At 41.0% G+C, this 57,671-nt stretch carries 40 protein-coding genes and 2 pseudogenes (2 of these 42 cut by a window edge); 11 read left to right on the forward strand and 31 right to left on the reverse strand.

The genetic code is table 11. The features are described 5' to 3' along the window. The 4 genes from TR08_RS17250 to TR08_RS17265 all read right to left on the reverse strand — a co-directional run. Nucleotides 1–1,969 carry the 5' portion of a hypothetical protein gene (locus tag TR08_RS17250; RefSeq protein WP_045520211.1) on the reverse strand. The gene continues 254 nt to the left of window position 1, outside the view, so 1,969 of the gene's 2,223 nt are visible here — the first part of the coding sequence; it begins with the start codon at nt 1,967–1,969; the stop codon falls past the left edge of the window. 90 nt (nt 1,970–2,059) lie between these two features. Then, entirely contained in the window at nt 2,060–3,628 is a 1,569-nt protein-coding gene (locus TR08_RS17255; protein WP_045520212.1) for an ABC transporter substrate-binding protein, read from the reverse strand. Between the two features lie 266 nt (nt 3,629–3,894). Beyond that, complete coding sequence (locus tag TR08_RS17260; RefSeq protein ID WP_052427498.1) at nt 3,895–4,782, reverse strand: carbohydrate ABC transporter permease; 888 nt, start codon at nt 4,780–4,782, stop codon at nt 3,895–3,897. Nucleotides 4,783–4,850: 68 nt separating this feature from the next. Next, on the reverse strand, nt 4,851–5,822 hold the full coding sequence (locus TR08_RS17265) for an ABC transporter permease (protein ID WP_045520213.1): 972 nt from the start codon (nt 5,820–5,822) through the stop codon (nt 4,851–4,853). A gap of 299 nt (nt 5,823–6,121) precedes the next feature. Here TR08_RS17265 and TR08_RS17270 point away from each other — a divergent pair, with 299 nt between their 5' ends. Beyond that, nucleotides 6,122–8,506: an AraC family transcriptional regulator gene (locus tag TR08_RS17270; protein WP_045520214.1), complete on the forward strand. Its 2,385-nt coding sequence runs from the start codon at nt 6,122–6,124 to the stop codon at nt 8,504–8,506. A 166-nt stretch (nt 8,507–8,672) separates the two neighbouring features. Here TR08_RS17270 and TR08_RS17275 read toward each other — a convergent pair whose 3' ends face one another. Then, the gene (locus TR08_RS17275) at nt 8,673–12,773 is read right to left on the reverse strand and encodes an Ig-like domain-containing protein (protein ID WP_193747768.1); all 4,101 of its coding nucleotides are present in this window, start codon (nt 12,771–12,773) and stop codon (nt 8,673–8,675) included. A 618-nt stretch (nt 12,774–13,391) separates the two neighbouring features. Here TR08_RS17275 and TR08_RS17280 point away from each other — a divergent pair. Beyond that, complete coding sequence (locus tag TR08_RS17280) at nt 13,392–13,634, forward strand: hypothetical protein (RefSeq protein ID WP_045520218.1); 243 nt, start codon at nt 13,392–13,394, stop codon at nt 13,632–13,634. Nucleotides 13,635–13,716: 82 nt separating this feature from the next. On the opposite strand, the gene TR08_RS17285 is transcribed toward TR08_RS17280, so the two are convergent. The 11 genes and pseudogenes from TR08_RS17285 to TR08_RS32625 all read right to left on the reverse strand — a co-directional run bounded on the left by TR08_RS17285 (nt 13,717) and on the right by TR08_RS32625 (nt 25,899). After that, nucleotides 13,717–13,929, reverse strand: coding sequence for a hypothetical protein (locus tag TR08_RS17285; protein ID WP_193747769.1), 213 nt, complete (start codon nt 13,927–13,929; stop codon nt 13,717–13,719). Nucleotides 13,930–13,941: 12 nt separating this feature from the next. Next, on the reverse strand, nt 13,942–14,265 hold the full coding sequence (locus TR08_RS17290; protein ID WP_045520221.1) for an L-rhamnose mutarotase: 324 nt from the start codon (nt 14,263–14,265) through the stop codon (nt 13,942–13,944). 11 nt (nt 14,266–14,276) lie between these two features. Then, nucleotides 14,277–15,194: a fumarylacetoacetate hydrolase family protein gene (locus tag TR08_RS17295; protein WP_045520222.1), complete on the reverse strand. Its 918-nt coding sequence runs from the start codon at nt 15,192–15,194 to the stop codon at nt 14,277–14,279. Between the two features lie 27 nt (nt 15,195–15,221). After that, nucleotides 15,222–15,995 carry an SDR family NAD(P)-dependent oxidoreductase gene (locus TR08_RS17300; RefSeq protein ID WP_045520226.1) on the reverse strand — a complete coding sequence of 258 codons (774 nt, stop codon included), beginning with the start codon at nt 15,993–15,995 and terminating at the stop codon, nt 15,222–15,224. Between the two features lie 10 nt (nt 15,996–16,005). Then, nucleotides 16,006–16,854 (reverse strand): amidohydrolase family protein, encoded by an 849-nt coding sequence (locus TR08_RS17305; RefSeq protein ID WP_045520228.1) that lies wholly within the window; start codon nt 16,852–16,854, stop codon nt 16,006–16,008. Then, nucleotides 16,851–18,785: a hypothetical protein gene (locus TR08_RS17310; RefSeq protein ID WP_045520229.1), complete on the reverse strand. Its 1,935-nt coding sequence runs from the start codon at nt 18,783–18,785 to the stop codon at nt 16,851–16,853. The genes TR08_RS17305 and TR08_RS17310 overlap by 4 nt, the downstream gene beginning before the upstream one ends. Nucleotides 18,786–19,114: 329 nt before the next feature. Next, complete coding sequence (locus tag TR08_RS17315) at nt 19,115–19,879, reverse strand: SDR family NAD(P)-dependent oxidoreductase (RefSeq protein WP_052427499.1); 765 nt, start codon at nt 19,877–19,879, stop codon at nt 19,115–19,117. A 1,030-nt stretch (nt 19,880–20,909) separates the two neighbouring features. Then, nucleotides 20,910–21,197, reverse strand: coding sequence for a hypothetical protein (locus tag TR08_RS32620; RefSeq protein WP_274521022.1), 288 nt, complete (start codon nt 21,195–21,197; stop codon nt 20,910–20,912). A gap of 78 nt (nt 21,198–21,275) precedes the next feature. Next, nucleotides 21,276–21,413: pseudogene (locus TR08_RS34185) on the reverse strand (OmpL47-type beta-barrel domain-containing protein); the annotation flags it as partial. Nucleotides 21,414–21,526: 113 nt separating this feature from the next. Continuing rightward, entirely contained in the window at nt 21,527–25,591 is a 4,065-nt protein-coding gene (locus TR08_RS17325) for a discoidin domain-containing protein (protein ID WP_193747771.1), read from the reverse strand. 158 nt (nt 25,592–25,749) lie between these two features. Further along, the gene (locus TR08_RS32625; RefSeq protein ID WP_193747772.1) at nt 25,750–25,899 is read right to left on the reverse strand and encodes a hypothetical protein; all 150 of its coding nucleotides are present in this window, start codon (nt 25,897–25,899) and stop codon (nt 25,750–25,752) included. Nucleotides 25,900–26,441: 542 nt separating this feature from the next. On the opposite strand from TR08_RS32625, the gene TR08_RS32630 reads away from it, so the two are divergent. After that, complete coding sequence (locus TR08_RS32630; RefSeq protein ID WP_193747773.1) at nt 26,442–26,849, forward strand: hypothetical protein; 408 nt, start codon at nt 26,442–26,444, stop codon at nt 26,847–26,849. Between the two features lie 280 nt (nt 26,850–27,129). On the opposite strand, the gene TR08_RS17330 is transcribed toward TR08_RS32630, so the two are convergent. The 3 genes from TR08_RS17330 to TR08_RS32635 form a co-directional block, all read right to left on the reverse strand. After that, nucleotides 27,130–31,683, reverse strand: a complete 4,554-nt coding sequence (locus TR08_RS17330; protein WP_193747774.1) for a carbohydrate-binding protein — start codon at nt 31,681–31,683, stop codon at nt 27,130–27,132. Nucleotides 31,684–32,104: 421 nt separating this feature from the next. Further along, nucleotides 32,105–32,359, reverse strand: a complete 255-nt coding sequence (locus tag TR08_RS31150) for a helix-turn-helix domain-containing protein (RefSeq protein WP_193747775.1) — start codon at nt 32,357–32,359, stop codon at nt 32,105–32,107. Nucleotides 32,360–32,466: 107 nt separating this feature from the next. Continuing rightward, nucleotides 32,467–32,619, reverse strand: coding sequence for a hypothetical protein (locus tag TR08_RS32635; protein WP_193747776.1), 153 nt, complete (start codon nt 32,617–32,619; stop codon nt 32,467–32,469). 247 nt (nt 32,620–32,866) lie between these two features. On the opposite strand from TR08_RS32635, the gene TR08_RS17335 reads away from it, so the two are divergent. Continuing rightward, nucleotides 32,867–35,842: a glycoside hydrolase family 2 TIM barrel-domain containing protein gene (locus TR08_RS17335; RefSeq protein WP_052427500.1), complete on the forward strand. Its 2,976-nt coding sequence runs from the start codon at nt 32,867–32,869 to the stop codon at nt 35,840–35,842. Between the two features lie 632 nt (nt 35,843–36,474). On the opposite strand, the gene xylB is transcribed toward TR08_RS17335, so the two are convergent. Together xylB and xylA are read right to left on the reverse strand one after the other, a co-directional pair. Next, nucleotides 36,475–37,974: a xylulokinase gene (gene xylB, locus TR08_RS17340; protein ID WP_045520240.1), complete on the reverse strand. Its 1,500-nt coding sequence runs from the start codon at nt 37,972–37,974 to the stop codon at nt 36,475–36,477. 81 nt (nt 37,975–38,055) lie between these two features. Continuing rightward, nucleotides 38,056–39,387 carry a xylose isomerase gene (gene xylA / locus TR08_RS17345; RefSeq protein WP_045520241.1) on the reverse strand — a complete coding sequence of 444 codons (1,332 nt, stop codon included), beginning with the start codon at nt 39,385–39,387 and terminating at the stop codon, nt 38,056–38,058. Nucleotides 39,388–39,755: 368 nt separating this feature from the next. Between xylA and TR08_RS17350 the strand changes: the two genes are divergently transcribed. Continuing rightward, nucleotides 39,756–40,901 carry an ROK family protein gene (locus TR08_RS17350; protein ID WP_045520465.1) on the forward strand — a complete coding sequence of 382 codons (1,146 nt, stop codon included), beginning with the start codon at nt 39,756–39,758 and terminating at the stop codon, nt 40,899–40,901. Between the two features lie 232 nt (nt 40,902–41,133). Here the strand turns inward: TR08_RS17350 and TR08_RS31155 are convergent. From TR08_RS31155 to TR08_RS17380, 6 genes and pseudogenes are all read right to left on the reverse strand, one after another. Next, nucleotides 41,134–41,385, reverse strand: a pseudogene (locus TR08_RS31155) (MFS transporter); the annotation flags it as partial. Nucleotides 41,386–41,424: 39 nt separating this feature from the next. Continuing rightward, nucleotides 41,425–42,255: an energy-coupling factor transporter transmembrane component T family protein gene (locus tag TR08_RS17360; RefSeq protein ID WP_045520243.1), complete on the reverse strand. Its 831-nt coding sequence runs from the start codon at nt 42,253–42,255 to the stop codon at nt 41,425–41,427. After that, on the reverse strand, nt 42,252–43,958 hold the full coding sequence (locus tag TR08_RS17365) for an ABC transporter ATP-binding protein (RefSeq protein WP_045520244.1): 1,707 nt from the start codon (nt 43,956–43,958) through the stop codon (nt 42,252–42,254). Before TR08_RS17365 ends, TR08_RS17360 begins: the two co-directional genes overlap by 4 nt. Before the next feature lie 69 nt (nt 43,959–44,027). Continuing rightward, complete coding sequence (locus TR08_RS17370; protein ID WP_045520245.1) at nt 44,028–44,585, reverse strand: ECF-type riboflavin transporter substrate-binding protein; 558 nt, start codon at nt 44,583–44,585, stop codon at nt 44,028–44,030. 165 nt (nt 44,586–44,750) lie between these two features. After that, nucleotides 44,751–45,215, reverse strand: coding sequence for a CBO0543 family protein (locus tag TR08_RS17375; protein ID WP_045520247.1), 465 nt, complete (start codon nt 45,213–45,215; stop codon nt 44,751–44,753). 393 nt (nt 45,216–45,608) lie between these two features. Further along, the gene (locus TR08_RS17380; RefSeq protein ID WP_045520249.1) at nt 45,609–46,478 is read right to left on the reverse strand and encodes a DUF1002 domain-containing protein; all 870 of its coding nucleotides are present in this window, start codon (nt 46,476–46,478) and stop codon (nt 45,609–45,611) included. Nucleotides 46,479–46,829: 351 nt separating this feature from the next. On the opposite strand from TR08_RS17380, the gene TR08_RS17385 reads away from it, so the two are divergent. The 3 genes from TR08_RS17385 to TR08_RS17395 all read left to right on the forward strand — a co-directional run bounded on the left by TR08_RS17385 (nt 46,830) and on the right by TR08_RS17395 (nt 50,234). Beyond that, nucleotides 46,830–47,783 carry a S8 family peptidase gene (locus TR08_RS17385; protein ID WP_045520251.1) on the forward strand — a complete coding sequence of 318 codons (954 nt, stop codon included), beginning with the start codon at nt 46,830–46,832 and terminating at the stop codon, nt 47,781–47,783. 179 nt (nt 47,784–47,962) lie between these two features. Continuing rightward, complete coding sequence (locus TR08_RS17390; RefSeq protein ID WP_045520253.1) at nt 47,963–50,038, forward strand: carbon starvation CstA family protein; 2,076 nt, start codon at nt 47,963–47,965, stop codon at nt 50,036–50,038. Continuing rightward, on the forward strand, nt 50,031–50,234 hold the full coding sequence (locus TR08_RS17395; RefSeq protein ID WP_045520255.1) for a YbdD/YjiX family protein: 204 nt from the start codon (nt 50,031–50,033) through the stop codon (nt 50,232–50,234). Before TR08_RS17390 ends, TR08_RS17395 begins: the two co-directional genes overlap by 8 nt. 66 nt (nt 50,235–50,300) lie before the next feature. Here TR08_RS17395 and metK read toward each other — a convergent pair whose 3' ends face one another. Further along, on the reverse strand, nt 50,301–51,518 hold the full coding sequence (metK, locus tag TR08_RS17400; RefSeq protein WP_045520257.1) for a methionine adenosyltransferase: 1,218 nt from the start codon (nt 51,516–51,518) through the stop codon (nt 50,301–50,303). A 45-nt stretch (nt 51,519–51,563) separates the two neighbouring features. Beyond that, nucleotides 51,564–52,787 (reverse strand): S-methyl-5-thioribose kinase, encoded by a 1,224-nt coding sequence (gene mtnK / locus TR08_RS17405; RefSeq protein WP_045520259.1) that lies wholly within the window; start codon nt 52,785–52,787, stop codon nt 51,564–51,566. A 158-nt stretch (nt 52,788–52,945) separates the two neighbouring features. On the opposite strand from mtnK, the gene TR08_RS17410 reads away from it, so the two are divergent. The 3 genes from TR08_RS17410 (at nt 52,946) to TR08_RS17420 (ending at nt 55,438) form a co-directional block, all read left to right on the forward strand. Next, complete coding sequence (locus TR08_RS17410) at nt 52,946–54,130, forward strand: pyridoxal phosphate-dependent aminotransferase (RefSeq protein ID WP_274521020.1); 1,185 nt, start codon at nt 52,946–52,948, stop codon at nt 54,128–54,130. Nucleotides 54,131–54,226: 96 nt separating this feature from the next. Further along, nucleotides 54,227–54,880 (forward strand): methylthioribulose 1-phosphate dehydratase, encoded by a 654-nt coding sequence (locus tag TR08_RS17415; protein WP_045520261.1) that lies wholly within the window; start codon nt 54,227–54,229, stop codon nt 54,878–54,880. A gap of 24 nt (nt 54,881–54,904) precedes the next feature. Then, nucleotides 54,905–55,438: a cupin domain-containing protein gene (locus tag TR08_RS17420; RefSeq protein ID WP_045520263.1), complete on the forward strand. Its 534-nt coding sequence runs from the start codon at nt 54,905–54,907 to the stop codon at nt 55,436–55,438. 77 nt (nt 55,439–55,515) lie between these two features. Here the strand turns inward: TR08_RS17420 and TR08_RS17425 are convergent, their stop codons facing one another. Both TR08_RS17425 and TR08_RS17430 read right to left on the reverse strand, forming a co-directional pair. Next, the gene (locus tag TR08_RS17425) at nt 55,516–56,307 is read right to left on the reverse strand and encodes a hypothetical protein (RefSeq protein ID WP_045520265.1); all 792 of its coding nucleotides are present in this window, start codon (nt 56,305–56,307) and stop codon (nt 55,516–55,518) included. Nucleotides 56,308–56,586: 279 nt separating this feature from the next. After that, nucleotides 56,587–57,671, reverse strand: partial view of a carbon starvation CstA family protein gene (locus TR08_RS17430; RefSeq protein ID WP_045520267.1) — the 3' portion only. It continues 721 nt past the right edge of the window; the window shows 1,085 of its 1,806 coding nt (coding positions 722–1,806); the start codon falls outside the window, past its right edge; its stop codon occupies nt 56,587–56,589.

Below are 57,671 nucleotides of genomic sequence, written 5' to 3' on the forward strand. Positions count from 1 at the left end.
CCACGAAGGTAAGCAACATGGAAACTTCAGGCCAATTGGAGCCATAGAGAAATTCTCCGACGGTTTCTTTACCCTCCCAGTCGCTTGTTTGTACACGCTCATTCATGTAACCCGCAGGTAAATATTTCCCTTCGAGCGTATATTCCGGATTTTCAGCCAGAGATACAAACTGCGGCAAACTGTGTGAAATAGCATGAAGGTAATGCAGATATTCTACTTTACCCGTAAAGCGATATAGTTTGAGCAGACTGTTGCCTGAAAGCGTGCAGATACCCGGTGCAGAGTGCTTATTCTGTGCATTTGCGAATACTGTGCCGGCGCTATGAACACCACGTGTAGCTGCGGTACTAGCCTCAGGGAAATGAAAGTCATAGCTCATCACCCATGTCATGGCAATTTCACAGGTTTCTTCTGCGTAAGTCAGCCAAATGCTATCCTTAGTCGTTTCAAATAGCTGCACATAGCTCTCCAGCATGGCGAAAGCCGCCTCGCTATCCGGTGCTTGGCAAATTTCACCAGGGCAGCCGTTCAGCATACCTTTTTTGACATAATGGTTGTAATAATACTCACCAAGCCGCTCGGCAGTAGTGCGGTATTCCTCACACTGAAAATAGTCGCTTGCCAGTGACAGTGCGCCCACAGCCATACAGGCTCCAGCTGAGTTGCCTACAACGATTTCTTCTGTATCAATATCAATAAACTGTCCGATCTGTCCGTATGTTTGGAACAGCCGTACAAATGCATCACAAAGGGCCTTTGTGGGCTGATCAAACTCTATTGTGGAATGGTGGTTGTCCGAAAGCCAGTATAGTTGTTTGAGCACGAAATAAAGCAAATCGGCATTTTTTCGAACCAACAAAATCGTGTCAGGGTTACTTTCGCCACCATCGCCATAGTATCTTCCGTTTCCATACATGCCGAACACCCATCCGTTTGGATGCTGCAACTGCGAAAAAATAAAGCGGAGCGTTGACAGGGAACGTTGCTGTGGTTCGGATGAATCTTCCATCAAAAACGGATAGCTATTGATTCCTCCTCCAATCCACCCTGCTTGCCAACACTGTTGGGGTTTGCTCCAATCAGTTCCCACAGAGTAATATCCTTCCTCTGTAAAGTTTTCCTTTTGGTATTTCTCTTTGATACTGATATACCCTTTATAGAACGGCACATTATAAAAGACGTTTGGGTTTTCCAAAGTAGTTTTTGCTCTATTTACCAGCTTGAAAAAGTCTTGCAGAGATATTTGCTGCCAATGAAAGACACAAACAGTTAGCGTGAGTGATTCACCTTGTTTGAACATGGCGCCAGTATCATGCGAATGTGCGGAAGCATCAGGGCGAAAGCCGTGCCCATCGTTTTGATCTCCAAAAAAGTATTGTGTATTTTCTCGTACGCCCGGGACAGAAATCTCAAAAGAAGCGTGCCCCTCCGTTTGATTTTCGTTAACGGTAAACCCTGTATAATAACTCCCGGATTGGTGCTCACCCAATAGAATAGAACCGGATTGGCTGTTAAAATCATAAAATCCGCATAAAGGCGATGTCATATCCCCAGAAAGTAAAGAGATGCTTGATTGCCTCTTCTCCACATCTAGATGTGGAATACTTGTAATGACTTCGGTATCTGTAAATCGGCTGTTCCGGGAAGGTTCATAATATGGCGGGTATGGAAGAGGTACACTTTTAAAGCGATTGCCATTATAAACCGCTCCGGGCATCAATACATAGTTGTCTTTTAGCCAATGCTCCGCTTCCATAGCAAATGTAAAATTCATTGGATAGCTTGTATCTTCCTGAAAAGACAAGGTAATAGACAATCGTTGTCCATGTGGAAGTGGTTGCGTTTCTACTAATGCATGGTAAGGATAGTTTGAAAAATTAACTTGATTGTTTTCCAGATTCATATTGATTTTTTCATAGTTTAATACTTCACTATCTGTAAATGATTTACACATAAGAGAATAGCGCATGACGGATTCCTTTCTATAGTAGGCTTGTTTAAACAGAAACCCGGTGTACGATAAACGATCATACACCGGATTTCACAGAGAGATGTGAGATTATTTTTTTGCTTTTTTCCAAGCGTCGTATTGGGCTTGTTTTTCTTTAATAATGTCGTCCACGCCTGCAGTTTTCAAGCGTTTGAGGAAATCTGGTAATACTTTATCAGGATCTACCGAACCGGCGCTTAGTGCCGGAATCATCTCGGCGGCAACCGCAGAGCAGTTTGCGACTTGTGTCTTCACCGGAGACGGATCAAATACGAAGCCTGTCACTGGTGAAGTTTCTGCTGTTTTGTCTGTTTCATAAATGAACTTTTGGGTTTCCTTTGCCGTTTCCCCACCTTCGTTCTTGTCATATGGTGCACGGTTAAATGTAGGGCTGTAAGATTGGCCAATCTGCCATTCGTTAAAGTTGAAATTATATTTTCCTTCAATAGGAGTATAGACACCATCTTCATTGTATTTGTAATCAATACCCTCTTCACCGAGTGTAATCAACTTATACAGGTCATCATTCGTGTTAAGCAGTTCGATTAATTGTACAGCTTTTTCAATGTTTTTAGATTCTGAATTAACGGCAATAGCTGCCGTAGATCCAGCACCTGCAGGAATCATCGTGCGCGTATTTGATACAGTTAAAGCAGTTGCTTTCCCATCCCTGTCATTCATAGACATAGCGAGATTTTGGCTAGGATAGTCGATGTGGTCAGGCCAGCTATAGACTTTCTCAGCGACAAATTTACCTGCTTTACGGTCAGGAGAAGTGTCTTTTACTGTTGCGCCATCTTTACGCACATAGCCTTTGTTATACCAGTCGCGCATAATTTTAGTGAACTTTGCGAAATCTTCTGTCTCATACTGGTTGATAACTTTGTCTGGATTATCAAGGTTAATCCAGCCAGGGATACTCATATCGCCAACCGCTTCCATATTCCAGTAGAGCGGGTCATTTGCAAACAAGCTGTAATTGGAGCTAGTTTCAAATCCAATCATTTCAGGATGCTTCTTAAGGGCATCGCCGAGGAAAGGACCAATCATTTCAAGTGCCTCAATGGTAGGCTTGTCTTTTACAGCTTGCCAGTCAAAGCCTGTTTCTTCCACAAGGTCTTTGCGGAATCCAAAGCCGTTGCGCTTGGCAGAGCCCCATTGCTGATAATTGACCATTGCATAGATTTTGTTGTCAACTTTCACGCCATCCCATAGGCCTTCAGGGATACGAGAGTATGTTTCAGGTGCATATTTAGGAAGGAGATCCGTCAGGTCAGCATAAGCGCCTTTGGCAGCGTTCTCAAAGAAGTTAATACCTCCCCAGCTTGCAGTGAAAGCGAGATCCCAGTCGTCACCGGAATTGATCATCAGATTCATTTTGTCAGCGTAAGTACTGCTGTCAACCATGATTAGATTCAATTTTGCTCCAATTTCTTTAGAAATGATATCGTTAGCTTTCTTCATGATTCGATCAAAATCATTGACCGGACTGTTCATCATATAGAAGGTAAGCTCAGGTAGCTTATCATCACCTGATGCAGATCCGCCGGTGGAGCTTTTGTCTTTTGGTGTACAGCCGGCTAGAAAAATCGATAGTAGCAGTGTTACAGACAACAGAAGTGAAGCAAATTTCTTCATTGTGGTTCCCCCTTACAAATATTTGTATTGTCAAAACATCTATAGTAAAAAGTTAATGAATCCTTGATTTTAGAAGGTTTATAGACAAATTACGTGTTACCCCCTAAAATCTAAGGTTTATTAAGGTTACAAGACTACCCACATCCTAGAAATAAGAAGCGATAAGTTGTTCCCTTAAACATTAACGTATTACTCGAATTGATTAAGTGCCAAAATCCAATAATTCAAACTTTACAAACGCTTCGTGGTGTATTCCCTAAGAACAATTACTCTTTTACAGCACCTATTGTCAACCCTTTTTCAAAATACTTCTGCAATAGAGGATACAGCAATATAATCGGACCGATGGCGAGGACGCAAGTTGCCATACGCGCACCTTCACTCGGCAGCATACCAATAGCTGCTTCCATCGACTGTGAAGCCTGTGCGTTCGATTGCAAATAGCCAATATTGTTCATTAAAGATTGAAGCAGATATTGCAAAGGACGCAGATTTGGTGATTCGATGTACAATGAGGCTGTCATCCAGTCATTCCAGTATGCAATAGTTACAAACAATCCTATGGTCGCTAACGCCGGTTTGGAAAGTGGTAGGACAATCTGGAAAAAGGTCCGAATTTCACCCGATCCATCCATACGTGCGGACTCTATTAATGAATCCGGTATCGTGCGGAAGAAGTTTTTCATAATTAGCACGTTAACCGTCGATACCAGGTAGACAATAATCAGTACCCAGATGGTATCTTTTAGATGCAGAACTTGTGTTAGTAAAATATACTGTGGTACAAGACCGCCGTTAAATAAAACGGGAAGATACACAAAGAAAGTGAGTGCTCTTCGATGTTTTACTTCGGGTCGTGTCAGCGAATAGGACAGCATGGCAGTAATCAACAGATGTAAAAGGGTACCAACAACAGTCACAAAGATTGTAACTCCATAGGCATTTAGGATGGAGCCCGCTCCGCTGAATACATACTGATATGCTGCCGTACTGAACTCTTTGGGCCAAAAGCGGTATCCGTCAAGCATCAACCATTTCTCATTCGTAAACGATATGGATACAACCAATATCAACGGAAGGATAAAGGCTAGACTCATGGTAATGAACATAAGATGTAGCGTGATTTTTGAAAGATTCAGTTTCCTCAGAATCATGTAATTCCCCCCCAATAGAAACAGGTCTAAGTCTTCTTACAAAGATAGCATCTGTTTCCGCAGATCAATTAAAATAGTGCGTTATCAGGATCTTTCTTTTTGATGATATAGTTAGAGATTAACACAAGGAAGAGACCAACTACCGCTTGGTATAAACCAATTGCCGATGCCATGCCGTAATCATTGATCTTTTTCAGCGAGCGAAATACAAGTGTGTCAATCACGTCTGTTGTTTGATAAAGTGCACCTGCATCATTAGGAAGCGTGTAGAATCCGTTCCAGTCGCCCAAGCCACCATTGAATAGTTTTCCTACCCATAGTAGTGATAAGACAATGATGGTTGGTTTCAAAAGAGGCAGTGTAATATGTCTAATTTTTTGCCACTTTGAAGCACCGTCCAGTTCCGCAGCTTCATAGTAATCGGGGTTAATCCCGGCAATCGCCGCCACGTATAGAACTGAAAAGTAACCAACATTTTTCCATAGATAAGCAATGGGCAGGATGATGCGCCAGTAAGACGGTTCGCTGTACCAGTTAATAGCTTCTCCACCGTTTCCTGTAATCGCACTGTTGACAATCCCACGGTCAACACTCAACAAACTGAATAGAATGTACTGGATGACAATCCACGAGAGAAAGGTTGGCAGCAAAATGGACCCCTTATAGGTAGCAGATAAAAATTTGTTTTTTACTTCATTTAATAGAATAGCGATTGTCAATGCGCAGATCGTAACGGCAACTGCTTCTAGTAGATTGTAGAAAAGCGTATTGAATGTAACCGTTCTCGCTACGTCTGATTTAAAGAAAAACTCGAAGTTTTTGAATAAAGGATCCATCCATGGACTTCCGAAAATACCATCGCGTGCATTATAATCTTTGAAGGCAATGAGAACGCCGCCCATTGGGATATAAAATAAGATGGTGATAAAAATTAATCCAGGTGCCATCATCAAATAGAAAGGCAACTGCCGTCGCATACTGCGTATGGTTCTATTGGATTTATTCGGAAGAGATGGCTTTGTATTTGTAATCACTTTCATTTATTTGACTCCTTTCTGTGTGAATTTTTTATATCTGAACTCATTCTACGAATCGAGTGATGATACCTCAACGATAAAAAATATTATTATCCAAGTTTTTAAACAAAAGGAATCTCTAAAAACTAACGATTTCTACAAAGTGTTGGAAATCGTTGCGACAAAGATTGCTAAAGATTATAATAAAAAATAATATTCTGACTCTCATTCCTTTACGGGGATAAGGAAGGTTCCCCTTTCTCCTCCATTTATTCACAGTTCGAAATGGAGGATCATACAAATCGAACGGTTAGGAGATCGCTATGAAACTCTCAATAAAAACAAAAAAATATAGAACGAGTTTTTTACGTAAAGCCTTTTTTTCCTTTTTAATTATGATGATCATCATTACCGTTTTACTTACTGCCTTTTTAACGCTTACCTATTTGCGTACGGCGAATACATTGATCAGCCACTATAACGAGAAATTGATTGCCCAGTCGAATTATAGCATTACCTATCTTGATGAGACCGCAAAAAAATTAGGAAATGCTTTGTACAGCGACAAAGATATTATCAATTTTTTAAATATGAAGGAAAGCGATGAGCGCATAGAGCTTTCAGCAAGTAAGGTCATTGACAAGCACTTTTTGACACTTAAAGATATCGACAGTGTATATCTTTACAATGCGGGATTGGACTTGTTTTACTCCTCACGGAGCGGTGAACGTCGATCAACATCCACATTTTCAGATCAGGCGATTGCCAAGCTGTTAACCGACAAAGATTTTGTAGCTGAGTATCGTGGTCGTCCCATTGTGGCATCGGTAGATGAAGCAACACAATCGGCAAAAGTTTGCTCATATATATTATTTGAACCTGGCGCCACTGCAGCTGGTCTGAAAAATGCTATTGTTGTCAACATTCGAACGAAAGCGCTTACGGATTCCATTCAAGCAATCAATGGTAATGATCCTATACAGGAAACGTCTTTTTTTGTGGTTAACACGAACGGTTCTATATTAAGTATGGCACTCTCACCGAAGTTTGTTCATAACATGAGTGAAGTGCGCTCATTAGCCCAGAAAGCACAGGAACTGGATGGCAGTAACAATCGGGTGCAAAAAATTGACGGGACCCGTTACCTTGTTTCGAGCAGCAAAAGTAATGCAAACAACTGGTACATCATTGGCGTTACACCCTTTAATAAAATTTTCAAAGATGTAATTACGGCATCGATCGTTGCTACAGGTATAGTAGTAGCCGTATTCATTCTAAGTGCGGGAATTTGTCTGTATTTGGCACGCAGGCTGAACAGTCCTATTCAAGCAATGACGAAAATTATAAACGGGGAAGCTCCTGAGAGAAGCGATGCATTTGTATCTGAAACGGAAGAATTCCAAGTTATTCTGTCTGTATTTGAATCCATGAAGGAGCAAAATGCACAGCTCGATAAAATCATGAAAGAAACAGGCTATGCTGCCAAACAAGAATTTCTAAATGCTCTTTTAAGCGAAAGTACAACTTATTCAATACAAACTGTACGTGGAAAATTGCATGATTTGCATTTGGATTATCTCGCTACAAATCAGCTGTGTATGTGCCTGTTTAAAATTGACAATTACAATCAGTTTATAACTGAAAATAGCCAGAAGGAGCGTTGGGCCTTGCGCTATGCGATAGTCAATATCGCGGGAGAAATTGCTGATCATTACGGTAAATGTGAAGTGTTTAGCTGTGACTCTGATAAATTTGTGATGCTGATAGATTGTGACACAGTATCGCAATATAAGGTATTACAAGATAACGTAGAAAGTGTGTTAGGTGACATACAAAGGAATACAGAAAAGAATATGCATATTTCCCTGTCTATGGCGTACAGCACGTTGTTTCAGGGTCTGGAACATTTACCAACCATGTATAACAGTATGAAGGATTCGATTCTTTTAAAAATGCGCTATGGACATGGTTGTATCATCAGTCCCTACATGCTAGATGAAATCAATGCTGATGAATTTCACGTTTCAGTAAAAAAAGAGGACCAGCTGATCGAAAAAGTACTGGAGGGTAATGATGAAGAAGCCAGTGCGATCTATCAGTCTATCAGTAAACTACTTTATCAATATACGTACGATGAGATTTTGTTCTGCGTAGTCCATTTAATTTACAGAATCTATTTTGGTGTATTAAGTAAAGTACCCGCAATAAAGAACAATCAAGAATTCACTTTGCAGGTTTTTTTGCAAGATATACAACATGCAGAAGTGAGCGCAGATATTGATAGTTTGATGAATGAATTTTTACAAAAGATTAGCAAAAAGGTAACAGAAATAAAAAACACATCCAATAGCAACGACCTTTTGGTGCAGCGTATTATCGAAATCGTGGAAATGGAATATTCCAACACGGATCTATGTCTCAGCTCCATTGCTGACAAAATTAGATTATCTCCGAACTATGTCGGTCAGTTGTTCAAAATGTCACACGGTCAGTCAATTGCACAATACATATTTGACTTCCGTATTCAAAAACTGGATCAATACATGCGCAATACCAAATTGCCTTTGTCGACCATTCTTGAAAAGGTTGGTCTTGAAAAAAACAATTACTTTTACACACGATTTAAAAAACATTTTGGTATGTCACTCAGTGAGTACAAGTTGCAACTTGGAAAAGAAAAAGATGCCGATCTAGTGACAAAGGAATAGATGTATGAAACGGAATGGGAAGGCAGGGGAGTTGCTCGAAGATTTTGTGGGAATACATGGAAAGAAAACGGATTGCTGCTTAAACCGCATAAACATATCTAGTGAAAGAAGTGAAATCTATACAAGATCGTATAGATTTCACTTTTTATTTTCCCGTGAAAGGGTGTTAGTATCCTTTTTTAGCCTTTACCTTTATGATCTGCAAGATATCACCTTCATATCCTTCGGCAGACCCAACACCTATGATGGTACCTTTTTGTGCATATAAGGAAGGATCCAATTCTGCAAAAGTCAATGGCAACTCTCTCGTATCGTTTAGATAGTGTGCTCGAATGGTTTTCGCTAATTCTGGCTTCACGCCGGATAAAGTAGTAACACTGTCAAGCTTATCTATTGATTGGATGCCATCAACGGTTACATTGACACTAAATGTGCTTAAGGCTCCTTTGAGATCTGCAAGTTGTCCTTTTACCGTAAATGTACCAGGCTTTTTATACAATGATGGATCTACTGTGCTCCAGTTTACTTTAGCAGATTGTGAACGACCATCCTTAAAGGTTACGGTCACTTCTTTTGGTAGATTTGGTGCATGATCAAGGGTAGTTGATAGAGTATCTTCTATTCCATGGATGGAACGAATCTCATACGCCTTATCAATAAAGATGGTGTAGTCTTTACTTCCTGCTGTTGTGATCTCGGAAAGGATTATCGTATTCTTTCCATTAATCAATTGATCTGGCGAAATCGATGCATTCTCACCATCAAATGGAATGGTTTCACCATTAACCTGTAGTTTCATTTCTACTCCATCAAGGACGACCGTCGGTTTCTTGATCGTAATTGGCTTACTCGTATCGGTAATCACACCATAATAGGTATAATAATTAGGATTGAAATTACCGTTTAATACAACATTATCAAATCCAAGGTCACTTTCGTAATCTACGTATTTTGGATTCGAAATGATCTCGATATCATCCAAGTAGACATTGGCGTTAATCCCACCGAAGCCAACCCCACCTGATTTATATTGACCATCAGTTACAGATAATAATTTTTGTCCATCTAAAACAAATCCTACTTTACCATCAAACGTTTGAATCTGTAAATTATGCCATTCATTTGGATTAAATCCAGCCGGTACACCTGCTTTACCAAGTGATGTATCTGAAGTGGCACTATGTTTTACTATTTCGAAATATGGAGTGTTGGCAGGAAAACCAGTCGTCCCATTTTTATTTCTTCGATAAACGATTTGATAGGATAATGGTGCTTTTCCTGGAGCCAGCCCCACATTCGATGTCATGACATAAATCGTAAAGTTATCGTATGCTCCACCAAGAACATTTGTATTACCCCATCCATCAAATTTCCATTTCATGTTGACTAGGTAATTATCCCAAGGAGCATTCAGCTCATAGAAGTCATTGCCATCTCTAATTTCATCCTTTAGCACTTGATTTCCGCCATCTGAGACAACACTTGTGATTGATGGCATTCCGCCGATTTTTTCGAAATTAGGGACTTTTCCATCTTCGAAATCAAGTTTAAGCTGTTGCTTATTATCCCCTGATGCATCATAGGCAGGAGGTACAGGCATAGTTGTTGGAGGGATTGGCTTTGTTGCTGGATTCCCGCCATAAACATAAAGCTCATCATAAAAGGCTTGCCCTCTGCCTAGGTCAGAACCAAGTGAGATATAATCAAATCCGGAAGAAGGTAACGTTTTAACCAATTGATTATCAATATAGAGTTTAACCTCTGTACCTGATGTATAATCAAACTTTAGTTCATGCCACCCAAAAGTCCGTTCGATATCTGTAACTTCCGTTTGGTCACCAACTTGGACGACATACTTACCAGCTGTATTATAATCCAAGCCCATGCCGATGATGTTTTTACCATCATCTGCTCGTGCAATAGAGGTAACTCTAGCCGAATTCTGACGCCCTGAATCGTATGAAGCGAGATTATGATTTTGGCGGTCAAACATCTTGACTGTAACGACCTTGTTCAGGGTTTCAGGGAAATTCTTGAATATGCGCGTTTTATCAAGCAGTTCCAAACTAAGTTTTCCGTTTAATGGACCCTCAGACATAAATTCTGTTGAGATTTTCGCTTGATTGTTTTGAGTTGTCCAAACAGCATCATCCAGTCCATTTTCAAAGTTTTCTTTGAAATAGATATCTTCAGGTTCTGAAGGGAGTTCTCGATCTGGCAGGTATTCCTTAGGATAATCGGATGTTACGCCAATTTTGTCATACTCCATCTTGGAGTCGTCAAAGTCCTTAATGTGATTGGTGTGTGTTCCATAATTTACATTGGTATTATCAAACTTAATTACATCCCCATATTGGGTAATGGTATTCACTTCGATGTTAAAGTTCATTGGATTAGTGGATTTAACATTGCTTAACTCCATGCCAGAGGCACCCATATCTAAGTTCATATTGTTAGGGCCAAAATCGACCATGGAAGGATTTGGACCTGTGCTGTCAAGAACCATTTGGTTTAAATAATTCGGTTTATAATTCTTACCCTTATATAGATAACATGCAAAGAATGCTCCGTCGTCTCCGCCATCTTGTTGGGCATCATGCAAATATACATACTCAAACTTATTATGGTGCGTGTACATATCTGTCATAATATTGAAATCTTTATCGCCATTCGGGAAAGCTACATTCGGATTACGACTATGTCCGGCAGTTAGGAAAATTCCTCTTCTTGGTGAATTATAGACTTCTACATGTGATACCTTGTTATAGCTTGATTGTTGAATGGTGATACCTGAGGCCTGGCCGATGAGCTCGCCAATATCATGAACAATCGTGTTCGTGATCGTATTGTCTCTACTATAGCCATCACCGTTTTTATCTCCAGCCACACCAGGGTAGCCGCCCTCGATGTTTATTCCACCATGACCGGTGTATTCTATAAGGTTATCCTTGAGCACAGCATTTTGATTAGCCAAATAAAGATTGATTCCGAACATACCTGAATTTTTGATATGGGATTTGGAAATCGTGATGTTCTTCGTGTTTGTAAGCGTAATCACGCCGTATTGGAACTCAATTCTTTCCGTTTGCTCGGCATAGGATGGTTGTGTACTATTTTTAGCTTCTGGAGGATAGAATCCTAAACCAGCTCCCGCATCTCCCCAGTTCCAACCATATGCGTACCAATCCGTTGTATTGGTGTCCTTGAATTGCAGACCGCTAAATTCAATATTCGAAACCATGTTTGTGCGATCGGATCCTTCTACACGGATCACTTCTTTGACAGTAGGAATAATAAATTCATGATCTTTTATTTTTCCTTCAGGGTAATAATACAGATCGCCTGTTGTTTTATTAAAATAGTATTCACCAGGAACGTCCAAAAAGCCTAAATTTCCTTGAACGAAATACCTTGCATTCGTACCTGTATTATATTTAGGTCTGTACATCTCTGGTTTGCCTGGAACGGTCTTGTAGACAAGCTTACTTGTTGCAGTATCAATCGCAGATATCGGAATCGTATCCGTCATCCAATCCCAGTATCCACCATCCCACATATATACGGAAGCATCCAGGTCTCCGCGTTGTTGAGCGTTTACCATACCGTTTATTGACTCTTGATCAAGATCACCATCTCTATAAATCAAGTCACCAATACCGCCTGCTTTACTTTTCATGTATGGAGTTAAAGCCGATTGAAAATTTTTATATTTATTTAAGTTCTGAGTTCGTGCTAATGTTGCCCGTCGATCGTTTACATAAAGAGTATCAAAAATCACATCTGTACCCACATGAGTTTTGTATACTTTTCCTTCTGCTGCAGCAGGCAAGTCAGCGTCAGCACCTGTTCTTTCCACTAATTTCCATGATGAATCAACAACCTTACCACCGATTATCTCGGCACTTGCTAATTCATCTAAATTTCGATAGATGATATTATAGCCATTTGTACCTGAGTCTCTTTCGTCAAATGTAATCGTTTCATCAAGATAATATTTACCTTCTGAAATAAATACGTAAATATCACCTGTCATATTCTTATTGATCTTTCGAACCGCATCTCTGGCAGCTTGTAGAGTGGCAAATGGCTTTTTATAGGAGCCATCATTTTTATCCTTTCCATCTGGTGAAACAAAGAATTGGGCTTGGATTTTATTTTGAGAACTACCTTCCCCTTGTGCTGCTTGAGCAGTCTGTATAGAACCAAACAGTGGGGCCCAAACGATACATAACGCAATCATGATAGTAAAGAATTTCTTTTTATTCATCATTATACCTTTCCTTTCTATTAACTTTTAAAGTTTTCATTTGTTTTTCGGTATTTATTTATGTATACCCCTGATGAATCTCCTACCGATAATAAAGCGTTTTCATTTCCGAGACTAAATGTTTTAAATTCTATAGTGACATGTCGACTTTTCTTCTTATCCATTTATCACCCCTATCTATGACCGCACTCTATTGATTATTTATTAAAAGAGGCAGTAAAGTTACTTGCATTATAGCTGAGCGGCTACAGACCAACAATCTCAAAAACTATTGAATTTGATGATTTCCTACAATTGAAATTCACACGGCAACTCATATTTTTAATACATTCACTAGTTTCCATCTATTCAGAATATTTAATGAGTCTCATGATACATCCGAAATGTATGTTTCGTGGTAATTGGAAGATTTAAGCAAGGTAGTTTCAAATTTTCTTGTTTTATGATTATGAATCCAAACACTACACCTTTCTTTAACCTCCGGATCACTCTCAGCATAATAACATGTGCACTCCCCTAAATTCGTGGTATTATTTACCAAATTCCCACAGATTAAATACTATACTTTCCTGGATCAATATGCTGAATTTTCTGCATATTAAATAGGGGAGTTTTTTTTTGGTTATTTCTCATGATTTTGGAATTGATTTGAAGGAATATGCGGTAAGAGGGAAAGAAAATGATTTTCCTATTTTAGATACATGTCCTAACTGTAAGTGTGTTGCTTATGGGAATATTCATCTGAATGGATACTATTGGAGATATGGAGTGACGGACGAAGAAACAGTAAAAATCATGCCAAGCGCACCACAAGAAGAGATGGCACGAATGCCATCCCTCTCTGGATTGAGGACCGATTAAACTCCTAGATCCGCTAACAAAGTTTTCGGCGCGAATGTACGCGGGGCTTAACCAAGATTTAAAAGCGGCTTATGAATACCTGCTACTCATCCTCTGCTACATATTCAAAATATCCGAAGTCCGCATACGCATTTCTATATAGCATATCACTGCAACACATTCCCACCATTGCGCCTGTATAATCGCCTTCTTTGCAGTGATCATCTGAAAGTTTGGACGCATCGACCTTATGTCCGATCTTATTCCAATCAACTGCATCAAAGGAATAACTAAACACTCCTACATCCTTCTTCACAGTCAATTTCGCTCATGCCTTCGAATCTTCCCTATGCAACTTATAAATCTCACTAGCATCCCACCAAATGCTCGTAAAGCACTCGCCTGTCAGCCGATGCCACTCTTCTTCCAGCTCGTGATCGATGACTCGATCTGGAAGCGCCAATGATGGATCAGACTCGACAACCATAAACAGCGTCAGTCCCTCGCGAAAAATCCGCAAAGATATAATGCCTGCTTCCCGCATGTGCTGTTCATTCCCGGCAGGAATATCGCGGTGAAGCTGTTCATACCGCTCGACTTGATCTGGATGAAGATGAGCCACTTTGATTTCTGTTACCCTGTTTGCTGCCATATTCCACTCCTCTACAATCGTTCTCTCACCATGTGATTTGTCAGAGCACCCAGCTTTTCGATCTCGATCGTTACGACATCTCCCGGCTTCAAATACACCTGCTTCTCCTTCGGATAACCAAATACGACACCGGCCGGCGTTCCGGTTAGGATAATATCGCCTGGCAGCAGCGTCATATGTTGTGAAATATAACTGACGATTTCATCGCAATGGAATATCATATCCGACGTATTGGAATGCTGCCGAACTTCGCCGTTCACGATGCAGCGGATGTCCAGATTGTTCGGATCGCCGACTTCGTCCGCCGTAACCAGATACGGTCCTAAAGGACTAAAGCCGTCGCAGGATTTGCCGAGCAGCCATTGATGGGTTCGCATTTGCAAATCGCGCGCGGACAGATCATTCACGTTGCAATAGCCGAACACGTGATCAAGTGCATGTTCCTTGTCTACGTATTTGGCTTTTTTGCCGATGACAATCACAAGCTCAGCTTCATAGTCGACCTGCGACGATACCTTCTCCGGCAGCGGAACTTCGCATCCATGTCCTGTTAGCGTATTGGCAAATTTGTTGAACAGGATTGGGTATTCCGGGATCGGCGCGTTTGTCTCTTCCGCATGCTTGCGGTAATTGAGTCCTACGCAAATGATTTTACTCGGATGCGTCACGCAGGGCGCGTATTGGATCGTCGATTCATCGAGCAAATAAGCTTTGCCCTCCGCACCGCCAGCTAACACTTGGTCTGCCAAGCGCTGCAGTGCAGCAACAGCGTCCCTTCCCCCTTCGATGACTTCATGAATGGTCACCGGCAGTGTTCCTTCTGACATGGAAGCCATGCTTTTCAGCGCTGCTGCGACATCCAGAATGCCTTGCTCCGTTTTTATCGCTAGTTTTAATTGCCCGTTATCTTCATAAGTCAACAGTTTCATTTGTTCCTGCACTCCATTCTATTATTGTTAGGCGTTCTTGCCGAATACAACGCCGCCGTCGATGTACAGCGGTGAACCCATCATGAACTTGGATTCATCCGAAGCGAGGAAAAGGGCCGCGTTAGCGACATCCTCCGGCTTGCCAAGCTCTCCACTGAGCTGGCGCTGTTTCAATGATTCAATCGCAGCTGTCGGATCATCATACGACGTTTTCAAATAGTTCTCCATGAACGGTGTATAAATTGTCCCCGGAAGCAGTGCATTCACCCGGATGTTATAGGCTGCATAATCGACCTGCATCGATTTAGTCAAGGCGAGCACCGCGCCTTTCGTTGCACCATAAGAAGCTCTGCGCGCGAGGCCCATTTCAGCAACACACGATGACATATTGATAATCGAGCCCGTTCTGCGCTCCATCATATAGGGAAGCACATATTTCGAAGGCAGGAATACACCTTTGACATTAATGCTCATAATCCGATCCCACGTCTCCGGTTCGATTTCGTGCAGTGCGCCAACTCCGCTGATGCCCGCATTGTTGAACAACACGTCGATGCGGCCGAATTCAGCAATCGCTGTATCTACCATCGTTTTGACCGCTTCTGGCTGGGTCACATCGGCCTTAATGAAGAGTGCCTCACCGCCTTTTTCTATAATTTCGCGTACCGTTTCAAGGCCATTGACCTCGTCCACGTCATTAACAATGACGGATGCTCCTTCTCGAGCGAACAGCAATGCCGTGCTCCTTCCGATGCCTGAGCCAGCACCTGTGATCAGTGTTACTTTATCTTGTAAACGCATATCCTCACTCCTATACCTCTTTCACTTTCAACCGATACGTCCGAACTGCATTCCCGCCAAAAATAGCCTTGATTTGAGCCTCAGTCAATCCAGTCGGTAAAGTTGCGCCAACCATCTCGAGCATGTCCGTAAAGCTTCCTGCCTGTAAGCAGACCGGCCAATCGCTTCCGAACATCAGGCGCTCCGTTCCGAATGCATCGATCGCATGCTTGACGTATGGGGCAACTTCGGATGCCGTCCAGCCTTTTCCACCAGATCCCGTTGCTAATCCTGATAACTTGCAGGTGACATAATCAAACCTTGCCATCGCTTCCAATCCATTTGCCCAAAGTTCCGTTCTATTACTCCCGATATCCGGAACCGCCAAATGATTAATGATGGCCTTAAGCTTCGGCACACCTTCCAATAGTTTCACCATCGCAGGAAGATCGGCCTGTCGAATGAGCAGATCGACCGGAAAGCCGTCTTCAACGAGCAGCGCAAGATTGCGGAGCAATTGCGGATAACGGCTCCAATCCCCATCAGGTACCGCAGGGAAGGTCGGGCGAATCCCGACAAAACGCGGATTGGTACGAAAGCGTAAGTAATGTTGTTCAAAATCCGCACCGGTCACATCGAGCCATCCGACAACCCCAAGCAATGTCTCTTCTTGTTCACATAAATCGAGCAAAAAATCCGTCTCTTCCATCGTCGGCGCCGCTTGCACGACAATCGTTCCTGATACGTCGCATCGCTGCAGCACCGATTTTAACTGTTTCGGCATATAATCTTGATACAATACCGGTCCTTCGTCCGGCGTCAGCCAGCCGTAATCGCCGCGCTGAAGTTGCCAATAATGTTGGTGGGCATCAATCCTCATTGTTCGGTCCTCCCATGAATCATGTTCTGCTTATCTACACTAGGCCATGGCATATCATAAGATGGCGAATGGACAAACCGCTCCATGGACAGTCTCAAAGTGATGCCTGTTCCCGCAGGCATCGATACGTTCAGCCATTTCCCTTGAGCCGCAATCGTGCCAGTCACATCGTCCGAAGAATTGATGATTTCTCCATTTGAGAATCGATGTTCGCCAAATACGCCAGCTTGAATGATAACCTCTCGATCATCGAACAGGCTCGTGTTCACCAAATGAACCGTTACGGAATCCGGTGTCAGCTTCTCAACTAGAGCAGAAACGCCCGGCGGCAGTCCCGGCCGTTTCGCCGCTGCGTCAAAATAGCGTACGCGCCCATGCTGCAGACCCCCATGCGAAATGTGCATCGGTCCGCCCAGCGTCAGCTGCACAAGGCCTTCGAAATATAGCGGGCACATTTCCTGCCAAATGTGAATGGCCGAATAAATCCCTTCACTGTAATGCTCGGTCCATTGATACGGATCGCCTTCCGGAGAGCGCATCTTCGCGAGCTGGTTGCCAATCATTTCGTAATTGGCGCTTAGAATCTTCTGCGGATAATCGGGGTTGAGCCCGCGAATATATTGATACCAAGGCTGCGTATTACCGATATAATGCTTTGTCTCCCGTCCGGTTTCCGGATCCCTGCCAGAGAACCTCGGCACTATGACAGCATTCCAGTCATGGTCTTTCGGGATGCGCTCTATGCGTTCCACATCCTCATCCGCCATCGACATCGACCAAAGATAGATCGGATACTTTGGCAGCGCCTCCCTATAATCGGTCCAGCCGCTGTCGAAATGCTTGAATGGCACCAGCCATTTGCCATCCTTCTCTTGACGCAGCTCCCAGTTGCGATCCAACTGCTCCCTTGCCAGCTGCAGTCCATTCATATCGCCAGTAAGCAATACCTTATTCATGCAGGCATTCGTAAGCGGCTCAATAATCGTCATGAAACCGTGAGGCCATCGCCAGCCATAGTAGCCGCCCCACCATTTGCCGTCGTTGTACTCCCCGATTTGACCTGTAAGTCCAATATTGTCAGGGATAATGCCGCCGTTTGATCGGGTCCGCTTCTGCCAGGCATTTACGTATTCAACTACCCAGCTCCGCAGCTTCTCATCTCCACTATGAAGAAACGCATGCGTGATTAATCCCGTTGCATTCAAATTCAGCGGCACATCGCCGCGATTCATCCGCTGATTCATCATCGCTAGAAGCTGCTTATAGACCTCATCGTTCGACCATGGGCACTTGCCGCTTGCAAAATCGACGCCCGGAATATCTTCGTAAGGCGCTAAGTAATCGTCCAGAATGCCGCGATGCGTGCTCCAATCCTCTTCGTTTACTTCAAAGCGAGGACCGCGGCTGCCTGTCAGTGGCGATCGGATAAGCTTCCGCTCCTTATCGTAGTTCAGCGCTTCCGGGTCGTCGCCCGTATACATCGCTGCAAATTTGCTGGCGCGCTGCCGATCCTTAAGCGTCGAAGGTCCCGCCAGACCAAGAAAATATAAATACAAATAGCCTTCGCCATGGTGCATCCAATCGTAATAGGCATCGAACTCGCGGTGGATTTGTCCGTATTCCGTCCACTGCCAAGTAATACCTTCCCATATTTTTCGAGATACTTCATGCAGTTCGCTGCTTCCTCCGAGCACATACAAGAGCGCCAAATTCATAAACCCTTCATAAGGATCATCCGACCCATCCATGCCTGGCCAATGCTCGAACCAAATGAGCGTACCGTCGGGCTGCGTGTAACGCTCGACGAACTCTTTGGCTGCCTTGTTCAACGTTTCAAAAAGCTGCTGCTCCTGCATCGCCCACGTCGGTGGAACGACCCGTTCTGAGGCCTGAATACTCGCGATACTTCCGTTCATAAGCGATGAAGACATTGTGCTCACCCTCCCTTTGTATTGCTTATTGTTTATTAAATAAATAAAGGTTGTCCTTGGAATAAGCTATATACCTGACGCAGTTCTTCCGGACCTGCCAGAACGTTTCGCACGTCCATTGGAATCCTTTCCACTCCGGACGCCGACCCGTATCCGCTTCTTCCGAGATGCGTACGGCCTGGCGAATAAAATCGACATGATATTACTCGATTTTCTATTGCCTTTCGGTATAGCCGACATCGGAATGGGAATGGTGAATAGCATAGATTTTCCACTTGCGCGTTAACGATTTCATTGATCTTCTCCCCCTGGGATTGTCTAAACTACTTTTATCCTAGTTGGTACCCACCATGTAACGGAATCAGCGCCCCATTGACCCATGACGACTGAGTACTGCACAAAAACGCAACTACATCCGCCACCTGTTGGGACGACCCCACGTCCGCCCTCAGCTTCTCGGATTCGGCGATCCTTTCCGCTTCAGCAGGATCTTCGAACAGCTGTTTGAACCAATCGTTCAGAAGCGGCGTCGCGATGCCCGCCGGGAGCAACGCGTTGCAGCGAATGCCCGTATCCTTCAGATCCAGCGCCAGCCCTGTCGTCAGATGGTTCAGCGCGGCCTTGAGCGAGTCGTACACGAAATTTCCGGCAATATTTTTCTGGCTGTTGAGCGAGCTGATGTTCACGATCGCGCCGCGCGTCTCTTTCAAATACGGCAAAGCTTTCTGAATCAGAAAAAATCCCGACTTTACATTGACGGCAAAGAGCCGGTCCCAATCTTCATGCGTTACCGCTTCGATCGGCTTGTTGCACACCAGGGCAGCATTGTTGACGACAAAATCGATTCTGCCCCACGTTTTCACCGCTTGCTCTACGAGCGTATTCGGCGCGGAGGGATGGAACTGGTCTACTTGAACGAAGAGTGCCGATCCACCGTCCTTTTCGATTCCTTCCACAACTTCACGGCCCTTCTCCGCATCCCGCCCGCAAACAACGACGCGGGCGCCGTATCCGGCCAACGTCTCGGCGATCGCTTTGCCGATCCCGCTGCTGGACCCGGTGACGATCGCAACCTTATCCTGAAATTTAGTCAACTTCCCCATCTCCTTCTTAGCATCATGTCGTACGATTCCCCCTACATGCAGTTAATGGGGCACCTTTACCCTTTCACTATACATAGGTTGATAAATGCAGAAAACACAACAATAGGTTCAGATTTTGAGCACATAGAGGCCAAAGTCTAGCATCACACCTTATTTTTTCTAATGTTGATGGTTTGGAGCCCATCGAGACACTCCAATTAATGTGTTGTTTCCTGTTCCTGCAGGACTAAATATTACTTGTCGGCATTTGTCTCCAATAAGCTGCTCGTAATCGATCTGACAGGATTGCTGCCTCTATTTGGAGTCAGAATAATGTTTACACTGCTATGATTTCGGTTCAGGAAATCATTATCCGTTTCTTCTTCGTCTATTTATTCCTCCTTACAAGATTCATAATTTCACTATACAAAAGCAAATGAAGGTCGACATCTAAAAAAAGTAATAATATCTTCAATAAACCGTCGTGATGCTCATCAAAAAATATTCTTTTCTCTAAAATTTCCGAGCTTCACCGTACTTTATGACTGACGATGATCTATTTGAGGAAATAGAAAAGAGGGGCGAGAACCCCTCTTTTTGTTTTACACTTAACAGGGATTCAATACATGACGAAGATGGTTCTCAAGCCAAACCATTCGCAACTGTTGCTAATGCCAAAGTGAAAGAAATGATTCAAGAATTACCTGATCAAAAAATGACAAGTGATTTAATGATCATTACTCAACTTTGCTGCGAATCCCTTGAATCTCATTATTTTATTCTACTACTATATTCATTAATCACCCCTCAATGCTGAAACGCTACATTCATTGTAGCTAAGCTGATCTCAAACCAACAATCTCAAAATCCGTAGTTTTTGATGTTTTCTGCTACTTCTATACTTTAAATTGTGTAGAGTAACTCATATTTTTAATACACTCTCTAAATCTTGTAGAATTGAGTTACCACAAAACAGAGCCCCCTATCATACTGTTAACTTTAGTTAATGATAGAGGGCTAGTTTTAAAATTGTACCGTTATCTTACTTTCTGGGCTTTCCAGACTGGTCATGCGGTAAGGTTACTGTGGCTGTGGCCTTCCTTTGGTTGCCTGCATGGTCGGTAGCTGTGTAAGTTATCGTATAGACTCGGCCTATTCCTTCACCGAATCTTGTTGCACGCAAACTGAAAGAGGTATCTTCTGAGCCCAGTTTCGCTTGGATATCTCCGTCTTTGCTTTCCGGTTCATTACTGGTAATAGTCATTAACACAACCGATTTGACTCCCGAAAGGGTATCACTGGTATCCAGCGTGGCATTCACCTTCACCATTTTTTGATTCGCTGTCCAGAGTATCGACGGGTCCAGTTCAATCTTTAAGGTCGGTGCCGTCTTGTCGATCTTCACGGTGACCGTATGTCGCTGCTCGGCATTTCCTGCCTTGTCTACACTCCAGTATTCCAGCTTGTGGGTACCTTCTTCAGTGAATTCCACCGAATTACCGGTTTGCTCGGTTCCACCGTTTACGATGTAATGGGTGCTAGCGACTCCGGTTCCACTGTTAGTTGGCGTTCAAGAGTACGGTAACATCTTGATTGACCCAACCCTACGGTGCATTGTCTGTTGTCGTTGGTGGTTGTTGATCAACGACTTTTACTCTGTTACTCTGTTACTCTGTAGGTCGCTTTTGCTTTTAATGTTGTTCCTTCGACTGTTCCGTCAACGGTGAACACGCCCGCCTTCGCAACCATGTCTGCAGTGATTTCCTCCCATACAACGTCCACTAGCCCTGTTGTTCCATCGTTGTATACAGCCTCAACCTGATCTGGAAGTGTTGGTATTTCACCTTGTTTCGTATCTACATTAACCGATTTGTAGTCTACGATCGTCTTTACCTCTTCTTCCACTTCAAAGACATTAAACTCAGCAGCCGATGCCCACCCGTTTACGCCAGCCGTTGCTTCGAGCTTGATATACGATGCATTCGTCGGTGTAAAAGTTGCGAATTTCTCCGCACTGTTGTTTGCCCAAGTTCCGCTTGCAACCTTGGCAAAGTCCACTCCATCCTTACTTACATATACGTTATAACCTGTAATATTTCCATTGCTGCCTGATTGCCTTGGCAAATAGGCGATTGTATTGATATTGAAGGTCCCTCCAAGGTTTAAGGTAATCGATTGAGGGAGAACGTCAGATTTATCCCACTTTGTATGCCAAATCGTCTGCGGATTTCCGTCAATCGCCATAGAGGCTGCATTATTTCCACCACTCGTCTCCTGGCTTGTCGCCGTTGCCGTCATTTGTGACTGAGGGAGAGTATCCCTAGTTACAGCAATTGGCATAGGACGACTTTCAACGGTTACCCCGTCTAAAGTAGCCTTTACAACAACAGTCGCATTAAATCCACGACCGATATCGCCTTTAACAATGATCGTATTGCTGCCCTCAACAACCGAAAGCCTTTGATCGCTAAATTGATATTCTACAGTAGCCCTTGATAAATCGGCTGTTTCTCCTGTATTTAATAGGCCTTCAATTGTAGCAACGATTGGTTGGTTAGGTTGAATCGCCGTTTTATTTAGAGTAACGTTAATGTTGTTTAAATAAGAGTCCGTATAGATTTTTCCTGACTCGTCAACAAAAAGATACGTAACATATTCAATCGGACGTCCGCCGATCGTCACTCTAATCTTCAGCTTTGCCATGCCTTCTGAAACAGCGGTTAGCAGGTTTGAATCCCCTACCTTAATAATATCCTCGTTTTCGCTTGTTACTACGATATCGTCAGCTTTATCAATCGGTTTGCCATTGCCCTTGAAAGCTTTGATTTCATATTTACCTGTAGTCACATCAATCGGTTTATACTCATATTCGAAGCGATCAAATAAATTCGAATCGATCCCGTTTATGGCCACGTCAAGCAAATCCACCGTTGACCCGTTTGAACCGCCATCAAATATTACTTTAACGTATTGAGCTTTCGTGTTGATTGGATATTGGTTGTAGAAGCCAAAATAAGCATTACCCGTCGGACCGTTTTCGGTGATGACATCATTCCATTTCACGCCATCATCGCTCGTTTGAATTTTTATTGTTTTCGGCGTATTGATATATCTTTGCTCCGAAGAATTGAAGTTCAGATTGATATTGGCAATGTCGGTCTTTGCCGGCAACTTAAATTGAATCCATGCCTTTTCACTTGCGGGAACCGACCATTTGGATTGATCAAAATGAATTCCGTCAATCGTTTTTCCATCAACCAGATTTTTTGCCTCTTTTTGAGCATGACTTGCTGTAATTTCAGTGGTTTCTGCAAGATTTTGGTATGGCAGCAGGTCCATGAATATTTTATTTGTTGTAAATGTTTTGCCGTCTAAAGTTACAGTAGCCCAAACGACTCCTCGTGTAGGTTGATCTACGAACGGCGCAATAATTTTATCTTTCTTGAAAGTAAACGTATTTACTTCTTTGATAGCCACGGGCTTATATTTGTCACCCGCCTGTAAATCAACAACACCGCCGTGCCATTGAATTTGAGCTGCATCAAGCCCTATTGCTCCGCCTTTTGATGATCTGCCTTCGATTTGATAGCTGAGTTCTTCTAATGTACCGAACTCGCCGTAAGCTTCTTTTCCATTCACGAGTAAGGTTGCGCCGATCATGCTCTCGCCAACATAAATTTTGCCGTCTTTTGCTGTTACTTTTAATGTATCCTGTTTCGTTACACCTTCATAAGTACCGCTAACAGTGATAGTTGTTGTTCCGTTTGATACCGGAGTTACGATTCCTTTAGCATTAACTGCCGCTATTTTAGGATTCTCACTTTTGTATTTTATACCTGAAAGCCTTGCTTTAAGCGCTGGAAATGTCATATATCCCTCAGCGTTGATTTTGAGTGACGAGGGCTTTAACTGCTCTCCCGTTGCATTGACATTCGTAAGCTTATATTTGCGTGCAGAATTGTCCGTTACAATCTTGATGATCGTATCGATCTGATCCTCCTCGACATTGGCAAGATTGATTGTCAGGCTGTCACCTTTTTGTACAAATGATTTTACTGGAATATCCTTGTTTAACCATGTTACGGACTTAACTTTGTCTTTAATCGGACGAATGGTTAAAGACTTTCCAGGAATGGCATCAAACCCTTTTTTGCTGTCAGGTCCTTTCATAATATGAAGATAAACATTGTTGTCTCTATACGTTGCGTATCCCCATTGTGGACCTGTAGTACTGTTAGCTAAAGCAAATTTTTCATAATTACCTTTTCCATCATCTTCATAGCCATAGCCCGACAAGAAATATGGCATTGTGCCTGTTGTCGACTCGTGTCTTTCCGGCTTGCCTTCTGGCGCAAACCATTCGATCAAGCTTTCTCTCACATCAATGAATTCCTGCTCAGCTTTAGGATACCTTGTCGCTATATCCTCAACAGAGTCCCAATAAGACCCGCGGCCATCTACTGCAGTCTGATCATTATTATCCACATAGCCTCTGCCGGCATTCATTAACATTTCCTTGGCAACTTGCCTGAAATCGTCACGTTTACCGTAATAGGGAGATAATGCGTTTTTTGTACGTATCATTTTCCACGGTTCCATAATCGTACGTTTTACAAGATGATTTGCAGCGCCACTACTGTAAATACCACCTGCTTCTTCGGTTCTTAAATCAGGGTCTCCAAACTCTTCGCCCCATGCATTGGAGTTTATAATAATCTCATCGCTGTAATTGCGAACATGACTGTACATGACGTCATAATTGGCGTTGGGCATTGCCTGAGGACCGTCAAAATAAAGGTACACCGGGTCATAACGCAAAATGAGATCCTCCACATTCTGTACAAACACATCTGTAGAATTATGTTGCAATCCGCCGCCCTCGGTTGCGTAATAGATGCCGAATTTCATGCCATGTCGTTTTACTGCCTTTTCAAACTGTTCTAATCCATCTACGACTTGACCATTCTCATCTTTCGGGAGATAGGTATGTCGCGGGTGCTGCGGATCCGCAAATTTAGACGGCCAATGGTATAATTGCTGCAGTGCTTCAACTGATACTAATGAATGGCCCTGACGCTTCGCTCTTTCCGCCCATAAATCGGCAGAGAAATTCGGATCTACGAAGTAGTTATAAGACGGGGCAGCATGCGTTAGAGCACTAACTCGCCCTTCTTCGAACCATTTATTCGGGCGTTCCTTGACGGTAATCTTCATCTTCTTGGTCGCTTTATTCCCGTTCAGGTCCGTAACTTGCACGGTAAAGTTATAGTCTCCCGGCTCACTGTTGATGCTGATGATGCCTTTGCTGCTGGTTAGGTCGACTTTGCCGTTCACTAAACCATCCGTGATGGTCCCATCCGCTTTTAGTTCCAAGCCTTCTGGCAGTTTACCTTCAACGATGCTCCAAGTATAACCAGGTGCGCCTCCGCTCGCCATGAACTGGAATGCCGAAGCCGACAAGCCGTACTTTTTACTCGATGTCGATTTATTCCACACATACGGCCATTCCTTGTAGCCAATAGGCATGTTTTGGGTTGGCAGCGGCGTTTCAACGTCATCCTCGGTCGATAGTCCTTGACTGACGATACTTAGGGCGTCAGAATCACCTTCAACCGAATTGATAATGCCATCGATCATATTGCCGTTTTGATCTGCAACTCTTCCATAGAACCCGAGGTACGCCACATTCTGATCTTTCGCGATTGGAACGTTGTTGGCATTCACATCTTCGGTGTACGTATGTTTGATTTGAAGCATCAGCTTGTTCCAACCTTGCTTCAACTGGATGGCTTGTTTGGTCAAATCCTTCTGCACTTCCACAGGCGTGGTCGGCGCAGATACGCAGCGATCGTTGACATAGAGTCGATAGGATCCGCTGGCGCCTACATTAAAATATGCTTGCTGATCTGCTGGACTGTAGATGTAGGTGTGAGCGTATACGTATTTGTTTCTCGTATCGACGCCTTTTTTGACTGTAAAATAACCGTATAAATCCTGATAATCATCATAGTTCCGGTTATAGAGGCGATCATCGAAATACTCCCACTTATTACTTTCTTGATTCAAGGCTAATGGATCGCCGATTTTAGGCGTGATCACACCCGACTCAGGAGTGGATTCGTCGGTCTGTCTGTTATAGACCTCGATCTCTGAAAGACCTGTGATCGAAGGATAAGGTGTACGACCTTTATCGATTTCAACCTTCATTTCCACGACTTTCTTTAGCCCTGACTGCATCGCATATACTGTTGGCTCAGCAGCGCTGGAAGACGTGCTGTCAACCTTTCCGGATTCGACTTTGCTGCCGTCTTCAAGCGTGAATGTAATGTGATACCAATTGTTGATGTGACGAGAATCGCCCCATTGGGCAATTTTTACTTCATTTAGTGCAATAGGATCCTTCCATTTCAGATTTACCCATGGACTGGAATCATTTTCGGTCACCCACTGTGTCCTGGTGTTGCCATCTACTAAATACGAAACAGGGTTGACGGCAAGTGTCGATGATGAAGCGGTTATGTCAGATGCCTGCGGAGCAAGATTGATGACTTCGCCACCCTCGCATCCATAAATGTTGTCTACGACAGGCGAATCGAAAGGACCTGATACCAGCCACGAGTTAATAAACGGGGCGTTACCTGTTGTCTGCTGTGCGTACGCCTTCGTACCGGGGAAACCAATCATGAATGATGCAAAAAGCATTACGGTTGCCAATACGCTAGAAATGAATTTAGTGCTATTTTTTACCATTTTTACCCTTTTCCTCCTTCATTCTCTACCTTCCAAACGATTGCTTGCCATTCACTTATTACCGATAAGCATCCTCTCCCAAGTTCAAAATACGATAATGCAATATCACCTAATGAAAAGACTCCTTTCTAGTCGTTCGCCCTCGTATGATGCCGCTTTCACAAACGGTCGCGCTGCGACGAAGTCGGAACGTTGGACTGCTATATTCATTAATCACCCCCAGATGTTGTAATTTGATAAAGTAGCTGCATACTTGTGATAAATAAAATATACTTTTTATCGAAATATTCAGCTAATTTACTCACATTGTAGTCTAGCTGATCTCAAATTCACAATCTCAAAAACTGTAGAATTTGATGTTTTTTACTACTTCTATACTTTAAATTGTGTGGGGTAACTCATATTTTTAATACATTCTCTAAATCTTGTAGAATTAAGTACCACAAAACAGAGCCCCCTATCATACTGTTAACTTTAGTTAATGATAGAGGGCTATTTTTAAAATTGTACCGTTATCTTACATTTTGGACTTTCCAAGACTGGTCATGCGGTACGGTTACTGTGGCTGTGGCCTTCCTTTGGTTGCCTGCATGGTCGGTAGCTGTGTAAGTTATCGTATAGACTCGGCCTGTTCCTTCACCGGATCTTGTTGCACGCAAACTGAAAGAGGTATCTTCTGAGCCCAGTTTCGCTTGGATATCCCCGTCTATGCTTTCCGGTTCATTACTGGTAATAGACGTTAACACAACCGATTTGACTCCCGAAAGGGTATCACTGGAATCTAGAGTGGCATTCACCTTCACCATCTTGTGATTCGCCGGCCAGAGTATCGATGGGTCCAGTTCAATCTTTAAGGTCGGTGCCGTCTTGTCGATCTTCACGGTGACCGTATGTCGCTGCTCGACATTTCCTGCCTTGTCTACGCTCCAGTACGTCAGAGTGTGAACGCCTTCTTTAGTGAATACAACCGAATTTCCGGTTTGCTCCTCTCCATCGTTTACGATGTAATGAGTGCTTGCGACTCCGGTTCCATTGTCAGTTGCGTTCAAGAGTACGGTAACATCCTCATTCACCCAACCGGTAGGAGCATTGTCTGTGGTGGTTGGTGCTTCTTGATCCACTACTTCCGGAATTAATTCAAATTTATTAATGTTCCAGCCTGATTGAATTACTTGAAGCCTTATCGTATGCTTGCCTTTCGTCAATTCAACTTCATCGGACACTGTGGCCCAATTCTGCCAACCACCGGTTGAAGGAAGCGATGTTACTTTAGCCGAAACACCATCTACCAGGAAATTGACTTTGCCAGTATTACCAGCATTTACAGCTACCCTGTAGTTCAGCTTGTATTTCCCAGTGACAGGTACATTCAAGTTATACTCCATCCAGTCTCCAGGATCTAACCAGCCTACATTCTTTCCACCTTCCGAACAGTCTTCTGTCTGAATCCCAAACATATTATCATAATCTTCCGCCTCTACTGTACCAAATGGTTCTACTGTTACGGTTATGCTTGTCGTCAAGGGTACATTGTTCGGGTTCAAAAATCCACTCGGTAAGGTTACTGTTCCATTCACGGTAAAAGTCTGACGAATATACTTTTGTGTTGGATCATAATCCGAGGACTCTACTTCCCAATTCACCTCGGCATCAGTGTCTTCACCATCGGTAAGCAATTTCACCGTTTTCGGCAATCCGAGAGCTTCAGCTGTCTTTTCCGCTCCACCTTTTACCATTTGGTCAGCAGGAGATTTTATGCCGTACATAACATATTGATCCTTGGTCCACACTGAAACTTCTTTAAAATCGATATCCGTACCCTGAGCTCCGTCTTCAAAAAGCAATCTCAAATATCTTCCTGAAGTCGTTAAGACATAAGTATAAGGCTTAGGCTCATTTCGGCTATACGAATCGTTTTTGGGAATATTCGTCACTTTCGACGCTACCGTCGTCCAATTCGAACCGTCATCGCTCACTTGGAAGGTGATGTTCTTAGGTACATTAATATAACTGCTGTTCAGCATAGAAGGAGTCGAAGGGTAATTATATTTCGTGTTGCTATTGAACTGGATATCTACACGGTAAATATTCTTCTTTTGCTCCATGTCAACCTGCCACCAGCTTCCCGGCTCCGAGCTACCGGCACTCCACATAGAACTGGCTGAACCATCATTCGCTTTTTCCGGTGTGTTGCTTCCCTTTGAACTGCTAGCAGTTGCTAGCTTGTTCAAGCTCACGATTGGGAACTCTAATTCCTCTACAGGTGGTGCCGCGACCCCTCCATATACAAACACTTGGTCAAAATAGGTTTCTCCGCCTTTGCCTTCCCAGTCCCCCATGCCAATATAGTTAAAGGAATCCCTTGGAAGAGAGCCGACAAGAGTATCATCAATATACATTTTCACATCTGTTTCAGATGAATAGTCAAATTTGAAATTATGCCATCCAAATGATCTTTCCACATTTGTAGTGACAACTTTGTCCCCATCTTTATATACATAGTAATCCTTCGATGTATCTCCTTTAGCACCCAAAGCTACGATATCGGTACCATTGTCAACCCTGACAAAAGCATTAGGTGAGATTACGTAGGAGCCGCCGCCCTCGCCTGCGTCACTGCCTGAGTAATCTTGTCTTTTATCAAAATACTGGACTTCAACAATTTTGTTTAAGTCTTTTTCAAATTTTCTACTTACTACTACGCCGCTCTTGTTCTTATTACCATCGGTCGCCAGAGAATGCTTTCCATTCATTGCACCTTCCGACATATAAACCTGATTGATATGAGGACGGCCCTTTTCAATATTCCATTTGGATAAATTTAAGTTACCGTTTTCAAAGGCGTCTTCGAAATACATATCGTTTGTATCCGGTCTGTATACTTCTTGATGGTATCTTTCAAATGGGAAGTCTGAAGTTAATCCAATCTTGTCATACTCCATTCGTGAATCATCGAATGTATTTAATATATTGTCGTTATAGTAATTATTGTTAACATTATCCATGTGGAATTTATCTTGGGTCACGGCTTCTTCAATACGCATTGTTTTACTTTGCGGATTGGTAACCTTAATATTAGAGAGATGTGTACCGCTTCCCCCCATGGTCAAATCCATCCCGTGTACTGTATTTTTATCGCGTAAAGATGGATGTGCTCCGACACGATCTACGATGACCTGGTCCATATAGTTATATCTTTCCGGTCCAACATCATAGTACTTGTATCCGTTTTCGATCTTCACATTTTCGTCGTTACCATGTCTCTTTAAAATCTCATTACCTCTCAGAAGATAAACCCAGAATATAGCGCTGTCTTCTCCGGCATCTTGCTGCATGTCATGTATATTTATATAGCTATATTTATTTTTTACAGTATACATATCCGTCAGTTCATCATATTTGCTGTCTAAAGAATTTCGGCGAATACCAGCGGAAGTCATAATGGCTCTTCTTGGTGAATTATAAATTTCAAGATGCGAAATATCACTGTTAGACGTATTCATCCATGTAACACCAGATGCATGACCAACATTTTGGCCGATATCATGAATGGCGATGTTTGTAATTGTATGGGAATGATTATATTTGCCTACGCCTGGATATCCACCGTCAGAGGATATGCCGCCATATCCAACAAATTCGATATCAATATTTTTGAAAGTATTGTATTGATTATCCCGATACATAGCGATTCCAAACAATCCAATATTTCTGATCTTGGTGTTCTCGATGGTAATATTATTCGTATTAATCATCGTTACGGCACCAATCTTGTATTCCACCCGATCAGTTTGCTCGCTGTAAGCCGGATTGGTGCTGCCTTCGGATTCAGGCGGTACTGTTCCAAGTCCACCGCCAGCATCTGTCTCATTCCAGCCCGATGTAAAATAATTCGTGTACTCTGTGTTTTTTAATGTTAATCCATCAATTTTAATGTTGTGCGTCTGTTTTAATGGATCTGGTTTTAGCTTGTAGTCCGCATAGGAGCCATCACCTTTATCGTCTCCCTTGAAGTACAATATCTTCTGCATGGTTGGCGCTACGACGGTCCATTGATCTACACTTCCGTCTTCTTCCTTAGGATAATAATAGAGATCGCCGGTTACCTTGTCATAGTAGTATTCGCCTGGAACATCCAGGAAAGATATATTCCCTTGTAAATAATATCTTGCACCACTACCGATCGGATACTTAGGTCTGTATAACTCAGGTCTTTCCGGGTCTTGCGGAAACATCAGCTTTCTTGAGCCTGAATCTATCTTTTCTATAGGGATAGTATTGGTAAACCAGTCCCAATCACCGCCATCCCAAACATACACTTGCGCAATCTCTTTATATCCTGCTGCCTGCGCCTTAGCCATTCCATCAATGGATCTTTGATCGAGATCTCCGGCTTTGTAATTCATATCATGCATGCCGCCACCGACAGAACGAAGGTATTCTCCCCCATATGCTGGAAACCTCGGGTCGATATCCTTGTTTTTTGTTCTTGCCATAATCGCTTTTTTATCATTAACGTATAAGGCATTAAAATTAAACTTTGATGGATCGAGTTTAACTTTATACACTTTGTCTTTTATTGAATCTAGCAGTCCTGCCGCTACATCCGCATCCGTACTTTTCTGCCATCCTTCAATTTTAGTACCACCTATAAGATTCGCTTTTCCTATGCCATCGGCGCTTCTGTAAATAACATTATGCCCATTCGTACCTGAATCTTCTACATTGAATTCAACAGGTTCGTTAAGGTAATAGTCACCTTGGCCGATGTTGACAATAATATCACTTGTCATTTTTTGATCAGGTAATGCTTGAATCATTTCACTTACTTTGGCTTTGGCCTTAGCAACAGTAGCAAACGGTTTGCCTTGTGTACCATCTCCAGCTGTGTCACTTCCACCTACTTCAACATAGATCTGGGTCTGAATACTTGTGGCATCAATTAACCCTTCAGGACTAATTTGATCATTGCTTGCAAAAGCCACACCTGTAAAATTAGGCAGCATAATACTAAGCGAGAGTGAAACGCTTACAATTTTTCGTGATAACATCTTACAAAGTTTCATAGCAACTCCTCCGTTTTGTAGTAAAAAAATAATTTTTCCAGTCAAAACTAATACGATCATTACTCAACCTTGCTGCATTCAACTTTGCTGCGAATCCTTTGAATCTCATTATATTATTCTACTACTATATTCATTAATCACCCCCAGATGGTGTAATTTGATTTTCAGCTGCATACTTGTGATTAAATAAAATCTACGATTTATCGAAATATTCAGCTGAATCACTCGTATTGTAGCCGAGCTGATCTCAACCCAGCAATCTCAAAAACTGTGCTTTTTGATGTTTTCTGCTTTTTCTACTGCTTAAAATTTTGTGCTATAACTCATATTTTTAATAAATCCTCTAATTTCTTCTAGCTAACGTAAAAAAACAGCCCATTTCCATAAGGAAAAAAGGGCTGTTCTTTATGTTACATAGCTGTTAATCACCATCGATTTCTTGTCCAAGCTGCAGCTTATATTCACTGAGGGACATACCAAAATGCTTTTTAAATCGCGTGTAAAAATAATTGTTCCTCTCTAGACCAACCTTGTCAATAATGGTCGATAAAGACAGTTTGGTGTTGCGCATATATTCGTCCAGCTTTTGCATGCGGAAGTCAAAAATGTATTGCACAATCGACTGCCCGTGTGCTGTTTTGAACAAATGGCCGACATAGTTCGGTGATAGGCGCAATCTTTCAGCAATGGAACTGAGGCAAAGTTCGGTGTTAGAATATTTCGATCAGCTGTTCCTCTTTTTTGAATGAAACAATTTTTTGGCGGTCTCGTCAATCTGTCGTTCTACCGATTCGTCATCGTAATCGTGGTCCGCAAAAAAGGAAATGTCAGAAAAAACGTAAGTAAAACCGTAATAATGATGGTGATGATTAAAAAGGAAATAAATGATTTACGCTGAAAGCTCGTACGATGTGTTTTATGTTTTGAGAGCTTCATTGCGATCTCCTAGTAATACGACTTTCTAGTATTATCTTCCTAATATAATTCCAATTTATTTTATAGTGTTAAATAAATTGCACCACCACGATTTATAACACTTTGAAGAAATCGTTAGTTTTTAGAGATTTCTAGTGTTGAAAAACAAAAAGAACAACATATTTGTTTGTTGAGCAAGAAAATCCTCCTAACTACAATGATAGCAGACGTAAAAATTTTATAAATCACACGGTAATGGAGAGATATGATGAATTACAACTATCACCAGGATTTGCAGATCGTTAGGGTCAACACCATGCCTGACCGGTCTTATTATATTCCCTGTGCACCAGGCAAAGCCACCTCATCGAAAGAAAACAATGAGAGTGTTTTACTCTTAAACGGCAGCTGGCAGTTCGCGTATTATCCTTCCTTTTCTGAAGCTTCTCTGGAAGGTAATTCGGACAGCGTCCTTCCCGTTCCATCCAACTGGCAAATGTACGGCTTCGACAAGCATCAGTATGTCAATTTTGATTATCCGATTCCTTATAATCCGCCCTTTGTGCCAAAAGAAAACCCGTGCGGTATTTATAAACGCACCTTTTCGGTGGAGCTTACAGAGGAAATTAGGTTTTATTTGAATTTTGAAGGTGTGGATTCCTGTCATTACATTTTTCTCAACGGTGCTTTTGTAGGATACAGTCAGGTATCCCATTCCACTGCTGAATATGATGTTACCCCGTTCTTGCGAGATGGGGAGAACGAGATCGCCGTCGCAGTTCTAAAATGGTGTGATGGAACCTATCTGGAAGCGCAGGATAAATTCCGCATGTCGGGCATTTTCCGCGATGTTTATCTATTGAAACGCCCGCAACATCATGTACGCCATTATGTGGTGCAAACATCAATACAACAAGAATGTGCCGCTATCTCTTTCAAATTTGACGATTTCGGTCAAGCTCTTAATAAATCCATCAAAATTTTGGACGCAGCAGGCAGGCTTGTGGCGGAGGGAGAAACTTGCGATGACACACTTTGCCTGACCATAGATCACCCTGTACTTTGGAATGCTGAGCAGCCGTACTTGTACCAGATGGTTCTTGATACCACTGAGGAGCGGATTGTAGATACGATCGGGATTCGCACGATATCTGCCAAGGGAAATGTACTGCTTGTCAACGGACAGTCTATCAAACTAAAAGGTGTAAACCGTCACGACAGCTATCCCGATACCGGTTATGTGGCTTCACTTGAGCAAATGGTGCAAGATTTGCAGCTGATGAAACAGCACAACATCAACGCGATTCGCACATCGCATTATCCGAATGCACCAGAGTTCTATCATCTGTGTGATGAATACGGCTTTTATGTGATTGACGAGGGTGACATGGAAACGCATGGCGCATGGTCGAGCCACGGCGAGCGCGAGGATGACTGGTATGCGCTTATGCATCACGATCCGCGGTTTGAAACAGCTGTTGTGGATCGTGTGCAGCGTCTTGTCACTCGCGACATCAACCGCCCGTGTGTGCTGATCTGGTCACTTGGTAACGAGAGCGGTTTTGGTGTTAATACATTAGCCGCTATTGACGTCATGCGGAATCTGGACAGCACACGCCTTCTTCACTATGAATCGAAGCTGCTTGTACCTGAGGATCAGGGAAAATTCAGCTTTGATATTCTGGATGTAGAAAGCTATATGTACCCGGATCTTGAAACCGCTGAAAAACTGGCTCAGGAATGTAAAAAGCCATTGATTCTGTGTGAGTTCGCGCATGCCATGGGTAATGGCCCTGGCAGCTTAACCGAATACTATGATTTGTTCTATCGTTATTCTGGTTTTGCCGGCGGCTTTGTGTGGGAATGGTGTGATCATGCTATTGTACAACATGATGCAAGTGGCAACCCGCAGTATCTTTATGGCGGGGACTTTGGCGAAGTGCTGCATGACGGGAATTTCTGTGTGGATGGGCTGGTCTATCCTGACCGCACGCCGCACACCGGTCTGCTGGAGCTGAAAAACTGTGCGCGTCCTGTTCATGTGACAAGGCAAGGAAACACATTCTGGGCTGAAAATAAACTAGACTTTGCCGATCTTTCCGATGCGCTTACCATCGTCTGGACACTGGAGCAAAGCGGTACAAAAATAGCCGAAGGCAGCATTGCCGATTTCAACCTTGCTCCACACACGAAAGCTCAATTGCCGCTTTCACTGCCGCAAATTGACGGATCGCGTGTGTATCTGAAATTTGAATATGTGCAAATGGCCGAACATCCACTGATTCCTGCAGGAACATCTCTTGGGTTTGATCAATTTGATCTTTCCACCGAAAAATCGAGCGTAATCTTGCCGGTATCGCATCACGCCGTAACGGCTAGGCAGACCGAAACTGGATGGCTCGTGTGTGGCGAAGCTTTTTCCTATCATTTTAATACAACACTCGGTACTTTTGATTCATGTGTGGTAGACGGCAAAGAGTGTTTTGCTCATCCGGCAGAATTTGATATTTACCGCGCCCCTACGGATAACGATATGATTGAGGCTGGAATTGCCAGTTATAGTAAACGTTCCTGGAAAAGCCTGCGACTGGATGCGGCTTATGCCTATACGTACGAAACGTCGGTAGAACAATCGAATACATGTGTTACCATTATCTGCCCTCTGTCGCTTGTAGCAGATCGTGCAGCGCCTTTCTGTACGATCAAGGCAGTCTATAAAGTGTATGGAAGCGGAGCCGTAGAAGTGAAATTGCACGTATCGGTGCGCAAAGATCTAGCCTATCTGCCGCGTTTTGGCATGCGCTATTTTCTTACCGAAGATTTTCAGAATTGCACCTATTTCGGCTATGGTCCGCATGAGAGCTATGCCGATAAGCATGCAGGCTGTTATAAAAGCAAGTTTCATGCAACAGTGCCGGAGCTTTTCGAGAACTATATTTATCCGCAGGAGAACGGTTCACACTACGATACCGAAGAATGCACATTGTCAAACGCGGCTACGGCGATCAAGGTATGCAGCACAACGCCTTTTAGCTTCTGCGCTTCAGAGTATACTCGTGAAGAGCTGGCTGCAAAGAATCACCATTTCGAGCTGCAAAAAAGCGGCTGTACAGTATTGAACATTGACTATGCTATGACCGGAGTCGGCTCTGGAAGCTGTGGTCCTTATACACTGGAGCAATATCGTATGACGGAGAAAGAATTTGTATTTGACTATGCATTTTTGCCTCAGAAGAAATCATGATGGAGGTTCTCCTATGTCACAACAAAAATTCACCTTATATTTGATCCACCACAGTCACACAGAAAAGGCTATACAGACTATCAAGAGAAAATTATTTTAAGGTAGATTTAGGCGGCTTCCATCAATATCGTTATTCTCTTCTATTAAATAATTCATTTAAGGTATCTGAAGCCTTTCAATCAGCAAAGGCTGCTAGCTGTCCTGTTCTATGCTACTATTCTTACGTTTAGAAGCTAATTGAACCGAGTTAAGATACTCCATTATTACTTAAAGAAAAAGTAGACCGCCCATACGCAAAGGATTGGCAGTCTACTTAGATCACTTAATTTGCAGCCTTATAGCGGCTATTATGCAGGGAGCGTATTATCAGTACGTTCCCTTTTTCTATTTTTATTCAATGGCGTTGCATAAACGAAGGGGAGCTGCCTTCATCCGCGTTCCATGGGGTTGATTGGCGGGATCGCTTATATCCTGATAGCCATGTCCATACTGGGGGCTATTTCAATAAAAGCTTATCAGAAAAAGAGAATCAATCAGAAGAATTTAAGCTCAACTTAAATAAAGAAGAAATTCAATCAAACGTTTGAGAAAGGACTGACTCTATTTACGAGCCAGTCCTTTCTCATCCTTAGTTACTTTCTAAATTCTCTCAGCTGCCAATTCAAATCCTTCGTTTGTTTATAAACTTGTTGATAGATTGTAATTAGTTTCTTGTAGACTTCCACATTTTCTGGAATAGGATAATAAGTTTTTGCCGTTTGAATAAATACTTGCGCACATTCTTTTAGGGATGGATACCATCCGCAGCCGTATGCCGCTAACATGGCCGCGCCCATTCCAGGACCTTGCTCACTTGTAATCTTTTCAATTTTTGCATTAAAGATATCTGCCTGCATTTGCAGCCATGTTTCGTTTTTGGCGCCGCCGCCGATGGAGATAATCGAATCAATGGTCTTGCCACTGCTTCTAAAGATCTCAATTGATTCATTTAAGGAGAATGTAATTCCCTCAAGAACAGCGCGGGCGAAATGTTTACGCTCATGGGCTGCATCAATGCCAATAAAGCTTCCGCGAATATTTGAATCTGCATGAGGGGTTCTCTCTCCCACTATATAAGGAGTGAATAATAATCCGTTGCTTCCTGCCGGTACATCATCTACACCTTCTAAAAACTGATCAAAGGCTTCCTGTTTAGCGAAGGTATCCTTAAACCAGCTCAAACTATAACCGGCTGCCAGGGTTACACCCATGGTATAGTAAGCATTTTCTTCACTATGATTAAAGTAGTGAACCTGCCCTTCAAAATCCAAATCGTTTCTTTCTTCATAGGAAAGAACGACTCCTGAGGTGCCGATGCTGCATAAAGTTTTACCTTCAAAAAGAATTCCAGAACCAATGGCACCGCAGGCATTGTCAGCACCGCCTGCAAATACTTTGGTTGCTTCCGATAAACCAGTGGCTTCGGCAAATTCAGCCGTTATGGTCCCAACGAATGCATGAGACTCCACTAATGGAGGGCAGAATTCAGCGGAAAGACCAAATCTTTCTAAGACCTCACTGCTCCATTCACGATTTGCTACGTTTAGCAGTAATGTTCCTGCTGCATCAGAATATTCCATGTGGATATTTCCCGTAATCCGGTAACGGAGATAATCCTTTGGAAGCATAAATACACTTACCTGTTCAAAAATTTCAGGCTCCTCCTGTTTTACCCAAAGAATTTTTGGCAGGGTAAAACCCTCTAAGGCAGGGTTTTTGGTCACCTCTAATAAACGCTGTTTGCCAACAATCTCGTAGATGTCCTGACATTGTTTCGATGTTCTCGTGTCATTCCACAAAATAGCGTTTCGCAGCACTTGTTTGTTCTGATCTAATATGACAAGGCCATGCATCTGCCCGGAGAAGCTGATGCCCTCGATATCGTTTACATCCCCATCGAATTGCTCGATTAGTTGAGCTAAACCTGCAGTGGTTTTTTCTACCCATTCTTCCGGGTTCTGTTCACTGTAACCCGATTTTTCAATAATGAGAGGATAGGATTTTGATACTTCTTTGCACACTTCACCATTCTGATTGACGAGTAATATTTTTACCGCACTCGTCCCGAGGTCCACACCAATTACGTATTTCATCTCAATCATCCTTTTCTATAAAAATGTGCTGGAGTAAATATACTGCCAGCACATTTTTTTATGATTTATATTAAAGGGGTTTTAAACAGTTACACTAGAAAGTGTTTCTAGCAGGTATTGATTAATTAAAGCTTTTAGACGTTCCGTTCTGCCTGATTGATTTTTAATTTCTGTTAATTGAAGAGCATATAATTCAAGGTTTCGGAAGTTTGTTCTGCCTTCCACGATTTCTAAACCGATACCTTTTGTATAGCTGCTGTAGCGCTCTTCGATGAAGCTATCAATGACTTTATCTTCGATTAATTTGTTCGCAACTTTCAAGCCGATTGCAAATGCATCCATACCAGCGATGTGTGCATGGAATAGGTCTTCTGGCTCGAATGATCCACGACGTACCTTTGCGTCGAAGTTCAAGCCGCCTTTTCCTAATCCGCCATTTTTCAATATTTCGTACATAGCCAATGTGTTAGTGTACAAGTCAGTCGGGAATTCATCAGTATCCCATCCAAGCAATGTATCCCCTTGGTTCGCATCGACAGATCCAAGCATGCCGTTGATACGAGCTGTTCTTAACTCATGCTCGAATGTGTGGCCAGCTAAAGTAGCGTGGTTAGCTTCAATATTGAACTTGAAGTAGTCTGTTAGGTCATATTTTTGCAAGAATGCTAGACCAGTAGCCACATCGAAATCATATTGATGTTTTGTAGGCTCTTTTGGTTTCGGCTCGATTAAGAATGGGACGTTTAAGCCGATTTCTTTCGCATAATTTACTGCCATATGGAAGAAGCGGGCCAAGTTATCTTGCTCAAGCTTCATATCCGTATTTAGAAGGGTTTCATAACCTTCACGCCCACCCCAGAATACATAGTTTTCGGCTCCAAGTTCTTTTGCTACTTCTAACGCTTTTTTCACTTTCGCTGCAGAGTAAGCAAATACATCTGCATTTGGAGAAGTTGCAGCGCCGTGAACATAGCGTGGGTTAGAGAACATGTTTGCTGTGTTCCAAAGCAATTTAGTCTTGCTAGTTTTCATGTATTCTTTGATCATTCCGACGATAACATCTTGGTTTTCGTTAGTTTCTTTTAACGTGCTTCCTTCTGGAGCGATATCCACATCATGGAAAGCAAAGAATGGAACATTTAATTTTTCAAAAAGTTCAAATGCTGCTTCCACACGTGCTTTTGCTAAGTCTAAACCTGAGAAACGATCCCATGGACGAATTGCAGTTCCTACGCCAAATGGATCCGTTCCATCAGCGGTGAATGTGTGCCAGTAAGCAACGGAGAAACGAAGAATTTCTTCCATTGTTTTTCCGTTGATTTTTTCTTCTGGATTATAATACTTAAATGCTAAAGGATTTGTGGATGCAGCACCTTCAAATTTGATTTTATTAACAGTTTCAAAAAAAGCCATTTGTTTATTCCTCCTAGTAATTTTAAGGTAACAGATCAACATGTAAGAGATTACAAGTGATTGTTATTAATCTTTGAATCTTTAACCTTTAATTGATTAGATTATATCACCGTCAACTTAGTTTGTACATTGGACAAACTAAGTTGTTTTGAAAATTTATTGAACGGTCCTATTCATTGTCAGTTTGCTTCAACTACACGTAAAAATTGACTTCCAAAATAAAAACAAGTTTATTTGTCATCATTCACTTAAGGGACTAGCGGAGCCCTTAATAACACGGCGGTTTAAGTTCGTATATCAAGAAGACAAAGTCTATGGTAAAATAGCGATACTATCTACCAAATAAGGAGTTTTTAGAAGTGGAGACCATGTCATGGAATCAACAAATAGTTAAAAAAAATAATAAAGCACTCGTTTTACAATTAATGATGGAAAAAGAGCCGATTTCAAGAGCTGACATTGCTCAAGTATCAGGTTTGCATAAGGCAACGGTATCTTCCCTAGTAAATGAATTATTAGAAGAAGAACTTATTTTTGAATCAGGACCTGGGGAATCAAGCGGTGGACGGCGCCCGGTGATCCTTCATTTCAATAAGGCGGCCGGATATGCGATTGGCATTGATATCGGGGTAAACTATGTACTTTGCGTGTTGACGGATTTAAAAGGCAATATTCTAATTGAAAAAAATCAATCTGTTAACCGAACCCCCTATCCTTTTATAATGAAAATCGTTCAGAATATGATTCAGTCTCTAATGGATGAGATGCCTCACAGCAGGTATGGAATTGTCGGTATAGGAGTAGGTGTTCCCGGAATTGTAAACAAAGAGGGCTCTATCCTTCTTGCTCCCAATTTAGGATGGACAAACATTCAGTTAAAAAAAGACCTTGAAGAGTTATTCCATGTCCCCGTCATTATTGAAAACGAGGCAAATGCAGGAGCTGTTGGTGAACAACAGTTTGGTGCAGGTCAAGACCATCAAAACATTATTTATGTCAGTGCTGGAATTGGAATCGGTGTCGGGATTATTTTAAACAAAGAATTATATCAAGGTAAAAATGGATTTTCTGGTGAAATGGGACATATGATCATTAATCTCAATGGAAAGCCCTGCAGCTGTGGCAGCAGAGGATGTTGGGAAGCCTACGCTTCTGAAAATGCCCTGCTGGAGATGGCGAACCAAGATTCACTTGAGTCACTGATTAGATTAGCAGAAATTCGAGATGAACCCGCGCTTAATATTTTTGACGAAATTGGAAAATATCTAGGATATGGTATTAATAACATTATTAACACCTTTAATCCTGACCAGGTGATCATTGGAAATCGTTTAGCGTTAGCAAAAGAATGGATTGAGCAGCCAATCCGGACCACGATTGAAAAGCATACACTCACGTACCACCAAAGTGAAATGCAATTAGATTTTTCTAAACTCGAAAAATATTCGACCGCTTTAGGTGTAACTGCTTTTGTGGTGGATAGTTTTATCAAAGAAGATAGTAAAACCTCATAGATGTGCTATTACAATTTGCTGCTTCGTATTATTTAACCCTTCCTAAAAACATGGACTTCATTAAAACCCATGGTAAACAAAATAGTCCATGCTTAAGGATGCCTTCTTGGCTGAAACCCCGACTTTTTTAAGAAAGCGCGTTTTTTTTACTTTACTTATGATTGGGAAAATAACAGTCCATGACCACCGAAAAGCATTTCCCAATAAAAGACCCTGTTTTGAAAAAGGCGACTCAAAATTTGCACATACATATAGAAAAAATAGTGTAGGGCTGCCCACAGTGGACAGCCCCAATGACAATTATGATACTTTCTTCTGAATCTTGTTTTCCCTTCCACAAGTGCTCCATTTGCTCTAGTGTTTTTCCCTTTGTCCCTGGTACCCACTTCCAAACAAAGGTGGCAGAAAGGATACTCATTAAACCATAAAAACCATAAGTCATTCCACTGCTATATTCCATCATTATTGGATAAGTCGATGAAATAACATTTTTTCACAATCTAATAAAGCCTATTTTTCTTACTTAAATAAATGGATTATAAAAACGATTTCCATCCCAAAAAGTAATGATCATTGAAAAGACAAACAAAAGGACAATAAGCATAATGGCTAAATAATCTGCTTTTGTAAAGAGTCTCTCATGGTACCATGATCTTCTCTTTTGACTGCCAAAGCCTCGAAGCTCCATCGCAGCACTTATTGTTTCAATCTGATTGAGGCTTGAAAAAATTAATGGCATTAAGATGGATGATGCATAGCGTAATTTTTTGGTCAATTTTTGTTTTTTTGATAAATCAATCCCTCGCGCCTGTTGAGCTAGTGAGATGTTTTGATAATCCCGCTGAATATCTGGAATATATCGCAGCGCAAGAGCTACTGCATATGAAATTCGATAGCTCACTCCGATTTTATTAAGAGAAGCTGCAAATTCACTTGGATGTGTTGTAACCATAAACAACAATGCCAGTGGAATAATGGTCAAATATTTAAGCGTTAAATTAGCTTGATAGAATAGCTGCTCAGCGGTTAAAGAATAATGTCCAATTATGTGAAGAAACTCATGCTTCGTATGATACATTTCAACACCCTGCATTGGTTCAAAAAGAAAAATAGCAATATTGTTTATAAACAAAAATAATAAGAATATATAGAATACAAAAGAAATATAACGAAATTCAACCTTCGATAAAAGAAAGATCATAATCCCTAAAATAAACATGACAACTAGTATCCTAGTATCATAGGTTATCATTGCTGTTAATGACCAAAGAATAAAACCTATCAGTTTAGCAGCTCCAGTAAGACGATGAATCGGGGATTCTTGATGAATGTAAGAAAGAATTTTATGTTTCATAGCTGCCGGGTCCTCCGATCAAAATGAATGAAGCGTTTGACAAAGTCTCGTTGGTCAAGAAACTCTGCTTTTTTAGCTAATTGATAGAGGGATGTTTCTTTTAAATTAGCCAGACGGATAACGTATTCATCTGTAAGGATGTTGGCAGGTTCGTCTTCTTTTACCTTTTGTCCCTCAGATATTACAATGGCTCTGTTTGTATATTCGAGCATCAAATGCATATCGTGGGTAATCATGATAATGGTGATTCCTTGCTGATTTAAGTTCCACAAAAACTCCATAATTTCGTTATAGTGTTTATAGTCCTGACCGGCTGTTGGCTCGTCCAATAAAATTAATTTCGGTCCTAGCACTAATACGGATGCAATCGTCACTCTCTTTTTCTGCCCGAAGCTTAAGGCCGAGATGGGCCAATTTCTTAATTCATAAAGCCCGCATATTTTTAAAGCATGAAATACTTGATCTTCTATATCTTTATCTGGTACTCCACGGAATTTTAATCCTAGTGCTACTTCATCAAATATGAAATTTTGAGAAATCATTTGATTAGGGTTCTGCAGTACGAAGCCAATATGATCTCCCCGCTCTTTTATGGAATGTTCTATAAGATTTTCACCTTCATATAAAATTTCCCCAGCTGCAGGAGGATAAAAACCGCATATTAACTTGGCAAGGGTTGATTTTCCAGCTCCATTTTTACCGATTAAAGATATTAATTCTCCTTTGTTAATCTGGAATGAAACATCTTTAATAATCTCTTTTGTTTTTGAATACCCGAAATGAATATTTTTTAATTCTAAAAGAACCTCATTTTTTGGTTTTTTCTCGGCATTTCCCACGGTCTCATACCATGCATGAAGCTTCGTTTTACTGACTTCAATGTTTAATGTCTTTAAACTTTTAGGCTTCAGCTCTGGAGTGATCGTACATCCTGCATATCTCAAAGCTGTCAGATAGAGCGGTTCACGGATGCCCGTATCTATAAGCAGATTTGAGCTTAATAATTCATTAGGTGTCAAATCCGCTAATACGCAACCCTCATCTATTATTACAATACGATCTATCTCACCATGCAGCACATCTTCCAGTCGATGCTCAATAATAATCGTTGTCTTTCCAGTTTGCTTATGAATACTGTCGATAAGTTCAATCGCCGTTTTCCCTGTTGCAGGGTCCAAATTTGCCAAGGGTTCATCAAATAGAAGAATATTTACATTATCAATCATACTTCCGGCAAGTGTAACCCTTTGCTTTTGTCCTCCAGAAAGGTCCTGTGGTGTTGAATCCAAATGCTCTGTCATATCTACCAGTTCAGCAACTCGGTTAACTGATTCAAATAACTCTTCTTGTGGAACAAACTGATTCTCAAGTTTAAACGCAATATCCTCTGCTGCAGTTAAACCGATAAATTGGGCATCAGGATCCTGTAACACCGTACCAACCATTGAAGATAGCTTAAAAATACTTTCCTCTTTTGTTTCTTTTCCAAAAATCTTTAAACTCCCTGAAATTTCACCAGGATAAAAAAAGGGAACCAGTCCATTTAAACAATGTCCTAATGTACTTTTTCCAGACCCAGATGGTCCTATAATTAGAATTTTTTCGCCTTCATAAATAGTCAAATTAATACCACTTAGTGTTGGAGAGGACTGTGCCCGGTAGTGGAAACTAAAATTAGTAAATTCAATTACTGGTTTTCTCATATTCAACTTCCTTCTGTTTATTAGACGAATAAAAAATGCCGATGATGGGAGATCACCGACATTCACTTCTTACAATTCTCGAGTCAAGCTGCCTTTTTTAGTACGCGTTTTTGCATATGCTATTGCTAGCAACGTTCCTAAAACACCAACTGTTACTATGTTAGCCGCACCCGCTACAAGGCCTTGAATGTATACTTTATTGGCTGGTTCTGCATAAATTAGGATATCTAAAGTAGGAGCGATTAAAAACCATGCTATAGCGTTTGTAATAACTTGAATGATATTAAAAGAAATAATAGCTTTTCCACCAAATTCCCCATCTCGAAGCTTGATCCGTGATGCTGCTAATCCTATTAGTAATCCCACGACTCCTGAAGAGATAATCCAGCTAAACCAGGGTGCTCCATAAAAAACCGCGTCCTTTATCGTATGACCAATTAATCCAATCAGCAATCCAGCGACAGGACCGTAAAGTAAAGACATTAGGGCCAGGAACGCATAAGACGTTTCTACATTTGTATTTGGTATGCCTGTTGGAATCGAACCAAACCTGCTTAAAATTATGAACACAGCAGCACCAATACCGATTGCGACAACCGTTTTAATCGATAGCACTTTCGAATTCATGGTAAACCTCTCCTTTTTTGGTAATATATAGTTGTAATATATTTCATATTCAGTTTATTTTAGAGTCAAATAAATTAGTATCGAACTTTTATACCATTTTCCAGCTGGGGTTAGCTATATTAGGAGACTTAAGAAATCCGGCTCATTCATTGGGCCGGATTTCTTTTAAATTTTACTTACCTTTTGATTTATTAATTGCATAATACTTCGGATAAAAAACATGAGAATAAAGGTGCTTATAAATGTGTGCTTCCATGTCCATGTATGGTATTCAATTAAATCGGTATATCTTTCAAATAGAACCTCAAGGACTGTTAAAGCAGAGGTGAACATTAAACAATATAGAAAAATGCCTTTAAAGCTGGAGTTATACGTTTTTTGATAGAAGTAAATACAAACAACGGGAAAGAGAAGATTTTCATACAGAAGGCTCGAAGTGAAATAGTTATCTAAAAACCTTATTGGATATTCAATCATGTTTTCTTCTACAACAAGAACGCCAATAAACGTTGAAAGATAAGCATTCAATAAAAAAATAATAATCCAGTCTTTGATGAAGGGCTTTCTTAAACTGAATATTAATAGGGTAATTCCAACTAGTAACAATGCCCACAAAATGATTCTTTCCATAAAAAAAATCCGCCTTCTAGTGTTAATTTCTCCTTTTATTATTACCAAATCTACAAATACATCTCAGTATTCAACAAAATTCGAGCAGCATCCCCAAATCAAACGTTTGATTAAATGTCCAAGAACCCTTTTGAAAAACAAACCTTGGCTAGTCTTGAGGAGAAATTATTGTCGAGGAAATAGTGACGGTTTTCGCTAATCATCTGCAGGAATCGTGAAAATAACTTTTTTCAACATAAAAATGCATTACACAAACGTTTGATTAGATTCGGTATGATTCTTTCACATAGCAGCTTTTTATCTCAAAAGCAGGGAGAAAATTGTCTATAATTAAACAACCAAAACAGCCCCATCTCGATTGAGAGGGGCTTTAAAAGTTTTACTTTGTGTTCATTAAGCAGTGAGTTCACGAATCGTATCAAGTGAGCGATTTATGAAATCTTGCAACTTCTGTAGGAATGACTGCCCCTCTTCCGATTGCAAAAATGTCGAGACTTTTTCTGCGGTCACACTTAACTGTTCTTTTACTTGATTCCAATCAATATCCATCGCCTTCAATTGGTTGAAGAAGTCTACTAACATATCTAACTCTGCATCTGTTAATGTAATCCCAAGTTCTGCGGCCACTTGTTCAATTAACGTACGCAAGTCAGCTTCTGTTTTCGGTTCATTCTTGGCGAATTCGTCCTTGACTTTTCCCATGAGAGCAGCAGCATTGTCCGCTCCAATCGAGTCACCAAGCTGTGCCGTTTTCACCATTTCTTCATTTGCCATTTTTTTGATTTCTTCCGGAATTTCTTTATTCGTTGTCGCCTCATAAGCTTTCATAATGCCTGTCAAAGCAGCTGTTCCTGATACTTCAAACGGCGCGGAAATCTGTATGGTTGCATCCTTTACACCGGCTGTAGTCAAGGCATTGATATACATTTCATCCGTAACCCATGTAATATTGTTTGTCTGAACCTCTAATCCGGAATCTTTAGCTCCCATAGTAATACTCGCTGATGAAATCGCACGGGAACCAATTTGTGACTTAGGAATAAACTCCCCTAAATAATCATGCTCTTCTTTATTGGACACCGTAATCATTTGTGCGTTTTTCGGTACCTCTAACTCTGCTAACATATCTTTTTCTTGCTGTTCGGTTAGGTTTTCTCCTAATGAAACAATAACATCTCCTTCTACTACATCTGCAAAGCTCATAGAAGGAATAGAGAGAAGCATTGTTATCGCAAGCAACATTGCAAGTATTTTTCGTTTCATAAAAAGACCTCCTGTTATACATGTAATCATTCAAAAAAGAATGGTTCATGTTTCGCCAATAGATCAAATTGGCTTTGCATTATCTTAACATAGGGGTTTGGGAATTCATTATAAGAATGGATAACATTTATGCTAATTCTATTAAGATTCTTTCAAGCTAGATAAAAATGTTACAACCTTTAGTTAAACCACAATATAGTTTAATAAATATGTCTATTAAAATTCATTCAACAGGAACGTTAGTTCTACAAAAACACAACTAAAGTAACTGTTTAAATATATTCTGAATTGTTAAACTATTAGTAACTCCCTAGAATACACAGAAAACTAATTCTGTCAGGAGGGATACAAATGGAGAAAAGATTACGTTTAATTCCGTATCAAGTGAATGAAGTCGTCGAAGTGGTATCTGAGGTGCCTGAAGGTATTAAGATGATTGGGGCTCCAAAAATCTGGGAGAAATCGAAAGGTAAAGGAATCACGGTGGCAATACTGGACACAGGATGCGATATCACCCATCCAGATTTGAGTGAACGGATTATCGGCGGACGGAATTTTACAGATGATGATAATGGGAACCCTGACTTATACACTGACTATAATGGTCATGGAACGCATGTGGCTGGTACAATTGCTGCCGTCCAAAACAATAACGGAGTCATTGGTGTTGCACCTGAAGCAGGCTTACTGATTTTAAAGGTGCTCAATAAAAATGGATCAGGACAATACGACTGGATTATAAATGGAATTAACTATGCAGTTGAACAAAAGGTGGCTATCATCTCCATGAGTCTTGGCGGTTCTGAGGATGTACCTGAATTGCATCAAGCGATTCAAAACGCAATCGCTAATCAAATTCTAGTCGTTTGTGCTGCTGGAAACGAGGGAGATGGACAGGAGTCCTCTGATGAATTCTCCTATCCTGGCTCATACAATGAAGTGATCAGCGTGGGAGCCATTAATCTGCAACGCCGTTCTTCTGAATTTTCAAATTCGAATAATGAAGTAGACTTAGTGGCTCCTGGTGAAGAAATCCTTTCAACATATATAAACGGAAAATATGCTAGGCTCAGCGGAACTTCAATGGCAACACCGCATATATCCGGTGCACTTGCCCTCATAAAAGATGTAGCCAACAAAAACTTTGAGCGTAATCTGACAGAGCCTGAGTTATATGCACAATTAATTAAGAGAACAGTTCCTCTAGGAAACTCGCCAAAACTCGAAGGCAATGGATTGCTGTACTTAACAGTCGAGGACTACTTATCGGATGTGTTCAACCAAAAATTATCTGCCCAAGTGTAAAAATATAATGAAATAGGTCTTTCAAGAATAATAGATTGAACAAAGGGCAGCCATTCGGCTGCCTTTTGTATTTTTATACTTGGTCAGAGTAGTCTGTCATTATAGGTATAATTAATTATTTTAATTTTCAAAATTATAAAATAAAATATTGGTATAATATAGAAAAGGTGGCGATAATAATGAAAGCGCTTAAATCAATTGTAATCTGGGGATTAATTGCAGCCCTTGGGGCAGCAGGATTTGCAGTAATGGCGTTAAATAGCGGCGAGAGCATTAATGCAATTTGGCTCTTGACAGCAGCTGTTTGTGTTTATGCAATTTCCTACCGTTTTTACAGTAAGTTTATTGCGAATAAAGTGTTCCAGCTGGATGACAAACGTAAAACACCTGCAGAAATACATAACGATGGAAAAGACTATGTCCCGACAAATAAATGGGTGTTATTTGGACATCACTTTGCGGCCATTGCCGGTGCTGGACCATTAGTGGGTCCAATTCTTGCAGCGCAAATGGGCTATTTACCTGGAACACTGTGGATTGTAGTCGGTGTTGTTTTAGCTGGGGCTGTTCAGGACTTTATTATTCTTTTCGGCTCTATGCGCCGAAATGGTAAGTCACTCGGTGAAATGATTAAGGACGAAATGGGACGTGTAACCGGTCTTATTTCAATGATTGGTATTTTAGGAATTATGGTTATATTATTAGCTGTTTTAGCATTGGTAGTCGTGAAAGCCTTAGTGGGAAGTCCATGGGGAATGTTTACAATCGCCGCTACCATTCCCATTGCTATTTTTATGGGAATTTACATGCGTTATATTCGTCCAGGACGTGTTGGTGAAGCTTCCCTCATAGGTATTGTATTATTACTTCTTTCACTAATCTTCGGACAAACAGTTGCGGAAAATCCAACGTTAGCAGCTATGTTTACCTTTAAAGGTGAAACGATTGCTATCATGATGATTATTTATGGTTTTGTTGCATCTGTCTTACCTGTATGGCTTCTTCTTGCACCACGTGATTATTTGAGTACATTTTTAAAAGTTGGGACCATCTTTGCACTAGCGTTAGGGATCATTATCGTTGCACCAAATCTTGAAATGGCTGGTGTTACAAAATTCATTGACGGTACAGGTCCAGTATTTGCAGGAAATCTCTTCCCGTTCTTATTTATTACAATTGCCTGTGGATCTGTTTCTGGGTTCCATGCTTTGGTTTCCTCGGGTACAACACCAAAAATGATTGAACGTGAATCACACGCCCGTCCAATCGGTTATGGAGCAATGCTCACTGAATCATTTGTTGCGGTAATGGCAATGATTGCTGCCTGTGTATTGACACCTGGTATTTACTTTGCCATTAACAGTCCACCTGCTTTAATAGGTACGGATGTTGTCCAAGCTGCCACTACCGTTTCCAGCTGGGGCTTTACCATAACTCCAGATGATTTAAAAACACTAGCAACCGACGTTGGGGAGCAAACCATTCTTTCAAGAACTGGCGGTGCACCGACGCTTGCAATCGGTATGGCTGTAATATTTTCAAATGTAATTGGGGGAAAGGCGCTAATGGCCTTTTGGTACCATTTCGCTATCCTATTTGAAGCACTGTTTATTTTAACTACGATTGATGCAGGAACACGTGTTGGACGTTTTATGATTCAAGATATTATCGGTACTGCTTATAAGCCATTTGCTAGAACGGATGCTTTAATTCCAAATATTATTGCAACGGCGCTATGTGTACTGTTTTGGGGTTACTTTTTATATCAAGGTGTTATTGACCCTCTTGGAGGAATTAATACACTATGGCCGCTCTTCGGTATTGCTAACCAAATGCTGGCTGCGATTGCCCTGCTGCTCGGTACGACGGTTCTCTATAAAATGGGCAAAAAAGCATATGTTTGGGTAACACTGCTTCCGACAACATGGTTGCTAATTGTCACTTTAACTGCAGGCTGGCAAAAAATATTCCATGAAAACCCAAAAATCGGCTTCCTAGCACATGCTAACATTTTTAAAGAGGCATATAATGATGGAAAAGTGCTGGCACCTGCAGCATCACCTGCACAAATGAAACAAGTTCTGATAAATGATTATGTTGATGCCACATTATGTGCTATTTTTATGGCGGTTGTAATTGTAGTATTAATTTCTGCGATTAAGATTTGGATAAAAATTATTAAAAACCACAAATTACCATTGCATGAGACACCACCTGTGCCTCGCGACGGAGGAGATTTGAAAAATTATGCTTAACAAATTAATAGAAATTATTTCGTACAGAAAGCAATTCCTTAGTCTTCTTGTCGGCGTTCCAAGCTACGAAACTTACGTCGAGCATATGAAAAAGCACCATCCAGGCGATTCTGTGAAATCAAGAAAAGAATTTTTCTGTGAGGCACAGGAAGCCCGTTACAACGCCAAAGGCGGTAAGGTTTCGAGGTGCTGTTAACCAAAAAAGAACAAAGAAGGTAGGTCTGACACCTTCTTTGTTCTTTTTAATTTATTATTGACAGCCTTAAGCTCCTTCAGTGATTATTTTTTCTGCCTCCTTTTTTAATAATTCTGCCCTATCTGTGTTTTCCCACGGTAATTTGATATCCGTTCTTCCAAAGTGGCCATAGCATGCAGTTTGAAAATAAATAGGCTGCCTAAGATTTAACATTTGAATGATCCCTGCAGGGCGAAGGTCAAAATATTTTCTTATAAGTTGAACTATCTTAGCCTCTTCTATTTTCCCAGTACCAAACGTTTCAACAGCTATTGAAACAGGTGCAGCTACGCCAATAGAGTAAGCCAGTTGGATTTCACATGTATTTGCAATCCCTGCTGCAACAATATTTTTAGCTACATAACGTGCTGCATAGGCTGCAGAACGGTCAACCTTAGTTGGGTCTTTTCCCGAAAAAGCACCGCCCCCATGGCGGGAAAATCCGCCATACGTATCAACGATAATTTTACGCCCCGTTAATCCTGCATCACCCTTTGGTCCACCAATCACGAATCGACCAGTTGGATTTATAAAATATTTTGTGCTTTCATCAATCAATTCTGGTGGCACCACGTAAGAAATGACATATCTATGCAAGTCTTTTTTTATTTGTTCTAACTCAACTTCAGGTTTATGTTGTGCAGAAATAATAATTGTGTCAATTCGAACAGGCTTTAAATTTTCGTATTCCACAGTAACCTGTACTTTTCCATCCGGACGTAAATACTCTACCAAACCATACTTTCGAACTTCTGCTAAACGCCTAGCAAGCTTATGGGACAGGTAAATTGGCAATGGCATTAATTCTTCCGTTTCATTACAAGCAAAACCAAACATAAGCCCTTGGTCTCCTGCACCAATTTGGTCTATTTCATCCTCCGTCATTAAACCTTCACGGGCTTCTAGCGCTTGATTTACTCCCATTGCTATATCAGAGGATTGCTTGTTCAGAGCTATTAAAATCTTACAAGTATCAGCATCGAGTCCAAACTCTGAGCTTGTATACCCGATATTTCGAATTGTGTCTCTTACTATTTTTAAGAAATCGACAGAGACGTTCGTGGTAATCTCCCCAGATAAAACAATTAAATCCGAACTAACTGAAGTTTCACATGCAACACGAGCATTTGGGTCTTTTTCAAAAATGGCATCTAATATAGCATCAGAAATTTGATCACACATTTTATCTGGATGACCTTCAGTAACCGATTCTGATGTAAAAAGGTGACTTTGTTTTTTATACATTTTATCTCATCTCCCAAAATAACAATCTTTGATACTATTTATCTTTTAAATCTTTCCATTTTCCACGTTCCTGACTAAAGATGTGAGATTTCTTATATCCCGTGCTGCTTCCCGTTTCAATACTAATTGTTTTCCAATAGCGAGGGCTAATCTTTCTCCTTTTTCTCTTAATTTCGGATCCGTAATGCTTTCCAAATCAGAAACATGGGCTAATCCAATCACTCGACGCATCATTTTACAGCCCGCATATCCGAAGGTATCTTGAAGTAACCTCAGCAAATAATCATCTTCATATTCCTGTAGAGATGCAAATTGTTCCTTTGCATTTTCCTTCCATAAGCTTCTAAATTCTTTTTCAAAGATTGTCCAAATTTTCTCCACTAAATATAGTAGATAATCTTGGTATTGCAGCCGTTCATTTTGATCTAGTGTATGTCCTTCATGTGCACAATAATTCAGTAATAGATTAGCAATGACAGCGCCAATATCAAAACCCATTGGCCCATAACATGCGAACTCTGGGTCAATCACTTTCGTGTCCTTTTCTGTGACCATAATGCTTCCGGTATGAAGATCCCCATGGATAAGAGCCTGAGCATGAGTAAGGAACCTTTCCTTTAACTTAGCGATTTCGAGTTTAAGCTCAACATGACCCCAAATCTCTTTTACTTCTTTCATTATTAGAGGGTTAAATTGATTCGTCTTTGCATCATAGTAGGGATCAGTAAACACAAGGTCTTCAGTAATTTTGCACATTTCAGGATTTATAAACTGCCGTACTTTTTGTTTTTTAGTTTGAGGATCTAAAGCTAAATCTGAAGTTAAAAACAATGTTCTAGCTAGAAAAGTGCCAATGTGTTTTGCAAAATACGGATAATGTTTACGGCCAATGAGTCCTTTGCGCATGATAATATGTGTAGATAAATCCTCCATGACTGTTAATGCCAATTCCTGATCATAATGATAAACTTGAGGAACTGAACCAGGACAAATTGTATTTTGTATCATCAATGCCTCACTCTCAATACGTGCTCTATCCAATGTTAATGGCCAAGACTCCCCAACGACTCGTGCATAGGGAAGAGCTTGTTTAATTATGATGCTTTTACCTTGCAAACTATCTTCCTTTATATGAAATACCAGATTTAGATTTCCATCCCCAATTTCCCTACACACGAGGTTAGCATTCTTCGCAAATAAACCCGGAATCTTTCGAACAAATTTTATTGTTTCTAACTCACTAAGAACACCATAACTTGAATCTGCCATGTTTCTCCTCTTCCCTTTCACAAATACTTATCACTAGTAAAGCAACTGGGTAATAACATTGAGACTTTAAATGGTGGACAAATAATTGTTTTTCTCAGTTTACTCACTAAAAAGTCTATCTCATCATATGTTATTTTCTAAAGGGGGGTGATTAATTATTGAAAAATAACAATTTTATAATCAAAGCATCCAACCAAATGGGGCGTCTGCCAAATCAGTTTTTCTCTACATTAGTTGGGAAAGTTAATGGTTTTATTGGTTCAGGGTATGACGTTATTAATCTTGGACAAGGCAATCCAGACCTGCCTACCCCATCTCATATTGTTCAATCTTTACAAAATGCTGCTCTAAAACCTATCAATCATAAGTATCCACCGTTTACAGGCAAGATTGAACTGAAGGAAGCTATCTGTACTTGGTATCAAACAGAATTTGGAGTTACATTGGACCCAGAAAAGGAAGTTGCTATATTATTTGGAACAAAAACCGGACTCGTAGAAATTTCACAAATTTTATTAAATCCAGGTGATATTGCACTCGTTCCTGACCCTGGATATCCTGATTACTGGTCTGGAATTGCTATTGCGGGAGCCGATATGGTTCAGATGCCATTAGATTATTCCAATGCATTTTTCCCGGATTTTTCTAAAATAACGCCTAACCAGTGTAAACATGCCAAATTAATGTTCCTTAATTATCCATCAAATCCAACAGGAGCTTGTGCTACTAGTTCCTTCTTTGATGAAGCTATTGGCTTTGCGGAGAAAAATAATATTGTCATTGCTCACGATTTTGCCTATGGAGCAATCGGCTTTGATGGGCACAAACCGATCAGCTTTTTATCACGTCCGGGTGCCAAGGATATTGGTATCGAATTTTATACTCTGTCAAAAACCTATAATATGGCAGGATGGCGCATCGGATTCGCTCTTGGTAACCATGAGCTGATTCAATTAATCAATCAATTTCAAGACCACTATTTTGTCGGTTTGTTTGGCGGCATTCAAGATGCAGCCGTTACAGCATTAACCTCATCACAAGAATGCGTTGGTAAACTTGTTGATACTTATCAATTACGACGAAATGCTTTATTTGAAGAACTCCAAAAGCTTGGTTGGAGTGCTCCACTTCCTAAAGGATCATTCTTTGCCTGGCTGCCAGTTCCAAAAGGGTACACATCAAGCGAATTTGCCGATACCTTATTAGAGAAAGCAAAGGTTGTTGTCGCACCAGGAATTGGATTCGGAAAGCATGGTGAAGGGTATGTCCGATTAGGATTGCTTGCAGAAGAGGAACGAATTCGAGAAGCTGTGCAGCGGATTTCTAAGCTCTCAATCTTTTAATGTTGTCTACTAATATAGAATTCGTGACATTTTACGATGTAATAGAAATTTTAAAGCAATTTAAAAATTAGAGGAGGTGAAAATCATAACAAAAAAATGGAAAAAACTAACCTTGAAGCCATTCAAAAAGCCTTTAAAACCCTACAAACTGTGAAAGAAGCACTTTCGATAAAAGGCTGGTTTCCAGCAACGAGCGGGAACTTATCCATTCGGGTCAAAGGTCCCCCATTAGAGCAAAATCAGTCTATTATCGCGATAACCACTAGTGGAAAAGACAAATCCATTCATACTCCAGAGGATTATATTTTAGTTAATATGGATGGAAGCCTCGTACTTCCCAGCAACTTAAAACCTTCAGCTGAAACTTTAATTCACACCTCTATTTATCAACGAATCCCTAATTGTCAAGCGGTTTTTCATGTCCATACGATTCCTAATAACCTTATTTCGGAGCTTTACGCTGATCAAGGAAAAGTTACCTTCATGAACCATGAAATTATTAAAGCCTTTGATATTTGGAAAGAAGGTGCGTCAATAACCATCCCAATAGTAGAAAACTATTCTTCCATTTCAAAATTAGCAGAAGAAATCAGCAAGGTTATCAAACCGGAGGTTCCTGGGGTGTTAATTCGCAATCATGGTATATATGCTTGGGGAGATAGTGATTTTACAGCTAAACGCCATTTAGAAGCATTTGAATTTCTTTTTGAATACCAAATTAATATGTATTTCCTAAAAAAATTCAAATAAAATAATTAACAAGGAGAGTATACTATGGCAAATATTCGCATTCGTAATACGAATGAAAGATTAACAAAAGAACAAGAGGTTAAAAGTTTTCTAGATAAACATGATGTCCTTTATGAACATTGGGACATGAACAAACTACCTATTAGCCTGCATAATCATTTCTTACTTTCAAATGAGGAAAAAGAAGAAATTCTAAGGATCTTTGATGACGAAATTAGATCACTTGCAAATAGACGCAGCTATAAGGAATGGGACGTTATTGCATTGTCAGATGCTACTCCAAACTTGGACGAGCTTTTGAAAAAGTTTGAAAAGGTACATGTTCATACAGAGGATGAAGTACGTGCGATTACTGCAGGAAATGGGATTTTCACCATCAAGGGTGAAGCTGGGTATTTTGATGTAGAATTGTCCCCGGGAGATGTGATTTCTGTTCCCGTTAACACACCCCATTTCTTTACTTTAGTGGAAAACCGCCAAGTTGTGGCCGTTCGCTTGTTTATCGATTCTTCAGGCTGGGTTGCTCACCCTTATGAAGATCCTGATTTTAAACGATAATGGAGATTAAACGTATTAATTTTATTAACATGAATTAGCCTCTTTCATCTGAAAGAGGCTTTTCTAAATTGAGGGTCTCAATGATTAAGTGATTCTTGATCAAGAAGCCAGTATAGACCATCATGATCCGCAATTATTTCTAGGAAGTCATACTTTCCTGATTTATCTATTGATTTCCATCTCGTATAAGCAATTGAGACTAACATCGAAACAAAGGCATTTCGAAAATATTCTTTCTTAAAATGTTCCTCATTCCACCCTTGTATATTTAGGATAGAACCTGGAACTTCATTGATTTTTTTTAATGCATCAACTAAGAATGACTTTTCCTTTTCTGTTGCTCTTGTTTCCTTTATGTCAAAAGGAAAATTCCTTTGAGGGCATGTTTCTAAATAAACCCTCTTAGATGCTCCCGATATCGGAAAATGATTTAGCCAATCACTCATCTTATGATAACTTTCTGATTCCCATCTTTGATTTATCTTATTTCCATTATTTCTTTCAACATCGACATCACGAATATAATACTCTGGTTTTATTGGAGAACTTAAACAAGCGCCTATTGTAAAAATGAGATATTCCTTTAAAAAAGTACTTTCCGCATTTTTATATCTATTTTTCGAAAAAAAATTAATATTATTGTACAAAAATTCAAAAGCATCTTCGTTTTCATTCGTTTTCAATTTCCAATTTGTTCGATCTTTATAAAGGAGGACAGCACAATCTGTTTCATTGTGATAACTAGATCCAATGTTAACTCCAATAAACAAAGACCTTTCTTGGATTTCAGTAAAATCTAAAGGTGTTATTTCTTTGTTATTTTGTTTTCTGCCTCCCAAAGGGATACCGATCTCATTCGTTAATTTCAATTCAATCCACCTTTTCCCAAAGCTTGTTCACTCTGTTAAACACTATATGTTCAGGAATTCTAAAAGGCTTGTGCTTATTTCTTAATTTTATTAAATTGAATATCGTCAATTTAAAAATCCCCTTGGACCAAATAATGAAAAAAAGTATTAGAGGCAAGGAAAAACTTATACTTAAATTATCTGGTTTCGGTTTCTTCAAATCTATTTCCGCAAAGCTTCAATGAGGATCCCCTATAAAAAAACAGCACCCATTCATCAAGTCGAATGGGTGCTTGTTATTTATGCTACTTCTCTTTCAGATTGTTCTACTAATACATTTTGTGGAATCTTCCAAAGCTTAATCCATTTGTTTATTGAAGTAGCCATAATTACTAAACCAAGGATGAGCATGACAATGGATAGAATACCGTTTAATACACTGAAACCAGCATTTTCGGCATTGAAATAGACGTTTTTAACCATCCAGTAACCTGCAACATTTACTGTTACAAATAGGTAAGCAAGAGGAATTAGACATGTCAGCATGTACCAGCGCTTTTCGGCAATCTTGAGGATTACTGTCGCTCCGACAATAAGTCCGATAGAAGCCATTAATTGGTTTGATACACCAAATAGTGCCCAGACGGAACTGATGTCCCCTGAGAAAAGAAGATATCCCCAGACGAAGCAGGCTAATGCACTGGCAAAGATATTTGCTCCGAGTGAATCTGTACGTTTTAATGGTTTAATAAAGTCTCCAAGGAAATCTTGAATAAGATAACGAGCAACCCTCGTTCCCGAATCAATCGCAGTTAAGATAAAGACAGCCTCAAATAGAATGACAAATTGATAGAAATAAGATGCTAATTTTGCGAAAAATGGAACTGCAGTGAAGATGTATGTCATCCCTACAGCAAGGGTAACGGCTCCACCTGTTCTTCCTTCAAGGTCCATTCCCACCTTTTCCTCCAGTTCGTTAAGGTCAACTGTTTCCATTCCGAGTGTTGCGAATTTTTCTGGTGATGAATTGATTGCAAAATAATCTCCTGGCTGTAGAGAGATGGCAGCAATTAAAGCCATGATTGCCACTAAACATTCAACAAGCATTGCTCCAAAAGCTACACCTTTAATGTCACTCCAGCGGCTGACCATCTTCGGTGTTGTACCAGAACCAACGAATGCGTGGAATCCTGAAATTGCTCCACAAGCAATTGTAATCGAGATAAATGGCCAAACTGGACCAGCAACAACAGGACCACCGCCATTAATAAAATCTGTAAATGCAGGAAATTGAACTTCTGGGTTTACAATGAATACCCCAACGATCAAGGCTGCGAATACCCCAATCTTCATAAATGTACTTAAATAATCGCGTGGTGCCAGCA

The organism is Neobacillus niacini, assembly GCF_000759675.1.
Taxonomy (GTDB): Bacteria; Bacillota; Bacilli; order Bacillales; family Cytobacillaceae; genus Neobacillus; species Neobacillus niacini_A.

Bases quoted from the DNA above. Each gene is read 5' to 3' on its own strand.
- TR08_RS17360 (WP_045520243.1), bottom strand. From the start codon at position 42,255: ATGAAACATAAAATTCTTTCTTACATTCATCAAGAATCCCCGATTCAT.
- TR08_RS17295 (WP_045520222.1), bottom strand. From the start codon at position 15,194: ATGAAACTGTTGACTTATGAAGATAACGGGCAATTAAAACTAGCGATA.
- TR08_RS17270 (WP_045520214.1), top strand. From the start codon at position 6,122: ATGAAACTCTCAATAAAAACAAAAAAATATAGAACGAGTTTTTTACGT.
- TR08_RS17305 (WP_045520228.1), bottom strand. From the start codon at position 16,854: ATGAGGATTGATGCCCACCAACATTATTGGCAACTTCAGCGCGGCGAT.
- xylB (WP_045520240.1), bottom strand. From the start codon at position 37,974: ATGAAATACGTAATTGGTGTGGACCTCGGGACGAGTGCGGTAAAAATA.
- metK (WP_045520257.1), bottom strand. From the start codon at position 51,518: ATGTATAAAAAACAAAGTCACCTTTTTACATCAGAATCGGTTACTGAA.
- TR08_RS17275 (WP_193747768.1), bottom strand. From the start codon at position 12,773: ATGAATAAAAAGAAATTCTTTACTATCATGATTGCGTTATGTATCGTT.
- TR08_RS17260 (WP_052427498.1), bottom strand. From the start codon at position 4,782: ATGATTCTGAGGAAACTGAATCTTTCAAAAATCACGCTACATCTTATG.
- TR08_RS32620 (WP_274521022.1), bottom strand. From the start codon at position 21,197: ATGGTGAAGGTGAATGCCACGCTGGATACCAGTGATACCCTTTCGGGA.
- TR08_RS17265 (WP_045520213.1), bottom strand. From the start codon at position 5,822: ATGAAAGTGATTACAAATACAAAGCCATCTCTTCCGAATAAATCCAAT.
- TR08_RS17385 (WP_045520251.1), top strand. From the start codon at position 46,830: ATGGAGAAAAGATTACGTTTAATTCCGTATCAAGTGAATGAAGTCGTC.
- TR08_RS17290 (WP_045520221.1), bottom strand. From the start codon at position 14,265: ATGGCAGCAAACAGGGTAACAGAAATCAAAGTGGCTCATCTTCATCCA.
- TR08_RS32635 (WP_193747776.1), bottom strand. From the start codon at position 32,619: ATGAAGCTCTCAAAACATAAAACACATCGTACGAGCTTTCAGCGTAAA.
- xylA (WP_045520241.1), bottom strand. From the start codon at position 39,387: ATGGCTTTTTTTGAAACTGTTAATAAAATCAAATTTGAAGGTGCTGCA.
- TR08_RS17370 (WP_045520245.1), bottom strand. From the start codon at position 44,585: ATGAATTCGAAAGTGCTATCGATTAAAACGGTTGTCGCAATCGGTATT.
- TR08_RS17415 (WP_045520261.1), top strand. From the start codon at position 54,227: ATGGAAAAAACTAACCTTGAAGCCATTCAAAAAGCCTTTAAAACCCTA.
- TR08_RS17255 (WP_045520212.1), bottom strand. From the start codon at position 3,628: ATGAAGAAATTTGCTTCACTTCTGTTGTCTGTAACACTGCTACTATCG.
- TR08_RS17380 (WP_045520249.1), bottom strand. From the start codon at position 46,478: ATGAAACGAAAAATACTTGCAATGTTGCTTGCGATAACAATGCTTCTC.
- mtnK (WP_045520259.1), bottom strand. From the start codon at position 52,787: ATGGCAGATTCAAGTTATGGTGTTCTTAGTGAGTTAGAAACAATAAAA.
- TR08_RS17330 (WP_193747774.1), bottom strand. From the start codon at position 31,683: ATGAAACTTTGTAAGATGTTATCACGAAAAATTGTAAGCGTTTCACTC.
- TR08_RS17390 (WP_045520253.1), top strand. From the start codon at position 47,963: ATGAAAGCGCTTAAATCAATTGTAATCTGGGGATTAATTGCAGCCCTT.
- TR08_RS17350 (WP_045520465.1), top strand. From the start codon at position 39,756: ATGTCATGGAATCAACAAATAGTTAAAAAAAATAATAAAGCACTCGTT.
- TR08_RS17395 (WP_045520255.1), top strand. From the start codon at position 50,031: ATGCTTAACAAATTAATAGAAATTATTTCGTACAGAAAGCAATTCCTT.
- TR08_RS17420 (WP_045520263.1), top strand. From the start codon at position 54,905: ATGGCAAATATTCGCATTCGTAATACGAATGAAAGATTAACAAAAGAA.
- TR08_RS17365 (WP_045520244.1), bottom strand. From the start codon at position 43,958: ATGAGAAAACCAGTAATTGAATTTACTAATTTTAGTTTCCACTACCGG.
- TR08_RS17335 (WP_052427500.1), top strand. From the start codon at position 32,867: ATGAATTACAACTATCACCAGGATTTGCAGATCGTTAGGGTCAACACC.
- TR08_RS17310 (WP_045520229.1), bottom strand. From the start codon at position 18,785: ATGTCTTCATCGCTTATGAACGGAAGTATCGCGAGTATTCAGGCCTCA.
- TR08_RS17300 (WP_045520226.1), bottom strand. From the start codon at position 15,995: ATGCGTTTACAAGATAAAGTAACACTGATCACAGGTGCTGGCTCAGGC.
- TR08_RS32625 (WP_193747772.1), bottom strand. From the start codon at position 25,899: ATGATCGCCTCTATAACCGGAACTATGATGATTATCAGGATTTATACG.
- TR08_RS17375 (WP_045520247.1), bottom strand. From the start codon at position 45,215: ATGGAAAGAATCATTTTGTGGGCATTGTTACTAGTTGGAATTACCCTA.